The 43,164-nt window shown below is 67.9% G+C and carries 36 protein-coding genes, 8 tRNA genes, 1 pseudogene and 1 riboswitch; of the genes and pseudogenes, 20 read left to right on the top strand and 25 right to left on the bottom strand.

Annotated elements, in window-relative coordinates; translation table 11 throughout:
- Positions 1-66: 66 nt before the first annotated feature.
- The 4 genes and pseudogenes from ACFV2X_RS49735 to ACFV2X_RS49720 all read right to left on the bottom strand — a co-directional run bounded on the left by ACFV2X_RS49735 (position 67) and on the right by ACFV2X_RS49720 (position 4,973).
- The gene (locus tag ACFV2X_RS49735; RefSeq protein WP_385629572.1) at positions 67-1,044 is read right to left on the bottom strand and encodes an aldo/keto reductase; all 978 of its coding nucleotides are present in this window, start codon (positions 1,042-1,044) and stop codon (positions 67-69) included.
- Positions 1,045-1,235: 191 nt separating this feature from the next.
- Positions 1,236-2,393 (bottom strand): M23 family metallopeptidase, encoded by a 1,158-nt coding sequence (locus ACFV2X_RS49730; RefSeq protein ID WP_385629571.1) that lies wholly within the window; start codon positions 2,391-2,393, stop codon positions 1,236-1,238.
- Positions 2,394-2,404: 11 nt separating this feature from the next.
- Positions 2,405-2,581, bottom strand: a riboswitch (cyclic di-AMP (ydaO/yuaA leader).
- 223 nt (positions 2,582-2,804) lie between these two features.
- Positions 2,805-3,908 carry a PP2C family protein-serine/threonine phosphatase gene (locus ACFV2X_RS49725; RefSeq protein ID WP_385629574.1) on the bottom strand — a complete coding sequence of 368 codons (1,104 nt, stop codon included), beginning with the start codon at positions 3,906-3,908 and terminating at the stop codon, positions 2,805-2,807.
- A gap of 362 nt (positions 3,909-4,270) precedes the next feature.
- Positions 4,271-4,973 (bottom strand): annotated as a pseudogene (locus tag ACFV2X_RS49720) (DUF6227 family protein).
- Positions 4,974-5,416: 443 nt separating this feature from the next.
- Between ACFV2X_RS49720 and ACFV2X_RS49715 the strand changes: the two are divergent.
- From ACFV2X_RS49715 to ACFV2X_RS49700, 4 genes are all read left to right on the top strand, one after another.
- A complete protein-coding gene (locus ACFV2X_RS49715) occupies positions 5,417-5,851 on the top strand; it encodes a hypothetical protein (RefSeq protein ID WP_385629569.1) in 435 nt (144 codons plus the stop codon).
- A gap of 254 nt (positions 5,852-6,105) precedes the next feature.
- Complete coding sequence (locus ACFV2X_RS49710) at positions 6,106-6,672, top strand: hypothetical protein (RefSeq protein ID WP_385629566.1); 567 nt, start codon at positions 6,106-6,108, stop codon at positions 6,670-6,672.
- A 222-nt stretch (positions 6,673-6,894) separates the two neighbouring features.
- Entirely contained in the window at positions 6,895-7,317 is a 423-nt protein-coding gene (locus ACFV2X_RS49705) for a hypothetical protein (protein ID WP_385629565.1), read from the top strand.
- Positions 7,318-7,593: 276 nt separating this feature from the next.
- Positions 7,594-8,010, top strand: a complete 417-nt coding sequence (locus ACFV2X_RS49700) for a hypothetical protein (RefSeq protein ID WP_385629562.1) — start codon at positions 7,594-7,596, stop codon at positions 8,008-8,010.
- 126 nt (positions 8,011-8,136) lie between these two features.
- Here ACFV2X_RS49700 and ACFV2X_RS49695 read toward each other — a convergent pair whose 3' ends face one another.
- From ACFV2X_RS49695 to ACFV2X_RS49675, 5 genes are all read right to left on the bottom strand, one after another.
- Positions 8,137-9,306 (bottom strand): right-handed parallel beta-helix repeat-containing protein, encoded by a 1,170-nt coding sequence (locus tag ACFV2X_RS49695; protein WP_385629561.1) that lies wholly within the window; start codon positions 9,304-9,306, stop codon positions 8,137-8,139.
- A 211-nt stretch (positions 9,307-9,517) separates the two neighbouring features.
- Positions 9,518-9,590, bottom strand: a tRNA-Lys gene (locus ACFV2X_RS49690).
- Between the two features lie 142 nt (positions 9,591-9,732).
- Positions 9,733-11,823, bottom strand: coding sequence for a DEAD/DEAH box helicase (locus ACFV2X_RS49685; RefSeq protein WP_385629558.1), 2,091 nt, complete (start codon positions 11,821-11,823; stop codon positions 9,733-9,735).
- A gap of 217 nt (positions 11,824-12,040) precedes the next feature.
- Positions 12,041-12,550 carry a hypothetical protein gene (locus ACFV2X_RS49680; protein WP_385629556.1) on the bottom strand — a complete coding sequence of 170 codons (510 nt, stop codon included), beginning with the start codon at positions 12,548-12,550 and terminating at the stop codon, positions 12,041-12,043.
- 187 nt (positions 12,551-12,737) lie between these two features.
- Entirely contained in the window at positions 12,738-13,088 is a 351-nt protein-coding gene (locus ACFV2X_RS49675; RefSeq protein WP_014178321.1) for a metallopeptidase family protein, read from the bottom strand.
- Positions 13,089-13,304: 216 nt separating this feature from the next.
- Here ACFV2X_RS49675 and ACFV2X_RS49670 point away from each other — a divergent pair.
- The 3 genes from ACFV2X_RS49670 to ACFV2X_RS49660 all read left to right on the top strand — a co-directional run bounded on the left by ACFV2X_RS49670 (position 13,305) and on the right by ACFV2X_RS49660 (position 13,568).
- A tRNA-Glu gene (locus ACFV2X_RS49670) sits at positions 13,305-13,377 on the top strand.
- Positions 13,378-13,415: 38 nt separating this feature from the next.
- Positions 13,416-13,490 (top strand) — tRNA-Asp (locus ACFV2X_RS49665).
- Between the two features lie 4 nt (positions 13,491-13,494).
- Positions 13,495-13,568 (top strand) — tRNA-Phe (locus ACFV2X_RS49660).
- A 97-nt stretch (positions 13,569-13,665) separates the two neighbouring features.
- Here the strand turns inward: ACFV2X_RS49660 and ACFV2X_RS49655 are convergent.
- From ACFV2X_RS49655 to ACFV2X_RS49645, 3 genes are read right to left on the bottom strand one after another with little or no spacing between them, the layout of a single operon-like run.
- Entirely contained in the window at positions 13,666-14,880 is a 1,215-nt protein-coding gene (locus ACFV2X_RS49655) for a tyrosine-type recombinase/integrase (protein WP_385629553.1), read from the bottom strand.
- Complete coding sequence (repSA, locus tag ACFV2X_RS49650) at positions 14,859-16,298, bottom strand: replication initiator protein RepSA (protein WP_385629552.1); 1,440 nt, start codon at positions 16,296-16,298, stop codon at positions 14,859-14,861. The genes ACFV2X_RS49655 and repSA overlap by 22 nt, the downstream gene beginning before the upstream one ends.
- Positions 16,295-16,570, bottom strand: a complete 276-nt coding sequence (locus ACFV2X_RS49645; protein WP_385629550.1) for a hypothetical protein — start codon at positions 16,568-16,570, stop codon at positions 16,295-16,297. Before ACFV2X_RS49645 ends, repSA begins: the two co-directional genes overlap by 4 nt.
- A gap of 238 nt (positions 16,571-16,808) precedes the next feature.
- Between ACFV2X_RS49645 and ACFV2X_RS49640 the strand changes: the two genes are divergently transcribed.
- Entirely contained in the window at positions 16,809-17,543 is a 735-nt protein-coding gene (locus ACFV2X_RS49640) for a GntR family transcriptional regulator (RefSeq protein ID WP_385629548.1), read from the top strand.
- A 352-nt stretch (positions 17,544-17,895) separates the two neighbouring features.
- Here ACFV2X_RS49640 and ACFV2X_RS49635 read toward each other — a convergent pair whose 3' ends face one another.
- The 3 genes from ACFV2X_RS49635 to ACFV2X_RS49625 are packed head-to-tail and all read right to left on the bottom strand — an operon-like array spanning position 17,896 to position 21,517.
- Positions 17,896-19,794 (bottom strand): AAA family ATPase, encoded by a 1,899-nt coding sequence (locus ACFV2X_RS49635; protein WP_385629545.1) that lies wholly within the window; start codon positions 19,792-19,794, stop codon positions 17,896-17,898.
- On the bottom strand, positions 19,794-20,315 hold the full coding sequence (locus tag ACFV2X_RS49630) for a hypothetical protein (protein WP_385629543.1): 522 nt from the start codon (positions 20,313-20,315) through the stop codon (positions 19,794-19,796). Before ACFV2X_RS49630 ends, ACFV2X_RS49635 begins: the two co-directional genes overlap by 1 nt.
- Positions 20,315-21,517: a dsDNA nuclease domain-containing protein gene (locus ACFV2X_RS49625; protein WP_385629541.1), complete on the bottom strand. Its 1,203-nt coding sequence runs from the start codon at positions 21,515-21,517 to the stop codon at positions 20,315-20,317. Before ACFV2X_RS49625 ends, ACFV2X_RS49630 begins: the two co-directional genes overlap by 1 nt.
- Before the next feature lie 637 nt (positions 21,518-22,154).
- On the opposite strand from ACFV2X_RS49625, the gene ACFV2X_RS49620 reads away from it, so the two are divergent.
- The gene (locus ACFV2X_RS49620; RefSeq protein WP_385629539.1) at positions 22,155-22,736 is read left to right on the top strand and encodes a hypothetical protein; all 582 of its coding nucleotides are present in this window, start codon (positions 22,155-22,157) and stop codon (positions 22,734-22,736) included.
- A 534-nt stretch (positions 22,737-23,270) separates the two neighbouring features.
- Entirely contained in the window at positions 23,271-23,531 is a 261-nt protein-coding gene (locus ACFV2X_RS49615; protein ID WP_385629537.1) for a hypothetical protein, read from the top strand.
- 231 nt (positions 23,532-23,762) lie between these two features.
- On the opposite strand, the gene ACFV2X_RS49610 is transcribed toward ACFV2X_RS49615, so the two are convergent.
- Positions 23,763-24,206 (bottom strand): MscL family protein, encoded by a 444-nt coding sequence (locus ACFV2X_RS49610; protein ID WP_385629535.1) that lies wholly within the window; start codon positions 24,204-24,206, stop codon positions 23,763-23,765.
- Between the two features lie 88 nt (positions 24,207-24,294).
- Positions 24,295-25,419, bottom strand: a complete 1,125-nt coding sequence (locus tag ACFV2X_RS49605) for an ABC transporter permease (RefSeq protein WP_385629532.1) — start codon at positions 25,417-25,419, stop codon at positions 24,295-24,297.
- A gap of 111 nt (positions 25,420-25,530) precedes the next feature.
- Between ACFV2X_RS49605 and hrpA the strand changes: the two genes are divergently transcribed.
- The 3 genes from hrpA to ACFV2X_RS49590 all read left to right on the top strand — a co-directional run bounded on the left by hrpA (position 25,531) and on the right by ACFV2X_RS49590 (position 30,163).
- Positions 25,531-29,481 (top strand): ATP-dependent RNA helicase HrpA, encoded by a 3,951-nt coding sequence (hrpA, locus tag ACFV2X_RS49600; protein ID WP_385629529.1) that lies wholly within the window; start codon positions 25,531-25,533, stop codon positions 29,479-29,481.
- 294 nt (positions 29,482-29,775) lie between these two features.
- Positions 29,776-29,850: transfer RNA gene (locus tag ACFV2X_RS49595), tRNA-Asp, on the top strand.
- A gap of 91 nt (positions 29,851-29,941) precedes the next feature.
- Complete coding sequence (locus ACFV2X_RS49590) at positions 29,942-30,163, top strand: DUF6274 family protein (protein WP_385629527.1); 222 nt, start codon at positions 29,942-29,944, stop codon at positions 30,161-30,163.
- 456 nt (positions 30,164-30,619) lie between these two features.
- Here ACFV2X_RS49590 and bldC read toward each other — a convergent pair whose 3' ends face one another.
- Positions 30,620-30,826, bottom strand: a complete 207-nt coding sequence (gene bldC / locus ACFV2X_RS49585; protein ID WP_003949541.1) for a developmental transcriptional regulator BldC — start codon at positions 30,824-30,826, stop codon at positions 30,620-30,622.
- Positions 30,827-31,433: 607 nt separating this feature from the next.
- Positions 31,434-32,279 (bottom strand): hypothetical protein, encoded by an 846-nt coding sequence (locus ACFV2X_RS49580; RefSeq protein WP_385629525.1) that lies wholly within the window; start codon positions 32,277-32,279, stop codon positions 31,434-31,436.
- A gap of 220 nt (positions 32,280-32,499) precedes the next feature.
- Here ACFV2X_RS49580 and ACFV2X_RS49575 point away from each other — a divergent pair, with 220 nt between their 5' ends.
- A complete protein-coding gene (locus ACFV2X_RS49575) occupies positions 32,500-33,654 on the top strand; it encodes a Leu/Phe/Val dehydrogenase (RefSeq protein ID WP_385629522.1) in 1,155 nt (384 codons plus the stop codon).
- Positions 33,655-34,049: 395 nt separating this feature from the next.
- The gene (locus tag ACFV2X_RS49570) at positions 34,050-34,310 is read left to right on the top strand and encodes a DUF3073 domain-containing protein (RefSeq protein ID WP_385629520.1); all 261 of its coding nucleotides are present in this window, start codon (positions 34,050-34,052) and stop codon (positions 34,308-34,310) included.
- 126 nt (positions 34,311-34,436) lie between these two features.
- Here the strand turns inward: ACFV2X_RS49570 and purM are convergent, their stop codons facing one another.
- From purM to ACFV2X_RS49555, 3 genes are all read right to left on the bottom strand, one after another.
- On the bottom strand, positions 34,437-35,519 hold the full coding sequence (purM, locus tag ACFV2X_RS49565) for a phosphoribosylformylglycinamidine cyclo-ligase (RefSeq protein ID WP_385629517.1): 1,083 nt from the start codon (positions 35,517-35,519) through the stop codon (positions 34,437-34,439).
- A 153-nt stretch (positions 35,520-35,672) separates the two neighbouring features.
- Positions 35,673-37,232 (bottom strand): amidophosphoribosyltransferase, encoded by a 1,560-nt coding sequence (purF, locus tag ACFV2X_RS49560; protein WP_385629515.1) that lies wholly within the window; start codon positions 37,230-37,232, stop codon positions 35,673-35,675.
- Between the two features lie 150 nt (positions 37,233-37,382).
- A complete protein-coding gene (locus tag ACFV2X_RS49555) occupies positions 37,383-38,171 on the bottom strand; it encodes a sterol carrier family protein (RefSeq protein ID WP_385629512.1) in 789 nt (262 codons plus the stop codon).
- Between the two features lie 153 nt (positions 38,172-38,324).
- Between ACFV2X_RS49555 and ACFV2X_RS49550 the strand changes: the two genes are divergently transcribed.
- Positions 38,325-38,720 (top strand): nuclear transport factor 2 family protein, encoded by a 396-nt coding sequence (locus ACFV2X_RS49550; RefSeq protein WP_385629511.1) that lies wholly within the window; start codon positions 38,325-38,327, stop codon positions 38,718-38,720.
- A gap of 75 nt (positions 38,721-38,795) precedes the next feature.
- Here the strand turns inward: ACFV2X_RS49550 and purL are convergent, their stop codons facing one another.
- Genes purL through purS form a run of 3 tightly spaced genes read right to left on the bottom strand, consistent with a single transcriptional unit; the run spans position 38,796 to position 42,006 of the window.
- Positions 38,796-41,045 carry a phosphoribosylformylglycinamidine synthase subunit PurL gene (purL, locus tag ACFV2X_RS49545; protein WP_385629510.1) on the bottom strand — a complete coding sequence of 750 codons (2,250 nt, stop codon included), beginning with the start codon at positions 41,043-41,045 and terminating at the stop codon, positions 38,796-38,798.
- Positions 41,042-41,722 (bottom strand): phosphoribosylformylglycinamidine synthase subunit PurQ, encoded by a 681-nt coding sequence (gene purQ / locus ACFV2X_RS49540; protein WP_385629507.1) that lies wholly within the window; start codon positions 41,720-41,722, stop codon positions 41,042-41,044. The genes purL and purQ overlap by 4 nt, the downstream gene beginning before the upstream one ends.
- The gene (gene purS / locus ACFV2X_RS49535; protein WP_089504656.1) at positions 41,719-42,006 is read right to left on the bottom strand and encodes a phosphoribosylformylglycinamidine synthase subunit PurS; all 288 of its coding nucleotides are present in this window, start codon (positions 42,004-42,006) and stop codon (positions 41,719-41,721) included. The genes purQ and purS overlap by 4 nt, the downstream gene beginning before the upstream one ends.
- Before the next feature lie 307 nt (positions 42,007-42,313).
- Between purS and ACFV2X_RS49530 the strand changes: the two genes are divergently transcribed.
- From ACFV2X_RS49530 to ACFV2X_RS49515, 4 genes are all read left to right on the top strand, one after another.
- Positions 42,314-42,631 (top strand): Lsr2 family protein, encoded by a 318-nt coding sequence (locus tag ACFV2X_RS49530; RefSeq protein ID WP_385629505.1) that lies wholly within the window; start codon positions 42,314-42,316, stop codon positions 42,629-42,631.
- Between the two features lie 108 nt (positions 42,632-42,739).
- Positions 42,740-42,811: transfer RNA gene (locus ACFV2X_RS49525), tRNA-Gly, on the top strand.
- 80 nt (positions 42,812-42,891) lie between these two features.
- Positions 42,892-42,963: transfer RNA gene (locus ACFV2X_RS49520), tRNA-Gly, on the top strand.
- Between the two features lie 77 nt (positions 42,964-43,040).
- Positions 43,041-43,116, top strand: a tRNA-Gly gene (locus ACFV2X_RS49515).
- Positions 43,117-43,164: the final 48 nt, after the last annotated feature.

Raw genomic sequence — 43,164 nt, 5'->3', positions numbered from 1 at the left:
GGACAGGGACACGCCGTGACGTCGGCGTGTCCCTGTCCCGTATCCACCACGGACGCGTAAGGGGCGCTACTCCGACGCCGACGTCAGCAGCGCCAGCTCCTGCTCCGTCAGCTTCAGGTCCGCCACCGCCAGCAGCGCCGGCAGCTGGTCCACCGTACGCGCGCTCGCGATCGGGGCCACGACCGTGGGCTGGGCCGCCAGCCAGGCCAGGGCGACGGTAGCGTGCGCGGCGCCATGGTTGGCGGCCACATCGTCGAGGGCGGCGAGGACCTTCTGGCCGCGCTCGGTCTCCAGGTACTTCGCCGCGCCCTCGGCCCGGGCGCTGTCCACCGAGGCGCCGGGGCGGTACTTGCCGGTGAGGAAGCCGGACGCGAGGGCGTAGTACGGGAGGGTCACCACGCCATGGCGGGCGGCGACATCGGCGAGCGGGCCCTCGAAGGTGTCGCGGGAGACCAGGTTGTAGTGCGGCTGGAGGGCCACGTAGCGGGCCAGTCCCTCCTTCGCCGAGAAGTCCAGGGATGCCTCAAGGCGTTCGGCGGAGATGTTGGAGGCCGCGATCTGGCGGACCTTGCCCGCCTTCACCAGCTCGTCCAGCGTGGAGATGATCTCCTCCACCGGCACCGAGGTGTCGTCGTAGTGGGTGTAGTAAAGGTCGATGTAGTCGGTGCGCAGGCGCTTCAGGGACTCGTCGAGGCCCGCCTTGATCGCCGCGGCGGACAGCCCGCGGGGCGTCGGCACGCCTGCGCCCACCTTGGTCGCGAGGACGATGTCGGCGCGGTTGCCCCGTGAGGCGAACCAGTTGCCGAGGATGGTCTCGGACTCTCCGCCCGAGTTGCCCGGTACCCATGCCGAGTACACATCCGCCGTATCGACGAAGTTGCCGCCCGCCGCCGTGTAGGCGTCCAGCACGGCGAAGGACTCGGCTTCGTCCGCCGTCCAGCCGAAGACGTTCCCGCCGAGGGAGAGCGGGAAGACGGACAGATCACCGATCTGCCTGCGGCTCTCAGCCTGCTTGGTCTGCTTGGTGTCCTTGGTGTCAGCCATGCGTTGTTTCAGCGCCGAGGCGGAGAGGGGTATTCCGCCGTACGGGCGCAATGAGCGGCAAAAAACCGACGGCCCTGGCGTCAAGGGGGGAGAGAGCGCCAAGGCCGCCGGGGTATGGGGACCCGGTCAGCAGGTCATCGGGCAGATGTCCGCGGGAGACGGGGTCGCGGGGGACGGCAGGGTCGCGGCGGTCACGGGTTCAACCCGTGCGCGCGGAGCCAGGGCATCGGGTCGATCGGGCTGCCGCCGCCCGGCCGGACCTCCAGGTGGAGGTGCGGGCCGGTCACATTGCCCGTGGCGCCGACGCGGCCGACGACCTCGCCCGTCGTCACCGAGCCCGACGTACGGACCATCGACGACAGGTGGCAGTACCAGATCTCGGTGCCGTCGTTCAGCTTGATCACGATGCGGTAGCCGTACGCACCGGCCCACCCGGCCGAGGTGATCGTGCCACCGTGCAGCGCCTTGACCGGGGTGCCGGTCGGGGCGGCGAAGTCCTGGCCGGTGTGGTCGGCCGACCACATGTTGCCTGCCTGGCCGAAGGACGCGGTCAGGGTGTAGGAGGCGACGGGGAGGGTGTACTGGGCGGCGAGCTTGGCCAGACGCTCGGCCTCGGCCTTCTTCCTGGCCGCCTCCTCCGCCTTCCGCTTGGCCTCGGCCTCGGCGGCCTTCTTCTCCGCCTCCGCCTCGGCCTTCCGCTTCGCCTCCGCGTCGGCGGCCTTCTTGGCCACGGCGGCGGCCTTCTCAGCGGCCTGCTTGGCGGCGGCGTCGGCCGCGGCCTCGCGCTGCGACTCGTCGGCGGAGTTCTGCTGGTTCTCGGCCTGCTGGAGGATGCGGGCGCGCAGCGCCTCGCCCGCGTCGGTGGTGCCGTTCTCCTCGTCCTGGGAGGTCAGGCCGGCCTGGGAGAGGGGGGCGGCCGAGGTGCCGTCGGAGCTGGAACCGGAGTCCGAGGAGAGCAGCGAGCCGATGCCGGGCAGGTCCGCCGCGTCGGGGAGGACGTCCGTCACCTTGTCGGCGACGTGTGCGAGGTCCGGCATGGATATGGGGGCCTTGGGGCGGTCCTTGGCGCTCGCCATCCCGCCCGCGCCGACCGCCGCGATGACGCCGACGCCGAGGACGGCGCCGCTGCGGGCCATCGTGCCGCCGCGCTGCTTGGCGACGCGGTGCCGGCCGCGCACCGGGGCTATGGATTCCTCAGTGGGATTCCACTCGTCCCATGTCTCGGTGTCCTGGTCGGCCCTCGCCTCGGCGGCCGGTTCGAACCAGGAGCCGTAGCGGGTGGCTGTCCCCGCTCCGGCGCCGGACGTGCGGGACGGAGCTTCTTCTAGGGCAGACCTGTTGGACGCCACGCGGGCGCACTCCTTTCCTTCCCTCTCGCCTACCGGGTTAGCTGACGGGTTCGGAGCAGGAAGGTCTCCTACGGGTCAGGTTCGACCCGATTCACCCCAAGGTTGGTGGTTCCCCGGTTCCCTTGGTGTTGCTGTTGTCGCTCTGCTGCTGGTGCTGCTGTGCGTACGGGATTCGGCGACGGCGCACGGTGCCGCCTCTTGCGGCGGTTGTGACGACCGCGCTGCGTTATCGAACGTTAATAGAGAGCACGACCCGATTCCAAGCCGTTCCCGGGAATCAGAGCAACCTTTGAGGTGACGTTAACGCCCAACATGGGACAGATGAGGGTGAGTCGGCAGTGGCCCGAGCACACCCGGAAACGCCCCCGAACTGATCGTGCGTCAATCGTTATCCGGAGGGGTCATGCTCCGCTACGGAACGTGTTCGGGCTCGGCCCCCGACGCCACCGGAGCTCGGCGCAGCGCCAGCAGCGCCATGTCGTCCGCGGTCCCGCCCCCCGTGTGCCGTTCCACATCCGCCACCAACGCGTCGAGCAGCTCCACCGGTCCGGCGAAGCGGCGGCCGCGCAGCTGGACCGCCGGATCGTAGAACGTGCCCTGTGCGTCGCGCGCCTCGCTCACCCCGTCGGTGAACAGCAGCAGGGTCACCCCCTCCGCGAACCGCAGCTCCTCCACCCGGTCCGGCCACGCTCCCAGATCGCCCATCCCCAGCGGCAGCGCCGGCATCTCGGGATCGGCCTGGCGCACCGCGCCCTCCCCGTCCAGCAGCAGCGGCGCCGGGTGGCCGCGGTTGATCAGGCGGAGCGTGGAGTCGCCGCGGGGGATCTCGGCCAGCACCGCCGTGATGAACCCCTCGGCCTGCTCGATATCGGCCCGCCGGGCCCGCTCCCGCTGCAGCGCCCGCTCCAGCCGCAGCGTCAGCCCCTCCAGTGTGGCCTCCTGTTCGGCGGCCTCCCGGAAGGCGCCGATGATGATCGCGACCACCTCGACCGACCCCAGCCCCTTGCCCCGTACGTCGCCGATGACCATCCGTACGCCGTGTGGGGTGTCCTGCACCGCGTACAGGTCGCCGCCGATCGCGGCGTCCCGCTCGGCCGCCACATAGCGGGCCGCGACGTCCAGACCGGCCAGCCGGGCCGGCGGCACGGGCAGTACGGCGCGCTGGGCCGCTTCCGCGATGCCGCGTGCCGACGCCAGCCGCCGGGAGCCGCGGCGGACGACACGGTTGATGAGGAGGGCCAGCAGGGCGACCGTCACGACGGTGGCGACCTCGGTGGCCGACTGGGCCCAGTCCCGGACCCCGTGGAACTCGGCCAGCAGGCAGGAGGCGGCGACGGCGAGGGTCCCGACGAGGGCGGTCAGCCGCAGCCGATAGAACGGGGCGGCGACCAGGGGGGCGGCGGCGAGGAAGGGGGCGGCGGTGTAGGCAGCCGGGGTGACGATGTCGAAGACGACCCCGCCCACGATCAGCACGCCGGGGAGCCAGGGCGCGAAGCGGCGGCCGGAGGCGCCCATGGGCGCCTCGTCGTCCCCGCGGGGTCTGTCGGCACGGGGAACGTCGGCGCGAGGCACGTCGGCCCGGGATCCGTCCGCACGGGCCACGTCCGCGCGGGGTCCCTCCACGCGCGGCGGTTCCCCGCGCTGGGGCGCGCGCGGTCTCGTACGGCGCCCCGTACGCCGCCTCATGGCCCTGTACGCCGTCTCATGCGCGGGTTCGGTTCGTACACACCCCACCAGGCTCCCGGGTGACGGGGTGTCGGGCGAGCCGGTGTCGGCCAGGTGGGTGCGTCAGAACACGGCACAGGTCCCAGGAAGGGGACGAGGAAGAGGACAGGGACAGGGACAGGGACAGGGACAGGGACAGGAAAGAGGACGCGTCAGAGGTCGACGCCGAGCGCGCGGGCGTGGCGGTCCGCCGCCAGCTCGGCGGAGACCTCGTCGAGATACACCTCGCACACCAGCCGCCCGTCGGCGGTCAGGTTGTGCTCCAGCTCCCACAGGACGATCTCGTCCCCGCCGGCGAGGAGGAACGCGTGCTCATAGAAGCGGCACCACGTGGCGTCGGGGCCCCCGGGGCGGCGGCGCGGCTTCGGGGCCAGCGCGATGTCATGGGCGAACGCCGTGGCGAGCAGCTGCTCGGTGTCCGCGCCGGGGCGGTCCGGGTTCTCCGCGCGGCGCAGCACGCGGCGGGCGTGGTCGGCCGAGTCGTCGGACACGTACGCGCGCGGGGTCTCCACCGGCGCGACGGCGTGCAGCAGTTGCTCGGGCAGCCACAGCGGTAACCCCTCGAGCTCGTCCCAGCGGGCGGCGGTCCGGGCCGGTGTTGTGCTCCAGCTCCCACAGCAGCAGGCTGCTGCCGTCGGGGAGCAGGAAGATATGGCGGTAGGTGCTGTAGCCGAGCGGGCCGGCGGGCTCGTTGCACTGCCGGCAGGAGCGCAGCTCGGACTGGTGCATCAAGGCGTCACGGGCCCGGCCCAGCACCGCCTCGTCGATCTCGAAGCCGTTCTGCGCGCGGGCGAGAAGCCCGTCCAGGTGCTCGGCAGGAGTGCCGCCACCCGCGCCAGCTCGTGAGTGCCCCATACCTGTCTCCTCCCGCCTCCCGGCCGTCCGCTCGCCGTCCCCCCGGCGACTCTTCTCGCGCACTTACCGTAGCGGCGCGAACACAGGCCGCGCGTGCGGTTCGGCGAAGCCGTCTGTGGGCCGTGCCTCACTCAGTCCTGCGCCGGGAGGCTCGGATATATCACTCGTTCGGCCCGTCGAACAACTCGGACGGGGGGATTCCGGTACCGGGCGGGGTTGACGGCGCCTCTTTCGCAATTTGCGTAACAGCCTCCGCGCTCGCCCGTCATCTGCGGTCCGATCGGCCGGATTCTCCCGCCGGAAGGCGCAAGGCGAACGAGGCAAAAGAGCGACCAATTATGCCGCACGAGTGAAGGTGAAAGCCAGCCCGAAGCTTTTACAGATTTACGTCGTTGACGTGGATGTCCGCGATTCCGCGGCAGACACCCACCGGGAGGAATTAAGTGAACATCGTAAAGAAGGCCGCCCTCTTGGCCGCCACCGCCGGCGCGATTGTGTTCGCCGGCGCGAGCGGCGCGTCCGCCGCGAGCGGTGGTGGTGGCGGTGGCTACCAGGGAAATGAGTGTGACACCCGCACCGGTGTCGTCCTGAACACCGCTGCAGCCGGCCCGACGGGCGACATCGAAATGGGCAGCACCTGCGCCAACGTCAACTATGGCGGTGCGTCCTACCAAGGCAATGACTGTGACACATCCAGCGGGACGACCACCTCCATCGGCGGACTCGCTTCCTCGGGCGACACCAAGGTCGGCAGCAGCTGCTCCAACATCGCCTACCCCAAGGCGACCACGTACGTCCGCTCCGGCGGCAGCGGCTACAACAACAACTACAGCGCGGGCCGCAGCGACGAGGGCCGCAGCGACAGCTACGGCAGCTGACCCCAAGCCAAGTTCGCCGTGTTCCCCCGAATGAGAAAAGCAGGGTGAACGCATCTCTGGCTTCCATCGCGGCCCCGGACACTGCTTCGTCCGGGGCCGCCTTGGCGTTGCGAGGAGGAATCGGCCAGCGCAGACTGACGATGTCTCTAATGCGCCGGACGGGTAGAGGTGCGGCGGCTCGGGGACCCATCGCCGACTGCCCTCGTTAGTCAGATGTTCGCGGATAACCGTCGAGAACCCACATTGGAGGCTTTATGCACAGGCGCAAGAGGACGGCCTTGCTTCTGGCGGCTGTAGGTGCGCTGGCCATCGGCGGCGCGGGCAGCGCAGGCGCCACCGACCACGATTCGGGAGCCCAGCCCGCATCCGGCAGTCAGGGCGGCAGCCAAGGCGGCAGCCAGAAAAACCGCTGTGACACGAATTCCGTCCTCGGTCCCATCAACATCGTCGGCCTGGGTCCGACAGGAGACCTCTCGACCGAGACCAACTGTGTCAACTACACGGAGTCGGGGGTGATGGAGCAGAGCAACCGGTGCCGGACCAACTCCACCATCGGGCCCATCACCATTAACGCGGGTCTCGCCGGGTCGCCCGATATCACCAGCCGGACGAACTGCATCAACTACAGCAAGACCGGTGGAGCACTGAAGCAGAGCAACAAGTGCGCTACCAACTCCACGATCGGACCCATCACGATCTCGCCGCTTGCCCCAGGGCCCAAGGTCACCACCGAGACCACATGCACCAACATCTCCGGAACCGGCGACGGAAACGGCAAGCGGAGCAGCAGTGGGAACAGCGGGAGCCATTCCCGACGATGAGATTCTGACAGCTTCGCGCGCGGCCCCCGGTGGACAACTTCCGCCGGGGGCCGCGATCTTGAAACCGCTTAGGGGTGTGCAGTCATGAGGACTCGAGGGCGAAGATATCCTTACTGCGGCGGACGGGTGAAGCTGTGATCGCCCCCCGGATCCTTCGCCAATTGCCTTCGTTGTCAAGGCGTCTGCGGAATTCGCGGAGAACCTAAATGGAGGCACCAACCAATGCAGATTCGCAAGAAGGCCGCCCTCATGGCCGCAGCGGCCGGCGCGATGGTCATCGGCACCGCGAGCGGCGCGAGCGCCTACGGCTTCGGACCCCTGCTCGGCTCCAGCGGCGGCGTCCAGAGCAACTCGTGTGACACGAGCACCGGCAGCACCATGCAGACCGGTATGGCCGCGGGCACCGGCGACCAGAAGATCGGCTCTGACTGCATCAACTTCACCAACTCCGGTGCCGTGCTCCAGAGCAACGACTGCGACACCACCACTGGCACCACCATGCTGACCGGTGGAGCGTCCCCGACGGGCGACATTACGATCGGCAGCAACTGCGCCAACGTCGCGCTGCAGTCCACCTCGAACAACAAGAAGAACAACAACAAGGGCAAGAAGAGCAAGAAGTCGCACCGCGGCCACAGCTACTGATGCCATAGCGGGTGCCTCGTACCCACTCAGGCGGAATCGCGGCACCGGCTCCCCGGTCGTTCGAGGGGCAGTCTGACTTGGCTTCGCCCACGGCCCCCGGCGGATAACTTCCGCCGGGGGCCACTTTCGTGAGTCGGGCCCGGAGAGCACTTCCGCGAAGATATCCTTACTGTGGCGGACGGGTGAAGCTGGGGTCATCCCCGGATCCTTCCCCAATTGCCTTCGTTCTCAAGGCGTCTGCGGAATTCGCGGAAACCTAAATGGAGGCACCAACCAATGCAGATTGGCAAGAAGGCCGCCCTCATGGCCGCAGCGGCCGGCGCGATGGTCATCGGCACGGCGGGTGGCGCGAGCGCCTACGGCGTCGGACCCCTGTTCGGCTCCAGCGGCGGGGTCCAGAGCAACTCGTGTGACACGCACACCGGCACCACCATGCTCACCGGTATGGCCGCGCCCTCAGGCGACCAGAACATCGGCTCTGACTGCATCAACTTCACGAACTCCGGTGCGTCTCAGATCAACGACTGCGACACCGCCACCGGCACCACCATGCTGACCGGTGGAGCGGCCCCGTCCGGCGACGTGCACATCGGCAGCAACTGCGCCAACGTCGCGCTGCAGCCCTCGGCGCACGAGAACAACAACAAGAACAAGAAGAGCAAGAAGTCGAACCGCCGCGGTCACAGCTACTGATGCGGTAGCGGGTGCGGCGTGCCCGCCCCGGCGGGATCGCGGCGCCACCTCCCCGGTCGATGGGCGCGGCCCTGGAAGGGACTCCTTCCAGGGCCGCGCCCGTTCGATATCGGGCGCCGGATCCTCTCAGCACCCGGGCAGGCCCGGCACGCAGTTGTCCGGGGTATTGGCGGACACAAAAGTCCCGGTCAGCGTCACCGTCCCGCCGTTCATGAAAATGCCGCCGCCCTGACCCCCGGCTGTATTCCCAGTCACCTGGTCGCCGATGAGCTGGGCACTACCCGAATCGTTGTACAGACCGCCGCCGTTCTGTCCGGCGGTGTTGTTGGTCACGATGACGGATTGCATCATCAGTTGGCTGCCGAAGTTGGCGATACCACCTCCGTGGCTTCCGGATGTATTACCGTTGAGCGAGCCGGAATTCATGGTGAAATTGCCGCCGTTGGTAGTGATCCCACCGCCTTCGAAGTCAATAGCGTGATTGCGCAGCACATCCACCGTGGTCAGCGTCACGTTCCCGAAGTTGGAGATCCCCCCGCCCGCGCTATTTGCGGTGTTGTCGGAGATCTGGCTGCTGGTGGCCGACAGCGATCCCCCTGAGTTGATGTGAATGCCACCGCCGTCACCGGCGGTGTTATGCGTCACCTGACTGGAGGTGAGATCCAGTACGGCATTGTTGGCGACATCGATACCCCCGCCGACATTGCTCGCGAGGTTTCCGGTGACCACGCTCGACGTCAGCCTCAGCGTCCCCGCGTCGAGGATGCCGCCGCCGTTGATCCCCGTGCCGGCAGTGGTCGCCGAACCGTTGGAGACCGTGATGCCGGTCAGGGTCAGGGTTCCTCCGGGGGCGACCTCCGCGATGCGGAAGGCCGTGGCCGAGCCCCGGGTGATGGTCGTGTTGGCGCCGACGAGGGTCACATTCCCGGTGATCACCGGCAGCCCGTCGGGCCCGTTCGTGCCCGGGGACACCGCCGGACCGGTGAGGGTGTAGACACAGCTCGGCGCGAGCTGGATCACTCCCACCCCCGTGCTGTTGGCGTCGTTGATGGCGCTGATCAGCCCGGAGACATCCCCACAGGCCACTTCGGGACGCTCGCCACCGCCACCGCCCTTGCCGCCACCACTACCGTCGCCGTTGCCTCGGTCATGGCCTTCGTCGTAGTCGGCGCCATGGGCGGATTCGTAGTCGTGGCCGTGCTCATGACCATGACCGTGCCCGCCACCACCCCCGCCCCCGGAGCCCACGGCGACCGCCGGCGCGGGGCCGCCCCACACGGACGCCGCCAGGATCATGACCGGGACGAGACCACGGAGGCCACGGAGGGTTGTCACACGTCGCACGAGGTGTCTCCTTAACCTTGCTGGAGTCCGGATGGCTCGAAGCAGCAAGATCAGCCTGAGCGGAGCGCCGGGGGACGGCATCCGCTCGGGCGCAGGTGGGTGACACCATGTGCCAAGAACGACGAAAACCGCAGGTCAGCGGTGCCTACCTGCGGTTCGCCAGTGGGTCATCAGGGGCTCGAACCCTGAACCAATGGATTAAAAGTCCACTGCTCTGCCAATTGAGCTAATGACCCGCACCCCCGCAGCATAGCTCGGCTGGGGGCGAAGACCCGAGCCAATACCCCACGGGGTCGAAAGGCCGTGCAACAACCGGGTGTTGCACGGCCCCTCAGTAGGCCGTTCGGTCGGCATCACAGCCGACCGAAGGGCGGCCCGTCAGCCGTTGCGCTTCCAGCGGGGCTTGTCGGCGCGGCGGTCGAAGGACTGGTTGTGCGAGCGGTCGTACGAGCGCTCGTAGGACCGGCCGCCGGTGTTGCCGGACCGGTGGTCGTCGCGGCGGGCCGGACGGTCGTCGCGGCGGTCACGGCCGAACGGGCGGTCGCCGCCACGGTGGTTGTGGTCGCGGCGCTCGAACGGACGCCCCGGACGGTCGTCACGGCGGTCGTCGCGGCGGTAGCCGCCACGGTCACGGTCCTCACGACGCTCGAACGGACGGCCACCGCGGTCGTCACGACGGTCGTACGAGCCGCGCGGACGGTCGTCACGGCGGTCGCGGCCGAACGAACGGTCACCACGGTCCCCGTCCCGACGGTCCCGCCGCTCGAAGTTGCCCCGCTCGTCACGGCGCTCGTACGAGGAGGCTCGCGGCGCCTCGTCGGCCTGGGGGGCGGCGTCGGCCACCGCGGCCTCGGCCGAACGCTGGGCGGGCACCACGATGTCCGCCGACGCGTTGGCAGGGCCGTCGGCGGCGCCTTCGGGGGCGGCGGCCACAGAGGCGGCGCCGGCCTCAGCCACGGCCGACGCCGGGGCCACGTGCTCGCCGCGCTCCCGCGCCGCACGCGTGGTCAGCCGGTCGGCCTCCTCACGCAGCTCCGTCGCCCGCCGCTGCGCCTTGTCCAGCTCCCGGGTGAGCTCCTCGACGTCGCGCTCGGCCTGCTTGGCGGCGTTCGCGGCCGACTCGGCCTGCACCTCGGTCAGCGAGCGGGCGCCTGTGATACGCGCCACGTCCTCGTCGAAGACACCGGCGCCGCCGACGATGTGGCGCGAGGCGTCGACGCCCGCGTCCTCCATCAGCCGGAAGATCTGCCGCCGCTGGTGCGGCAGCGCCAGCGAGACGACCGTGCCGCTCTGCCCCGCCCGCGCCGTACGGCCGGACCGGTGCAGATAGTCCTTGTGGTCGCCGGCCGGGTCCACGTTCAGGACGAGGTCGATGCCGTCGACGTGGATACCGCGCGCGGCGACATCCGTGGCGACCAGCACGTTCACATAGCCGTCCTTGAAGTCGGCCAGCGTCCGGGTCCTGGCCCCCTGCGTCATGCCGCCGTGCAGCGCCTCGGCCCGCACCCCGGCGTCGCGCAGCTGCTCGGCCACGCGGTCGGCGCCGAGCTGGGTCCGTACGAAGATGATCGTGCGGCCCTTGCGCGCGGCGATGGCGGCGGTGACCGGCGCCTTGTCCTTCGGCTTCACCACGAGCACGTGGTGGGTCATGGTCGAGACCGCGCCGGCGGAGGGGTCCACCTCGTGGGTGATCGGGTCGACCAGGTAGCGCTTGACGAGGGTGTCGATCTCGTTCTCCAGCGTCGCGGAGAACAGCAGCCGCTGCCCGCCCTGCGGCACCTGGTCGAGGATCTCGGTGACCTCGGGCAGGAAGCCCATGTCGGCCATCTGGTCGGCCTCGTCCAGGACGGCGACCTGGACCTTGTCCAGCGACGCGGCGCCGCGGTCGATGATGTCGCGCAGCCGGCCCGGGGTGGCGACGAGGATGTCGACCCCGCGCTCCAGCGCGTAGATCTGATTGCCCATCGAGGTGCCGCCGCAGACCACCTTGAGCTTGAGGCCCAGGACGTCGCCGTACGGCTGCAGCGCATCGCTCACCTGCATGGCGAGCTCGCGGGTCGGGGTGAGGATGAGGCCGCGGGGGCGCTTCTTCTCGGTGTGGCCGCCGGCCAGCGTGGTCAGCAGCGGAAGACCGAAGGACAGGGTCTTTCCGGAGCCGGTGCGGCCACGGCCGAGGATGTCGCTGCCGGCCATGGCGTCCGGGATGGTCGCGGCCTGGATCGGGAACGGCGTGGTGACGCCGTTCTGCGCCAGCTTGCGGACGATCTGCTCGGGGAGGCCGAGGTCACCGAAGGTGATCTGGGGCTCCTCGGGGGCCTGCGGCTGGTCGGTGGTCTGGCTGTCTTCGGCGGACTTGCTGTCTTCGGTGGACTGGGCGGATTCGGCGGTCTGGGTGCGCTCGGCCTGCTCGGTCAGCTCGGTCTGCTCGTCGGCAGCGGGCATGACGGCGTGGTCAGTGGCAACGGACATGCGAATTGCGAAACCTTCCGGAGTCTCGGCACGCGCCCAAGCTCCGTGTGATATCGCAAAAAACCGCCTCAGTGCGGTCAGCCACGGGAAGGTAAGGAACGCGCCACGCGGCGCTCTTCGGTTTGGCGCCGGGCAAATGGGATCAAACGATCTACCACCATACGCACTTCCACCCCTCAAGAGCAAATCCGCCGCGCGGCGCCCGACGTGCTCTCCGTCACTCCGTCTCGTCGGCCTCCGGCGCCGGTGACGCGGGCGGGGACGCCGGGGCGGAGGTGGTCGGCCGCGGCGGCTCCGGGGCGCTCGACGACGGGCTGGAGGGGACGGCGGTGGAGGGGGAGCCCCCAGACGGCGACGTCGCCGACGAGGGCGCGGACGGCACCGGCCGCTGCGGGCCCGGTCCGCTCTTGGGGGGCTTGGCGGGCGAGCGCTCGGCCGCGCCCGGCGCGGAGGCCGATGCCGACCGCTTCGCCTCCTTCTCCCCCTCATCCCCCTTCTTCGCGTCCTTTTTCCCACCCTTCCCGTCCTTGGCGTCCCCTCCGCGGTCGCCGTCCGGCCCGGCGTCCGGATACGTACGCGCCCTGCCGTCCGACGTCGCCACGCCCCCGCCCGGCTCAGCCGCCCCGTCGCGGTCGCGGGCGCCGTGCTGCGGGCCCGGACGCTTCGGGCCGTCGGACACGCTCGTACAGCCCGCCAGGGCCACGGCCGCGGCGACGAGGGTCGCCACCAGGCATGGGCCCCGCTGGACGCGAGAGGTCCGGGACGCCCCGGAGGAGCGGGCGGGACGGTCGGGACGGGGAGCGGGCGATCCGGGCATGCGGGGCGGGCCTCCAGGGCGCGTACGGACGGGACGCACTGCCCAACTGGACCCGCCCCGCCCAGGACACGCGCGCCCAGGACACGCACCGGCCGGATCAGCCGTAGCCGAGCGCGTGCAGCCGTTCGTCATCGATCCCGAAGTGGTGCGCGATCTCGTGCACCACCGTGATCTCCGTCTCCTCGACCACGTCCTCGCGCGACTCGCACATCCGCAGCGTCGGCCCCCGGTAGACCGTGATCCGGTCCGGCAGCACACCCGCGTACCACTCGCCGCGCTCGGTCAGCGGCGTGCCCTCGTAGAGCCCGAGCAGCTGCGGGTCCCCCGCCGGGGGCTCGTCCTCCACGAACACCGCGACGTTGTCCATCAGCCGCGTCAGCTCCGGCGGGATCCGGTCCAGGGCCTCGGCGACCAGTTCCTCGAACTCCTCGCGCGTCATCTCCAGCACGTGGCCATTGTCCGGCAGCGGGGCCCGGAAAGGGATGACCATGACGCGGATCCGTCCCCCACGGAACAAGCTCCGGGCCGCCGCGCTCCCCCGTCCCCGGACCGCGACACGCCCCGGCCACAGGCCGGGGAAGAAACCGTTTTGGCGAACCTCACCGGCATCCCATATGCTTCTCACGTCCCCGACGGCGCCGGAAGGCGCCCAGGTGGGCCATCAGCCCTCATCGTCTAGTGGCCCAGGACGCCGCCCTTTCAAGGCGGTAGCACGGGTTCGAATCCCGTTGGGGGCACGCAACACCATGTGCGAGACTAGAGCTCGCACAAGCTTGGTCCTGTGGAGCAGTTTGGAGTGCTCGCCACCCTGTCAAGGTGGAGGCCGCGGGTTCAAATCCCGTCAGGACCGCTGCGGCTGGGTAGCTCAGTTGGTACGAGCGTCCGCCTGAAAAGCGGAAGGTCGCCGGTTCGACCCCGGCCCCAGCCACTGCCGCTGAACAGCGAAAAGGCCCCTGTCGAGATCATCGACAGGGGCCTTTCGTTGTCGTCCTGACGGCAGTACGACGGCAGCGCGGCGGCGCGGCTCACTGGAAAAGCTCGCTGAGCTGGGTCAATGCCTTCCGTTTCTCCTCCGCCGACGCGTGGGCGTACACGCCGAGCGTCACCTGAAGATCACTGTGCCCGGCGATCTCCCGCACGATGTGCGGGGCGGCCCCGAGGTCCAGGAGCAGCGAGACAAAAGAGTGACGCAGATCATGGAAGCGGTAGCCGTCCAGGCCGGTGCGCTTCCGCGTCGCGTACCAGTGGCGGTTCAGATTGCGCGGGTCCATGGGTGAGCCCACGGCCGTCGTGAAGACGTAGCCCGTGTTCAGCCACTCGTCACCGCAGGAGGCGTGTTCTTCGTGCTGCTGCTCGCGCCGATCCCGGAGGGCGTCCAGGACGAAGGGCGGCAGCGGGATCGTCCGGCACGAGTACCGCGTCTTGGGCTGGGCCGACACCAACTCCCCCTTGATCCGCTGAAGCGACCGGGTGACGGACAGCTCGCCCTTCTCCAGGTCCACCGCGTCCCAGCGCAACCCCAGCAGCTCGCCCTTGCGGAGTCCGAGGGTCAGGGCGAGGAGGTACAGCGCGTAGAGCCGATCCTCCTTCACCGTGGCCAACAGGCCACGGGCCGCCACAGGTTCGAGCCCCTGGCCACGCGCGTAGGTGGGCCCCTCCACCTGGACCAGCTTGGCGACATTCCGCGCCACCAGTTCCTCCCGTACGGCGTTCTGGAGGGCGTTGCGCAGCACGGCGTGAACAAGCTGGACCATGCGGGCGGACAGGCGCCGGCCGCAGCACCGATCGCGCGAGCAGCACTGGACCTCTTCGGGGCGTCGGGCGTCGAGCTTCCGGGCGCAGCAGAGGCACAGCTCACGCAGGCGACCGAGGAGGGCCAGCACGTCACGGGGCGCCAGCCGCTCAAGCCGCTTGGTGCCGACCAGAGGGACAAGGTAGAGCCGGACCGCCGACTCGTAGGCCAGCACGGTCTTGGGCCGCCGACGAGGGGTGACCACATGCTCGATCCAGTACGCGAGGTAGGCCCCGACCGTCCAGGACTTGTCGGCGACCGGGATTCCCCGGTTCGCCTGCTCCAGCATCTGCACGAGCTTGGCGTGCGCTTCGGCGCGGGTCCGCCCGTACTGCCGCTTGCGCTTGAGAGTGCCCGCCGAGGTCGGCACGTAGGCTGCGGCTTCCCAACGGCCGTCCTTGCGGTGGGTGATCGTTCCTTCGCCGTTCAGGCGGCTTCGGCGGCCCATGCCCGGTCGTCTCCTTCTCGGTCGAGGTCGGTCAGTACTTCGCGGGCGGTCTCACGGTTCAGGCGGATGTCACGGGCGATGGAGGCCGCGAGCCAGGATTCACCGGGTGTGTGGCCGTGCCCGGCATAGGTCAAGTGGGCGAGCACGATCGTGGAGCCCTCCGCGTCGGCGGGGTCCTCGGGCAGGCCCCTCTCCCGGCACTCTTGGCGGGCGCGGAAGTCGGCGCGGACCTGGCGACGCTCAGCGAAGGTCGAGGAGTAGTGCCGGGACTTGGTGAGGAAGTGCCCGCGGAAGCCGAGCATGTGGGCCCAGGCCCAAAGCTTGCGGTCCGGGTAGTGCTCATCGAGGTCATGACAGGCGCGAATGAGGCGCCGGGTGTGGTCCGGCACGCCGGGAAGCTTGTCGAGCTCCGAGAGCTCCCCGACACGGCGGTCCATGGTGCCGGTGGACTCGGCCGCCTTGGTGGCGTACTTCGCCACGTACGCGGCTACGGCCTGCTCGGTGAGTTCCTGGCCGTCGGCGCCGATCGCGCGGACGTCCACCTGCGAGCCCCAGCTCAGAACGCGCGCCGGGACGTCCCCGGCGACCGGGACCAGGACGCGGACGCGGGTGGCGGCGGCACGGATCGCGTCGCCGAGCAAACCGGTACTCGCCCACGCGGGCGGGATGTCGTCGGGACCGGCCGGGCCGTCCATGCGGACGATGGCGTGAAAGTGGATCGCGCGCCGCTTCTGGAACTCGGCGACCTTGCCGAAGGAGATTCGGCAGACCTCCCGCAGCGTGGCGTGGGTGATCCCGGCACGGGCGGCGATCTCCCGGCGCAGGTAGATCGTGAACCGGCGCCAGAGGTCACCGGCGTGGTTGTTCCAGAGGACGGCCCCGGCGTAGTCGTACGTGTCCGGATCCAGCGCCGTGCCGAGCTCGGGGGCGTCGTCGGCGTGGACGGCACCGCAGCGGCAGCGGCCCGTTTCGGGGCGGTTGTGGACCGAGCCGAAGGAGGGCGCGGTCAGGGTGGCGAACACGCCCGGGTGGACGCGTACGCCGTCGGGGATGCCCATGCGCGGGTCCCCGGTGAGCCCGGCCCGTATCAGGTGGTACGCGTCCCCCGCGTACGTCCAGGCGCACGAGGGACAGCGGGAGGCCCGCCGGTTCCCGCAGGCCACCCGCAGACGGCCGCCCGGCTCCTCGGCCGTGGAATACGAGTCGAGGACGTCCCCGGTCCGTGCGTCACGGGTGACGGACGTACCGGACAGGTGGATCGGGTCGGAGCAGCCGCCCGTACGGCGAACCTGCTCGCGCCAGCGGTCGAACCCGGGGGCCGAGGCGACCCGCAGCAGGTCAGCCAGGGTCACCGGGTCGGTGCCCACGGCGGCGGCAGCACCGGCCACGGCCTCAGGGGCTATGGGGAAGGCCGTCACTCGCCCACCCCCGGGGTGTCGATGATCTCGACTTCCAGGACCTTCGCACCGTCGCAGTCGGGGCAGTAGAGCTGGAAGCCGGTGGTGTCGTAGCCGCTGCCCGCGCAGGCGGGGCACTCCAGCCACTCGGTGGTGCCGTAGGCCGCACGGCAGGCGGCCTGATCCTGGCAGCGCGCCTTTCCGCAGACCGGGCAGGTGCGGACGGAACGGCGAACGATCTTCGGCGCCGAGACCCCGGTCGGGCGGTCGGGGTGGGTCAGCGAGACAGGCATGATGGAGGCTCCCTTGGAAGAGGGGTTGGGCGGCGCATCTGCTTGGCGGTAGGGGCGCCGCCCTTCTTCAGGGAGTCTTCACCTCCCTAGGGAGATTTATTCCAGACCTCCCTAGGGATGTCAACGGGACCTGCGGATGGACGTGAGCGGGGTGAGTGATCGGGTATGCGTTCGTGCGACCGGCAGGGGGTGGCGGGTAGGCTGACCACCCTAGGGAGCCTCGAGGAGTGGAGAGACAATGCCCGAGACTGCGCGGCAGATCGCCGACGATCTCCGGGCGCGGATCGAATCCGGTGACCTACAGCCGGGCGATCGGCTGCCCGGTGAACCCTCGCTCGTGCGGACCTACGGCGTCGCCAAGATGACCGCCAACCAGGCCCTCAAGATCCTCGTGACCGAGGGCCTCGCCTACGCCCGCCCCGGCTCCGGTACCTACGTCAGGGAGTTCCGGCCGATCCGGCGAGTGGCGAATGACCGCCTGTCCAAGGCTCGCTGGGCATCGGGTCACTCCATCTGGGCCGCCGACGTCGACCGGCGCCCGCTGGCTACCGACGTCCAGGTCTACGAGGCCGAGGCCCCACACCAGATCGGGCGTCTGCTCAACCTCGAACCCGGCGCTCCTGTCATCGTGCGCAGCCGGAAGTACGCCGTCGAGGACCGCCCAGTACAGATCGCAACCTCCTACCTACCGGCCGACCTGGTGCGAGGAACGGCGATCACCGAGCCCAACCCGGGCCCCGGAGGCATCTACGCCCGCTTGGCCGAGCTGGGAGCGGAACCGGTCAACTTCGCCGAGGAGTTGCGGGCGCGGATGCCGAGCGAGGAGGAGCGCGCCGCTCTGAACCTGGCCGCAGGCACGCCCGTGCTGGAGATCTGCCGCACCGCCTTCACCGAGGATGAGCGCCCCGTGGAGGTCAACCAGATGCTCTTGGACGCCGGTTCGTACGTGCTGGAGTACCGCCTCAGCAGCTGAGCTGTTACGGATTGCTCTACCTCATCAAGGCGGCTCGCATCCGCTCGCCGCGCGCGGCCCGGCCCCCGGCCGGGCCTGCGCTCCCGTCTACGCCCCGCTCCAGCCCGGCCGCCGCCCGTGCCGCGCACTCAGCGATCAGCCGCCTGACCTCAGAGAAGGGGTACGTCGTGGCTGGGGCGGTCGGCTCCACGGCTTTAGGCAGCCACTTTGGGGCGAGCCTCTAAGATCATGGCCCCAACGTCGTGCTTTACCGGGCAGGTCCACTACCTGCCCGACGCGCCGCAAGCTTACGGGGCCATGATCTCTCGCCCCAAAGCAGCTCCAGCCCAAAGCCGCTCCACCGACCTCTGCGCTAACGAAGTCGCTCGACGCCTTCGCCTGGGTGTGGAGCACCCGGCACAACAGGATTGTCGTAAGAGAAGTGCAACTCAGGGTACATCTCACCCGCAAATTCGGGGATACTGTTATCGGCAACGATCAATTGAATTCGCTCACCGAATTCCTCAACTAGGCGCCCGAAAGATTTGTATACCTCATCAGCGACCGCAGAGTCTTCCGCCGTCTGCCCAACGTTCTTTCGCGGACTATCAACGATCAATAGTCCAGGGTAAGCCAAGTCGTTTTCAAGAGCATACTGAAGATTAGCCAAGTGGTACGCCAGATTGACTATTGTCTTCCTGGCACCACCAACAGACAGATCGTCAAATTGCCCGTTGTTTACGACCGGCATGTAGGTCTCTCGATCAATATCTGCGCTCTGATACCACGGCAAACGAAGGCTGCGGACGGTCGCATCAAAGACCTCGGCCAGCTCATCTAGGCGGACTCTGTTTGCAGCCAACTCTTCCTGGAGTTCCTGCTCCTTGGAATCCAGCTCCCCAGCCTTACGCCGGGCCTCGTCTGCTTCTTCTAGCGAGAGTTTGTAGTTACTCCAGCGAGCGCTCGAAGCTTGCAGCTGTTCAAGCTGGGCCTCAAGCCGAGCGATTTGCATCGAGAGCGACTGAACCTCTTCCAGCCTTGGAGTAATCAACTCCGCAGTGCTGCGATCAAGCTCCATCGTAGCCTCTGCAAGATTGGTTTCAACAACTCGCCTTGCAGTGCGACGTACTTCCATTTCGCGCTCATCTTCAGAAAGAAGCTTCTTCGTCTCAGCGATTTGACTGGCCAACCTTTTTGCCTCGCCGCCGAAGTCCTCCTCTACGCGCTCCTCGGGCTGCAAACACACGGTGCAACAGTCTGACGGTACGGCTCGCCGGGTTACATCCTGCATACAGCGAGGGCATACGGAGAATTCCAGTCCGCTTAGCGCATGTCGTGCGACGTCTGCCCTACTCAATGCCTGTTGCTCTAGATTCAATTGGGCCAGAAGCGACTGACTCTTGTAGATGTCTGCCTCGACCGCATCGGCACCTGCCGACAACTCCGTAAGCTCAGCACGAAGAGTGCTTACACGATCTCTTAGAGCACGCTGCGCGAGGATCAGAGATTCGCTGTCGTTGCGGACGGTGTTCAGCAGGTCGCGAGCAATTTCCAGTTGTTCATTGGCCTCTATTTCCATCCGTTGAAGCCGATCCATGTCAGGTTCATTTGCCTGAAGAAGGAAATCTTTTACGGCCTCCGCACCGCTGCGCAAGCTTTTCTCTTTATCTAGCCATTCCCCCTTCCTAACCGCCAAGCTGACCAGTTCCGGCGAGTTGAGCCCGTACAACAACTCAAATACGGCTCGCCTCTTGTTGTCTAGATTCCTATCGGCATGCCCAACGACACTTGTATCGATCTCATTCTGACCGAGATAGATGTAGCGATATAGATCAAAGAAGCTCACACCAACCGTGTCGCTGGTGGGTTTCACCCGACGTCGCGGGATTCTCAAATCTGCCGGAAGGCCGAGAATAGCAAGAAATTGCTGGCTCACCTTAGGCATGTATTTGCGATTTGTTACCGACCAAGGGCCTACGATCTCCCCTGACTCGACGTCCAGAACATCTATTTTCGTGTCACCCATCTCACGAATAAATCGGTAGGAGCGACCCGCAAAGTCGGCATTCACCTCCACTATCTGGACATTAGCCTTGATGGCCGGCATGAGCTTGGCCGATCCCCCGAGTCCATATTTGAGGAGCTCCAGGAGGCTACTCTTTCCCACACCGATACTGCCAGTAATGAAGGTGAGGGGACCATTGAAGGGATAAATGGCTTGATGAGTTGAAGTCCTAATGGTGACATTCTTGATTCGAATCAATAATGCCATTAGATTTCCCCCCAATGTGGAATGTCAACGGCCTCAGGGAGCGACTCGTAGATCATTTTCTTAAGCGCATTGCCGGTTAGATTGAAGCGTTTACTCAACATCTCAGAGCGCCCCGCGTAAACACGCCACTCTTCACTGTGTGCAAGGCCGTCAGCTAAGCCAGCACCCGATTCGGTGAGCCGAATAGCGACTCGGCCGCGCCCCTTGACGGTCTCAGCTAGCCCGCACCCTACGAGTTGACCAAGTAGTGGATAATAGCGGTTGTCCCACGGTCCGTACTTGTACCGGATCATCCTGCTTTCAACCGCTTGCAGTTCATCACTGCTGGGCTCGCACCCCAGAGGCCAGTTGGCGTTTCGGCTTGCCAATAGCCTGTCTGTAAAACTCGGATAACGGAGCAAAAAATCAAGCTTGGCCAATTTCGTCAAGCCATCTAGTCCGTTGGAACCGGGGCGCCCAAAATACGAAATCAAAATCAGAAGGCGAGCCAGATGGTAGTCCGTAACGTCATCCGCTCTCATTAGCCCGCCTCCTCACCTTCTACGTCTACATCAAACTCGGGCGACCACCACACCTTGCATTCATCAGTGAGTTGGTAGACAAGGCCGAGCAAGTGCAGACGGTCGACGTGCACCCCGGGCGTAATTCCGAGATTTTCCGGCCTCAATCTCTCATTTAGAAGAGACAGCATCTTACGGCCGTAGGAACCCTCGCCATCCGTCCAAACTTCAGCCTCCGCGAGTCCTGCCTCATGTAATACTCTCGTAGTGAGATCGTCGACCAAGTCGTCTTCGTGCGGAAGAGGGGCGGTGTATTGGGCTGCGAATGTCGCCCAGGATCGTCTAGTCCGTCGCGCTGCATGGATACCCGTCTCACCTATTCCACCGCGCCGCAACTTCTTCGAAAGCCTAGTCTCCGCTAGAGTCTCACCAGTGTGATCTGCTTGAAGCAGGACAGGCCCTTTAGGTGGGATTCCCTGAATCTTTGCTTCGATTCTTTCTTTGTCGATCAAGCGGCTCTGCAGATCCCGCTCCAGCAGCGTTTCGGAATCCAACGCATCGTACGTCGACAACGCCCAGGCGTGATCCCTATCATTGTCAACCGCTCGCGCTGCCTGCCTCACCACCTCGACAACGGCATCGTAGACAGTCGGCCCATCGAACCTACGGCCCGTTGACCGTCTCAGCATGGGACGAACATAGGTCTCGATGTTATGCGCCCTTATATGTCTACGCGAAGGTAGCTCACACTCGATTCTGAGTGACGTGAGAAATTCGAGAGCTTCCTCTTCTGTAGCGCAATCCAAGTTCTGCTGAAGATCCCTAGCGAAAACTCTAAGGGAAGCCAAATCTCCACTTGCGCACGCTTTCGCCAAACGTGCAGATTCGCGGTCCAGGGATGCATTCGTCGCGAGGCGTGTTTGGTGAGGCTTGTGACATTCTCGCCAACGGGCACATAGAGTCGCAAGCCCGCCATCATCACAAAGCCGTCTGAGAGTCCAGTGCCCCTGGCTTAGCTCTCTGTGCTTAACGCTCACAAGAACGTATCGGTTTCCCGAAAACGCCATGATGTAGTCGGTATGCCACTCGCAAAGAATCCACAACAGGTCGCCTGCATCGAAGTGGCAGCAATGGCGAGCCACTACTTGATACTGATATTCGTATCTATCTGCTGTCTCACTGCCACTATCTTCCTCAGGCTCGTGTAAGACTTCCCATGGCACGTCCAATGTGTGCCCCCCTCATCGACATGCTGCAAGCGAAGCTACGCGATCACGCTGAGCAACGCTAGAGGTCATCATGCACCTCGTCGCCGCGGGTGAGTGGCTCCTGGCATCCAGTGCTGACATCGACGACGCCAGACGACGGTGCTCGCCAGTACCGCTACCGGATCTTCGCTTCGCTGGCTGATGGCGCTCAGGCACTTTCTCAGGCGAGCCCTCAATACGGTGCCCACACGCACAAGCGCCCTCCCGGGCCGTCCTGGGGCCGTGGAAGGGCGCTCGTTGGTGACCAGCGCTGCCAACTGGCGACAGTTGCACCGCACTTCAGAACGTTGATCAAGTGGACGGCCGCAGCTCACGGCCTCGCATGATCAGTTGTGGCTGTACAGGTTCTCCAGAGCGGCAGTGCTCCGGAGCTGGCCAGCAAACCAAGATCAGGACCGCACCAGATGCGCACCAGAACGGGCGGTCAACCACGGTCAACAGCGGCGATACGGCGTCCGCTCACGATGACCGCCAAGCGGCGTTCTCGCAGGTCAGCACCCGCATCCCCGCCCAAGTACCCGTGATTCCCAAGCTGAGGTCGCGGCGATATCCCCCTGCCTACGGTCCCCCCGGGTGGCCTACCGTTCCACGTATGACTTCGATCAGCCCCCAGAACCCGCTGACCTCAGAAGATGCCCAAGGGTTGCTCGCCATGCTCTCTGCCCGAGTCGAGATCAAGCGAGGCATGAGTGAGCGGGAGCTCGACCAGGTCGAGGAACACTGGGGGTTCCGTTTCGCTCCGGAGCACCGGACGCTGCTGGGTGCAGGACTGCCGACGGGTAGCCGTAGCTGGCCCGACTGGCGGGACGGTGATACGGAGGACCTGGCGGAGCGGTTGGCCTGGCCGATCAACGGCGTGTTGTTCGACGTGGAGCACAACAGCTTCTGGCATCCGGAGTGGGATCTGCGGCCGGCGAGCACCCCAGACGCCTTGGAGATGGCTCGCACCTACTTGGCCAAGGTCCCAGTGATGGTGCCGATCCACTCCCACCGGTATCTGCTGGCTGACCCAGAGCGCACGGGCACGCCGGTGTTGTCGATGCATCAGACGGACATCATCTGCTACGGCACCGACCTGGCCGACTACTTCCATCACGAATTCGGTCGCCCGGTGCCGACACCGGAACACCACCAGTACGCCACGATCCCGTTTTGGTCCTACTTCCTGGACTGATCAGCCCCAAGAGGACTGGCGCAGCACCGAGAGTGCCTGGGACGCGCGGCTGACATCCATCGCTGACATCAACGACAGCGGACAACAGCAGAGACGGGCGCACTCACGTGGCCACCCCATGCTCTGCTGGATCGATCCTGCTTGGGCAGGAACGAGCCCTTGATCGAACTCCTAAAGCGGTGGTCAGCAAGTGCTAACCAAGGTCGACCGACACCGACCCCAGCCGACCAACTGACCAGCCCAACAGACTTCAACGACTGTCCCACCCGTAGTTTCGGGATGAAGTTGGTCGCCTGACGGCAGTCTGAAGGCAACGCCCCCGAGGGCCACTCGGACACATTTGCGGGCAGGGGACAAGCCTGCCCGAGTTGCTGGCCAGCGTACGGCCCCTGATCATGCTCGGCCCCAGACCGGGCAGGACGCCACCCAAAGTCACTCTGTCGACCTTTTCTGGGGAACTAGGCACATGTTCAACCAAGTAATGCTTAGATCACCCAAACGCATCGCCTGTACGCGACTGGAGGGGGCTTCGTCATGGCTACGCAGAAGATCTTGACTGTGACGCTGGAGTTCGAGATGGGGGACCGAAAGATCTACGGCCCTCGCATCAAGGCCGCTTACGACGCGGCTGTGCCCGCTGCCATTGAGGCGGCAAAGGCCGAGTTGCTGGAAGGCAGCGTCAGCACAGTCCGAAGCCGAATGACCTTTGACTACCGGTGGACGGAAGCGACCGCTGAGTACGCCGAGATGGACGGCGAGTGGGATGAAGACGAGGACGAAGCCGACCAGAGTTGACGGCAGTATGACGGCAACGGCGGCGGACAACCACGGTCAACAGCGGTACACCACGGGCCGTCAACCTGGACCTTTTCCGACCCGACGAGTGATCCACTCTGCGCGATCAACTCGCCTGAAAAGCGGAAGGTCGCCGGTTCGACCCCGGCCCCAGCCACCGCAGCCCGTCAAGGGCGTACACCCCCTCCAGGGTTTCCTGGAGGGGGTGTTCTCGTATCGGCCCGCCGACCGTCAGCCGGCCGCCCGGTCGGGCTTCGCGGGCTGTTCGGTTCCGCAGTATCGGCACTTGGAAGCCTCCATCGGGATGTCGCCGGAGAGGCAGGCCGGGCAGGTCTTGGCGGGTGTGGGATCGCCGAACACGGTGATTCCGCGGCGGGCCTGGACGGCCTTGTACGGCACGACGATCAGGAAGTAGACCACCGCCATGAAGATGAGGAAGTAGATCAGCGCGGAGATGAACGAGCCGACGTCGAGGTAGGTGGCCTTGTTCCCGGTCTGGCCGAGCTGCCAGCCGAGGCCGGCCGACTTGCCGCCTTGGGCGCGGGCGATGATCGGGTTGATGACGCTGTCGGTGAACGACTTGATCAAGGTGGAGAACGCCAGGGCGACGATCAGCCCCACCGCCACGACGATGACGTCGCCACGCATCAGGAAGTTCTTGAAGCCCTTGAGCATGCTCCCAGGACAGTCGATCTTGGATGGGCCGACAACCGGAACTGCTCCGAGTGGCAGACCCCCCGGCCGCCCCAGCGGCTACGGCCCGTCAGCGGTCATCGGGCCGGCGTACCGGTGTTTCGCGGCCCCCCGGGTGGCGGTGGCGCCAGGTCCAGAAGACCGCGCAGCTCAGCAGGGACCATCCGGCCAGCACCAGGAACGGGAAGGCGTGCTGGTACTCGCGGAAGTAGACCGCGGTGTGCTGCGCGTTGACGGAGGCGCCCGGGGGCAGCCAGCGGCCGATGTGGCCGAGGAGGGACGGCAGCAGGGGCCAGGAGACCGCGCCGCCGGAGGAGGGGTTGCCGAGGAGCACCATCAGGCCCCAGGTCGGGATGAGCGACCACCGTCCGAAGAGGACGTTGAACATGGAGAAGACCATCCCGGAGGTGAACATCGTCAGCGCCAGGATCATCCAGGACTCCACGAAGGGCAGGTCGACCGCGCCGAGGCCCCAGTCCACGATGGCCGCGATCGCGAAGCCGCCGAGCAGCGCGTACGCGATGGTGAAGGCGATCCGCTCCGCCGGTTCGAGGGACCGTGCGTTCACGCTCAGCTGGATGGCGCCGATGAAGCCGATGACCACCGCGGCGAGCGAGATATAGAAGATCGCGAGCCCGCGCGGATCGCCCGGCTGCAGCGGGTTCACGTCCCTGACCAGGACCGGCACCCCCAGCGCCCGCCCCACCTTCGGCCCGGCCGCGGTCAGCACCTGGGCCACCGACGAGCCGGAGGCGCTGGAGACGTCCATGCCCACGCCGCGGCCGTGCGGTCGGAGCACCACGAAGACGGTCTGCTGGTCGACGGCCTCCAGGGCGCGCTGGTGGGTGGGGTAGACATGCAGCCGGAGCGAGGCGTCGAGGGCCTTCTCCATGCCGACGACGAAGGCCTTCTCGGTAGGGGTGCCGGGGACCACGACGGCGGTGGGGATGCGGTGCGGGGTGGGGTTGGCGAAGGCGTAGGTGTACGAGCCGGCGAAGAGGCCCGCGCCCGCGGCGATGATCACTACGACGACCGTCGCGGGGAAGTACGGAGAGTGTCTGAAAGTCGACCACCAGGATCGGTGCCCCTGTTCCCGCCGCCCACCCTGGGCCTGTTCCCGCCGCCCGCCCTCGCCCCGCCCATGTCCGCCGTCCTTCCCCCCGTCGGCCCTGTCGTCGCTCGCCTCGTTGCCCATGAGGTCACGCTAGAACGGACATCGCGGACATACCTCTCGGCGTGGCCTGGACAACACAGGACGGAAATAGGTTCGCCAGCCGTTTTCGAGAGGTGAGATCCTGGAGCCCGTATGTCCACCACGCCTGTCCCCGCCCTGTCCGCCCTGCTGGAGCGGCTGCCCGAGCTGATGCTGCGCGACCAGCAGCGGCTGGGGCGCCGGCTCGACGGCACGCGCCGGATCCGTAAGCCCGAGTGCCGCGCGGCCGTGCTGGGCGAGATCGCCGATGACATCGAGCGGGCGGAGCTGCGGGTCGCCGACCGCCGCGCCGCCGTGCCCGCCGTCACCTACCCCGAAGAGCTGCCGGTCAGCCAGAAAAAGGACGACATCCTCGCCGCGGTCAGGGACCACCAGGTCGTGATCGTCGCGGGCGAGACCGGCTCCGGCAAGACCACCCAGATCCCCAAGATCTGTCTGGAGCTGGGCCGCGGCGTCAAGGGCCTGATCGGCCATACCCAGCCGCGCCGCATCGCGGCCCGTACGGTCGCCGAGCGCATCGCCGAGGAGCTGCGGTCGCCGCTGGGCGAGTCCGTCGGCTGGAAGGTCCGGTTCACCGACCAGGTGAGCCAGGACACCCACGTCAAGCTGATGACGGACGGCATCCTGCTGGCCGAGATCCAGACCGACCGCGAGCTGCGCCAGTACGACACGATCATCATCGACGAGGCCCATGAGCGCAGCCTCAACATCGACTTCCTGCTCGGCTATCTGGCCCAGCTGCTGCCCCGCCGCCCCGACCTCAAGGTCGTGATCACCTCCGCCACCATCGACCCGGAGCGCTTCTCCCGCCATTTCGGCGACGCGCCGATCGTCGAGGTCAGCGGCCGTACGTACCCGGTCGAGGTGCGCTACCGCCCGCTGCTCGAAGAGGGCGGCGAGGACAGCGACCGGGACCAGATCACCGCGATCTGCGACGCCGTGGACGAGCTTCAGGCCGAGGGCCCCGGCGACATCCTGGTCTTCCTCTCCGGGGAGCGGGAGATCCGGGACACCGCCGACGCGCTGAACAAGAAGCAGCTGCGGTCGACCGAGGTGCTGCCGCTGTACGCGCGGCTGTCGCATGCCGAGCAGCACCGGGTCTTCCAGCGCCACACCGGCCGCCGGATCGTCCTCGCCACCAACGTGGCGGAGACCTCGCTGACCGTCCCCGGCATCCGGTACGTGATCGACCCCGGCAGCGCCCGGATCTCCCGCTACAGCCACCGCACCAAGGTGCAGCGACTGCCCATCGAGCCGATCTCCCAGGCCAGCGCCAATCAGCGCAAGGGCCGCTGCGGCCGTACCAGCGACGGCATCTGCGTCCGGCTGTACTCCGAGGACGACTTCCTGACCCGCCCGGAGTTCACCGACGCGGAGATCCTGCGGACCAATCTGGCCTCCGTCATCCTCCAGATGACCGCCGCCGGGCTCGGGGACATCGAGAAGTTCCCGTTCATCGACCCGCCGGACCGGCGCAACATCAAGGACGGTGTGCAGCTGCTGGAGGAGCTGCACGCGCTGGACGGCACGGAGAAGGACCCGCGCAAGCGGCTCACCCCGGTCGGGCGCAAACTCGCCCAGCTGCCCGTGGACCCGCGGCTGGCCCGGATGGTCCTGGAGGCCGACCGCAACGGCTGTGTCCGCGAGGTCATGGTGATCGCGGCGGCGCTGTCCATCCAGGACCCGCGCGAGCGGCCCGCCGACAAGCAGCAACAGGCCGATCAGCAGCACGCCCGCTTCAAGGACGAGAGCAGCGACTTCCTGGCCTTCCTCAACCTGTGGAAGTACATCAGGGAGCGGCAGAAGGAGCTGTCGTCGTCCGCGTTCCGCCGGATGTGCCGCCAGGAGTTCCTGAACTATCTGCGCATACGCGAATGGCAGGACATCTACAGCCAGCTGCGTACGGTCGCCAAGACGATGGACATCGAGCTGTCCGACCAGGACGCGGCGCCGGACCACATCCATACGTCGCTGCTGGCGGGGCTGCTGTCGCACCTCGGCCTCAAGAACGCCGGGGGGGAGGGCGGGAAGGACGCAGGGAAGAACGAGTATCTGGGCGCGCGCAGCGCCAAGTTCGCCGTCTTCCCCGGTTCGGCGCTCTTCAAGAAGCCGCCGCGCTGGGTCATGTCGGCCGAGCTCGTGGAGACCTCGCGGCTGTGGGCGCGGGTCAACGCCAAGATCGAGCCGGAGTGGATCGAACCGCTCGCCCAGCATCTGGTCAAGCGCACCTACAGCGAGCCCCACTGGGAGCAGAAGCAGGCGGCCGTGATGGCGTACGAGAGGGTCACGCTGTACGGCGTGCCGATCGTCGCCCAGCGGAAGGTGAATTACGGCCGGATCGACCCGGAGACCTGCCGGGATCTGTTCATCCGCAATGCCCTGGTGGAGGGCGACTGGCGCACGCACCACCAGTTCTTCCACGACAACCGCAAACTGCTGGGCGAGGTCGAGGAACTGGAACACCGCGCCCGGCGGCGCGACATCCTCGTGGACGACGAGACGCTGTTCGACTTCTACGATCAGCGGCTGCCCGAACACATCGTGTCCGGGGCGCATTTCGACTCCTGGTGGAAGCACAGACGCCAGGAAGAGCCGGAGCTTCTCAACTTCGAGAAGTCGATGCTCATCAACGAGCGGGCGGCGGGCGTCACCAAGGACGCCTATCCGGACTCCTGGCGCCAGGGGAAGCTCAAGTTCAAGGTGACGTACCAGTTCGAGCCGGGCACGGACGCGGACGGCGTCACCGTCCACATTCCGCTGCAGGTGCTCAACCAGGTCACCCCGGACGGCTTCGACTGGCAGATCCCGGGGCTGCGCGAGGACTTGGTGACCGAGCTGATCCGGTCGCTGCCCAAGCCCATCCGCCGCAATTACGTCCCGGCGCCGAACTACGCCAAGCGATTCCTGGACACCACGGTCCCCCTCCAGGAGCCGCTGACGGCCGCGCTCTCCCGCGAGCTGCAGCGGATGGTGGGGGTGCGGATCGACCCGGAGGACTGGGACCCGGACAAGGTGCCGGGACACCTCAAGATCACCTTCCGGGTGGTCGACGAGCGGCGCCGCAAACTCGCCGAGGACAAGGACCTCGAGGCGCTGAAGCAGCGGCTGAAGCCCAAGACCCGGGCCGCCATCTCCAAAGCCTTCGAGAGCTCCAAAGAGGGCGGCGGCATCGAGCAGCGCACCGGGCTCACCCAGTGGTCGGTCGGCACCCTTCCGCGCACCTTCGAGACCCGCCGCGCGGGCCAGCCCGTCAAGGCGTACCCGGCCCTCGTGGACGAGGGCGCCTCGGTGGCCGTACGGCTCTTCGACACCGAGGCCGAGCAGCGGCAGGCGATGTGGCGCGGCACCCGCCGGCTGATCCTGCTGGGGCTGCCCGCGAGCCCGGCCAAGTTCGCCCAGGGGCAGCTGTCCAACCAGGCCAAGCTGGCGCTCTCGCGCAGCCCGCACGGCAGCGTGCCGGCCCTCTTCGAGGACTGTGTCGCCGCCTCCGCCGACCGGCTGATCGCGGCGCGCGGCGGCCCGGCGTGGGACGAGGAGGGCTTCCGCAAGCTCTTCGACGGGGTCCGGGCCGACATCATGGACGCGACGCTGGACACCGTGCGGAAGGTCCAGGAGGTGCTGGCCGCCTGGCAGTCCTGTGAGCGGCGGCTGAAGGCCACCACGAGCCCCGTGCTGCTGACGTCCCTCGCGGACGTCAAGGAGCAGCTGGCGGAGCTCATCAAGCCCGGTTTCGTGACCGCGCACGGGGTGCGCCGCCTCCCGGATCTCATGCGCTATCTGGTGGCCGTCGACCGGCGGTTGCAGCAGCTCCCGACCAACGCCGAGCGGGACCGCGCGCGGATGGCGAAGGTCAAGGAGATGCGGGATGAATACGCCTGGCTGCTGGAGCAGTTCCCGGCGGGCCGGCCGGTGCCTCAGGAGGCGCTGGAGATCCGCTGGATGATCGAGGAGCTGCGGGTGAGCTATTTCGCGCACGCCCTCGGCACCGCCTATCCGATCTCCGACAAGCGCATCGTGAAGGCCATCGACGCGGCCGCGCCGTAGCGGACGCGCCGTAGCGGGTGTGAGGGAGCGTGCGCGCGGCTCCCGGGCCAATCCGGGCCGGGAGCCCTGGAAGGCGCTCAGACGGCCTCTGGGGCGCCTTTACGGGCGCCCCAGGGCTCGTTGCGGGCCTCGGCGGGGCGGCTTGGCCCCACCCCGTACGGAGCCCCGTACGGCACCCCGCTGAGCGCCCCGTACCGCCGCCGGGCGCGAGTTCGACCGCACCCCCTGACCTGCTGTAGAGTCTGTCTCCGCAGCGCACGAAAGAGCGCGGCAGCCAAACGGCGCGAGCCGTATGGTCCTGTGGAGCAGTTTGGAGTGCTCGCCACCCTGTCAAGGTGGAGGCCGCGGGTTCAAATCCCGTCAGGACCGCAGCGTGAAAGGCCCGGACCCGTACAGAGGTCCGGGCCTTTCGGCGTCTTGACGGCGGCACGTACCAGAGGTACCCAAGCTAGAAGGCGACATGGGGCGCGCGCGGGAGGTACGGCTCATGACGACATCCGCGAGGCATGAAACCAGGGCGTTGCTCCGTGCGCATCTAGCGGCCGCCACGGGCTATCGCCACTTCACCCGGCACTGTCCTATCTGCCATCGACTGCTGCGGCTCGCCATGGAACCGGCGAGGGACGCGGCGGCGGATTCCCGATCCGCGGAGACCGATGGCGACTCGGCGACAACTCGGTAAGCCCTTACCGCAGTTGCCGAGCGTGCGACAAGCATTGTGCGGTGTGACGGGAGTCACCGAATGGGCTTGCGGCGTGAGGGAACTTACACCCGTCCTACAACAAGTCAATTTAATATGTGCAATTGCACCGCCCGTCCAAGACCCCGGAAGGCTTCTGGAATGGGCGATTCCGGGTCGACCCGCCCACCCGTTCCAGCCCTCTCACAACATCGCGCCACGGCGTGTTACCGGTGAGTCACCAAGCCATCCGTAGCACCCCGGCAGACCCGGCCGGACCTCGGCAGACACCGCAAGCAGGGCATAAAAAGATCGCGCTGGACCCGGCGGAGTCCAGCGCGATCGACGACGCACCCATGTGTCGAGCGGGCGTGGGCCTGTTGGGGCAGGCGCCAGTCGTTTGGAGCCACGGGCGGGATTCCGACTGGGGGGCCGGAAAACGCCCGGTTAAGCGGTTGTTCAGGCCTCGCTGCGCTGCTGCGGGATGCCCGCCAGAAGTGCACGGACCTCCGCTTCGCGGTAGCGCCGATGCCCTCCGAGCGTGCGGATGGACGTGAGCTTGCCTGCCTTGGCCCACCGCGTGACCGTCTTCGGGTCCACGCGGAACATCGTGGCAACCTCAGCCGGGGTCAGCAGCGGCTCGGCATCAGGGGTGCGAGCGGTCATGAGCGGCCTCCTCGGGAGAACCGAACCATCACGGTTCTTTCCTCTAAATTCTGCACCTTGACCCACGTTGCCCGAAATGGCGGACGCGGGCCGAGTCGGTTATAGGACGAACGGCTTGTCCTCGGCACTACAACTACACCATCTGTCCAGCCCCGTCGGCCAAACCGATGGAATTGCCCTCTCAGGTGTTCAACCTCGACGGAAGCCGATGGACCATGTCATAGCGGACAGTCACGCGGCCGTGACGATCAGTCACAACAGGATCAGGGGCAACAGACCCCGCCAAGGAGTGCAATACCGATGATTCCGCCCATACTTGAGCGGAAGGAGGCCTTCCCGGACTCCTTGTCCTATTTTGACACGAGGGTGGGGGATTGCCGCAAGGCCCGAAGTCAGTGCTTTAGGTCACGATTGAGGCATAGGCCCGGATCGGGACCTACGTCCCGCCCGTCCGATGCTGTCCGGCTTAGCCGCCTTATCAGCCTCGCCGGGCTCGCCCGGCGTCGCCGGCTCCGTCGACCCTGTCGGTCTTCCGCGCATGCGCGCGCGCCATCGCCACGCCATCCCCGTGTCCCCGTTCATCCCCGTTTTCCGTGCGTCCCCGTGCTCAGCTCGCGTTCTGACGGCCGCGGACCGCTGTCCAGCGCTCCGTCAGCCGCTGGTACACGCTCCCCGCCCGCTCCCCGTCCCCGTCGCGCAGCGCCGCGAGACCCTCCGCCACATCGGCGGCGGAACGGTCGTCGTCAAGCTGCCCCGGGGGCACCGCGTGCACCAGGCCGCCGTAGTCGAGCTCGACCAGCGAACGCGGATGGAATTCCTCGAGCCACCGACCAACATCTACCAGGCCGTCGATCAGTGGACCCTCACCGAGGCCATCTTTGAGCACCTTCAGTCCGCGCGCCACTCGGCGCCTGGCCTGGACCATGGGGGTCCGGTAGCGGAGCAGCGGCCCGTGTTCTCCCTTGTAGCTTTTTTCGTATTCCCGCTCGTCGTCCGCGAAGAGCACGAACCAGCGCACCGGCACATGCCAGGTCGCCGATCTGATCCACGGCCGGGCGTCCGGGTTGCGTTCCAGCCACTGCTCGTAGTCCGCCGCCGCCTGCCGGCGCACCATCGGGGGCAGCACGGCGTCCAGCAGCGACGCAGGGAACCGCTCGGTGAGCTCTTCCAGGGCCAGCCAGCCGCGCAGCCGGGTGCGCCACGGACAGACGCAGGTTACGCCGTCCACGACCGCCACAAAGGCGTCGCTGCTCTCGTGCACGGGCACCGCCACGGGCGGCACCGGCAGCAGGTCGGCCAGCGAGCGCCGCAGCTCGTCCTGGGCGCCCGGGAGATCGTCCCGCTTGGCGTAACGTGCCCAGTGGGAGCGTTCGGGCTCGGGAAAGGCCGCCAGCGGCTCGTAGACCCTCAGGTACGCCGCGTACGGGACAACCACCGATGACGCCACGGTCACGCGCGCTCCCTCAAGGCCAGCCAACGAGACGGTCCGCCGGGGGCCGTCACGACCTGGGGCGCGATCCCCGGCTGCCCGCATCGTCCCACGCCCGGCCCGGGCGCTCGCCGCCCCCATCGGGACTCGGCACGGACCGTGCCGTTCCGAGCCGGTCCCAAGGGCTTACGCTCTTGCCCACCGGCCCTCCCCACCAGCAAGGAGGGCGTCCACAACGCGGCATATGGGAGTCACCACAGTGACCGACGTACGTCATACCGTCAGCGTCGACGGTCCGACGGGCAGCGCAGTACCCGATTCTTCGTCCGCCCTCAGCACGCTCTTCGCCTCCGATCAGGGCGGCCATGAGCAGGTCCTGCTCTGCCAGGACCGCGCGAGCGGCCTGAAGGCCGTCATCGCCATCCACTCGACCGCCCTGGGCCCGGCCCTCGGCGGCACCCGCTTCCACGCGTACGCCTCCGAGACGCGCCCCGAAGAAGCGGCCGTCATGGACGCGCTCAACCTCGCCCGCGGCATGTCCTACAAGAACGCGCTGGCCGGGCTCGACCACGGCGGCGGCAAGGCCGTGATCATCGGCGACCCGGAGCAGATCAAGACCGAGGAGCTGCTGCTGGCCTACGGCCGCTTCGTGGCCTCCCTCGGCGGCCGCTACGTCACCGCCTGCGACGTCGGCACCTATGTCGCCGACATGGACGTCGTCGCCCGCGAGTGCCCCTGGACCACCGGCCGCTCCCCCGAGGCCGGCGGCGCGGGCGACTCCTCCGTGCTCACCGCCTACGGCGTCTTCCAGGGCATGCGGGCCAGCGCCCAGGCGTCCTGGGGCGCGCCCACGCTGCGCGGCCGCCGGGTCGGCATCGCGGGCGTCGGCAAGGTCGGCCACCACCTCGTCGCCCACCTGCTGGAGGACGGCGCCGAGGTCGTGGTCACCGATGTGCGGGCCGAGTCCGTCGAGCGGGTCCGCGCCCGCCACCCCGAGGTGACGGCCGTCGCGGACACCGACGCCCTGATCCGGTCCGACCTCGACGTCTACGCTCCGTGCGCGCTCGGCGGCGCCCTCGATGACGCCACCGTGCCCGCGCTGACGGCGCGCGTGGTGTGCGGGGCCGCCAACAACCAGCTGGCCCACCCCGGGGTCGAGAAGGACCTCGCCGACCGCGGGATCCTGTACGCCCCGGACTACGTGGTGAACGCCGGCGGTGTGATCCAGGTCGCGGACGAACTGCACGGTTTCGACTTCGACCGGGCCAAGGCCAAGGCGGCAAAGATTTTCGACACGACCTTGGCCATATTCGATCGGGCACAGGCCGATGGAATTCCACCCGCCGCGGCCGCCGACCGGCTGGCCGAACAGCGCATGGCCGAGGGCCGCCACGGCTGACTTCCGCTCCCGGCAACCGCGCCCGAAGGGCGTACCGGGCCCCGGCGCGGCCTCGTGCCGCCGGGGCCCGCCCGGGGCTGTCCGGGGGCCCGTACGGAGCGCGTACGGGACGTACACAGGGCCGTACGGGGCCATCGGGGAGAGATCCCTCACGGCCCGTCGGCGGGTCGGCGTCCAGGACACGTTAAAATCGCAGCTGACCAGCGGGTACAGGGCTGCCCGCCGGTTGTGCGACGTGGCACGTCATGCGGGCGACGTACCGTATGGCCACAGAAGCAGGTACCGTTGAAGCCCTACGGGCCGGGTTCTCTTTCGAGAGTCCGCTCTGAATTATGAACGTGAACGCGTGTCAAGACTCTGGGGCCGTCGAGCCCCGTCGTTGAGGGGGTCGAGCCATGGGGCGCGGCCGGGCCAAGGCCAAGCAGACGAAGGTCGCCCGCCAGCTGAAGTACAACAGCGGTGGGACTGACCTCTCACGCCTGGCTGAGGAGCTGGGCGCATCGCCATCGAACCAGCCGCCGAATGGCGAGCAATTCGAGGACGATGAGCTGGACAACGACCCGTACGCACAGTACGCGGATCTGTACAACGACGACGATGACGATGACGACGCCGACGAACAGTCGGGGCCGTCCGCACAACGTCGTCGCGCCTGACCATTCATTTCAGGTCGCTTCAGGCGCTCGGCTGCGAGCCGCACCTCCGCCGGTCCGGGGCATCCGCCTCGGACCGGCTTCTGTGCTGTCTTCACGGTCGGCGCCGTCTTCACGCTCGGCTCGCCGTCAGCTCGCGTAGTCGCCGGTCATGGACACGGCCTCGGCGTGCTCGGCGGTCCGCTCGACGATCTCGCCGCTGACCCATGCCTCGACGCCGCGGTCCGCGAGTGTGGCAAGCGCCACATCGACCGACTCCCCGGGCACGACGGCCATCATGCCGACGCCCATGTTCAGGGTCTTCTCCAGCTCCGCCCGCTCGACCGAGCCCGCGGTCCCGACCAGGCCGAAGACGGGGCCCGGGGTCCAGGTGGAGCGGTCGACCACCGCGTGCAGCCCGTCCGGGATGACCCGCGCCAGGTTGTTCGCGAGCCCGCCGCCGGTGATGTGCGAGAAGGCGTGCACCTCGGTGGTCCGGGTGAGGGCCAGACAGTCCAGCGAGTAGATCCGGGTGGGCTCCAGCAGCTCCTCCCCCAGCGTCCGGCCGAGCTCCGGAACCTCCCGGTCCAGCGACCAGCCGGCCCGCTCGAAGAGCACATGGCGGACGAGTGAGTACCCGTTCGAGTGAAGTCCGGACGACTCCATGGCGATCACGGCGTCACCCGTCCGGATACGATCCGCGCCCAGTACCCGGTCGGCCTCGACCACGCCCGTACCGGCGCCGGCCACATCGAACTCATCGGCGCCCAGCAGCCCCGGGTGCTCGGCGGTCTCGCCGCCCACCAGAGCGCAGCCCGCCAGCACGCACCCCTCGGCGATGCCCTTGACGATGGCGGCGACCCGCTCCGGATACACCTTGCCGACACAGATGTAGTCGGTCATGAACAGCGGCTCGGCGCCGCAGACCACCAGGTCGTCCACGACCATGCCGACCAGGTCGCGGCCGATGGTGTCGTAGACCCCCATCCGGCGCGCGAGGTCCACCTTGGTGCCGACCCCGTCGGTGGCCGAGGCCAGCAGCGGCCGCTCGTAGCGCTTGAGGGCGGAGGCGTCGAAGAGCCCGGCGAAGCCGCCGAGGCCGCCCACGACCTCGGGGCGGGTGGCCTTCTTCACCCACTCCTTCATCAGCTCGACCGCGCGGTCGCCCGCCTCGATGTCGACGCCCGCGCTCGCGTACGTGGACCCGGCCGCGCCCGGGGAAAGCTCAGACATGACGTTGAGATCTTTCGTGTGGTGGTGAAAAGGGAGCTCTTGAGGCGCTCTCCGCGCGCACTGGACGTACGGCCGCCGCGGACGTATGGCCCGCCCTGGGGCCGACCGCCCTACGACCGGCCGCCTAACGGGCGACCGGCCGCCTGGGGACGCCTAGGGACGCCGCAGCGCGTCCGCGCCGCCGACGCCCGCGGTCAGGGTCGCCACACCGTCCGCGTCGCTGCGGACCGGAGCCTGCGTCTCGGCCTCCAGGAGGTGCTTGCCGAGCAGTTCGGGGTCCGGGAGCTCCATCGGGTACTCACCGTCGAAGCAGGCCCGGCACAGGTTCCCCTTGGCGATCGTGGTCGCCTCGATCATCCCGTCCGTGGAGATGTACGCGAGCGAGTCCGCGCCCAGCGACTTGCCGATCTCCTCGACCGACAGCCCGTTGGCGATCAGCTCGGCCCGGGTCGCGAAGTCGATGCCGAAGAAGCAGGGCCACTTGATGGGCGGGCTGCTGATGCGGATGTGCACCTCCGCCGCCCCGGCCTCGCGCAACATCCGGACCAGCGCGCGCTGGGTGTTGCCGCGGACGATCGAGTCGTCGACGACCACCAGGCGCTTGCCCCGGATGACCTCCTTCAGCGGGTTCAGCTTGAGCCGGATACCCAGCTGGCGGATGGTCTGCGAGGGCTGGATGAAGGTCCGGCCCACATACGCGTTCTTGACCAGCCCCGAGCCGTACGGAATCCCGCTGGCCTCCGCGTAGCCCACGGCGGCCGGGGTGCCGGACTCCGGAGTGGCTATCACCAGATCGGCGTCGGCCGGGGCCTCGGCGGCCAGCCGGCGGCCCATCTCCACCCGGGACAGATACACGTTCCGGCCGGCGATATCGGTGTCCGGGCGGGCCAGGTAGACGTACTCGAAGACGCAGCCCTTGGGGCGCGGCTCCGCGAACATCGTCGAGCGCAGCCCGTTCTCGTCGATCGCGACCATCTCGCCGGGCTCGATCTCCCGGATGAACGAGGCGCCGCAGATGTCGAGGGCGGCGGTCTCGGAGGCCAGCACCCAGCCGCGCTCCAGGCGGCCGAGGACCAGCGGGCGGATGCCCTGCGGGTCGCGGGCGCCGTAGAGGGTCTGCTCGTCCATGAAGACGAGGCTGAAAGCACCCTTTACGTCGGGCAGCACGATCGGGGCCGCCTGCTCGACGGTAAGCGCCTTGCCGTCCTTGTCGACCTGCCCCGCGAGCAGGGCGGTGACCAGGTCGGTGTCGTTGGTCGCGGCCACCTGGGTGGCGCGGCCGTTGTCCCGGGGCAGCGCCGCGACCATCTCGGCGAGCTGGGCGGTGTTGACCAGGTTTCCGTTGTGGCCCAGCGCGATCGAGCCATGGGCGGTCGCACGGAAGGTCGGCTGCGCGTTCTCCCACACCGAGGCACCGGTGGTGGAGTAGCGGGCGTGACCGACCGCGATATGACCTTGGAGAGAGCTGAGGGAGGTCTCGTCGAAGACCTGGGAAACCAGGCCCATGTCCTTGAAGACCAGGATCTGGGAGCCGTTGCTCACCGCGATGCCCGCGGACTCCTGTCCGCGGTGCTGCAGTGCGTACAGCCCGAAATAGGTGAGTTTGGCGACCTCTTCGCCCGGAGCCCAGACTCCGAAGACGCCACAGGCGTCTTGGGGGCCCTTCTCTCCGGGGAGCAGGTCGTGGCTGAGTCGTCCGTCACCACGTGGCACGGGTTCGAGTCTAGGCCAGTTCGGCGGCACCTCCGAACGAGGGACCGCCAGGGGGGCGTAAGTCACATTCCCGGAAGACCTTCCGGACCTTCCGGAAGGCCCCTTCGAACGCTCCCGCGGGCCCTCGGACGCCTTGGTACGCCCGGCCCGTCAGCCCAGCAGCGGCAGGTAGGACGCGATATCGGCCCGCTCGCCGCTCGCCGTGACCTCGGCCTCCTCGACCGCCTCGGACCAGTCCAGACGGCCCGTGGCGAGGCGGATCCAGGTCAGCGGCGCCGTCTCGACGACGTTCGGAGGCGTGCCACGGGTGTGCCGCGGGCCCTCCACGCACTGCACGACCGCGTACGGCGGGACGCGGACCTCGACCGAGCCCCCGGGCGCCTTCGCCGCGAGCGCGTCGGCGAGCAGGCGCGTGGCGGCGGCCAGGGCCTGGCGGTCGTACGGGAGGGAGGCGCCGAGCGCGGCCGCCAGGTCGTCGGTGTGCACGACCAGCTCGACACAGCGGGTGACGAGGAAGTCGTCCAGCCGTATCGCCCCCACCCGGGCCGCCAGCAGCCGGTCGCCGGGGGCCTCGGGCACCAGCTCGGCGAAGCGCGCGGCGGCCCGGTCCAGCAGCTCGGCCGGCTCCGCGGTCGCCGCGAGCGATCGGGTGTCGTCGTCGATATCCCCGCCGAGCGCAGCCGTCGCGGCCACCCAGCCCGTGGCGGTGACCTCCCGCGCGGGCGGCGGGGGCTGCTCCAGGTGGCGGGCGACCGCCCCCACGGCCATCGACAGATGCGCGACCAGTTCGCGGACCGTCCAGCCGCCGAGCCGGGTCGGCGCGCCCAGCCGCTCCTCGTCCAGGCCGCGCACCGCCTCCCGTACATGCTCGAACTGCGCGGTCACGGCGGCGCGCGTCTTGGCCAGGTCATAGGTGCGGGCGCGGGGACGGGGCGGCATGCGGCCGAGCTTATCGAGCGGCCCTGACAACGGAGCCCCGAGAAGCCCACGAGAAGCCCCCGAGAAGCCCCCGAGAAGCATGGACAGCCCGGGGACGGCGGCAGAGGATGGAAGGGAAGGCGAGAGAAATCAGCACGAAAGGCGTGAACCGCCATGGGCGAGCACCCGGATTGCGCCCTGATCCGCCGCGGCTACGACGCGTTCGTCAGCGGCGACATGGACACCCTGGCCGAGCTGATGACCACCGACGTGACCCACCACGTCCCCGGCGAGAGCTCCATATCCGGACATCACAAGGGCCGCGAGGCCTGCGTCCAGCTGTACCGCCGCCAGTACGACGTCACCGGCGGCACCCTGCGCGTCGAACTGGAGACGCTGGCGGCCGACGGGCGCGGGCATGTGATCTCCGTCCACCGGTGCCGCGCGGAGCGCGAGGACCGCGGCCTCGATATGAAGGAAGGCATGTTCTTCACGATCGTCGGCGGGAAGATCAGCGACATCGACGAATGCCATGAGGACATCGACGCCTCGGACGCGTTCTGGCGCTGACCGCCACCGCAAGAAGCGGCCCCGCTCCCTGTGTGACGGCAGGGAACGGGGCTTGTTCCGTATCTCGGACGAGTCTCAGGCGAGCAGGCCCGGGATCGTCGCCTCGTGTGCTTCCTTGAGTTCCGCCAGCGGAATGCCGAACTGGCCCTGGACGTCGATCGCGTCGCCGTCCACCACGCCGATCCGGGCCGCCGGAAGCCCCCGCGCCCCGCACATGTCGTTGAAGCGGACTTCCTCGCTGCGCGGAACGGCCACCACGGCCCGGCCCGCCGACTCCGAGAGCAGGAAGACGAACGGGTCGATCCCGTCGGGTACGACGATCCGGGCGCCCTTGCCGCCGCGCAGACACGACTCGACGAGGGCCTGGATCAGACCGCCGTCGGACAGGTCGTGCGCGGCGTCGACCATGCCGTCGCGCGAGGCCGAGATCAGGATCTCGCCGAGCAGCCGCTCGCGCTCCAGGTCCACCTTCGGCGGCAGCCCGCCGAGGTGGTCATGGACGGTCTGCGACCAGGCCGAACCGCCGAACTCCTCCCCGGTGTCGCCGAGCAGGTACAGCAGATGGCCCTCGTCCGCGAAGCCGATCGGGGTGCGGCGCGCCACATCGTCGATCACGCCGAGGACGGCGACGACCGGCGTCGGGTGGATGGCCACGTCCCCGGTCTGGTTGTAGAGGGAGACATTGCCGCCGGTGACCGGGGTGCCCAGGGTCAGACAGCCGTCGGCCAGGCCACGGGTGGCCTCGGCGAACTGCCACATGACCGCCGGGTCCTCGGGTGAGCCGAAGTTCAGGCAGTCGGAGATCGCCAGCGGCTTGGCGCCGGAGGCGGCGACATTGCGGTACGCCTCGGCGAGCGCCAGCTGCGCGCCCGCGTACGGGTCCAGCTTGGCGTAGCGGCCGTTGCCGTCCGTGGCGACCGCGACGCCGAGGCCGGTCTCCTCGTCGATACGGACCATGCCGGAGTCCTCGGGCTGGGCGAGGACCGTGTTGCCCTGGACGAAACGGTCGTACTGGTCGGTGATCCAGGACTTGGACGCCTGGTTCGGGGAGGAGACGACCTTGAGGATCTGCTCGCGCAGCTCATCGGCGGTCACCGGACGCGGCAGCTTGTTCGCGTCGTCGGCCTGGAGCGCGTCCTGCCACTCCGGGCGGGCGTACGGGCGCTCGTACACCGGGCCCTCGTGGGCGACGGTGCGCGGCGGGACGTCGACGATCTGCTCGCCGTGCCAGAAGATCTCCAGCCGCTCGCCCTCGGTGACCTCACCGATGACGGTGGCGATGACGTCCCACTTCTCGCAGATCTCCAGGAAGCGGTCGACCTTGTCCGGCTCGACGATCGCGCACATGCGTTCCTGCGACTCGCTCATGAGGATCTCCTCGGGCGAGAGGGTCGCGTCGCGCAGCGGCACGGTGTCCAGTTCGACCCGCATACCGCCGGAGCCGGCCGAGGCCAGCTCGCTGGTCGCGCAGGAGAGCCCGGCGCCGCCGAGGTCCTGGATGCCGGCGACCAGGTTCTCCTTGAAGATCTCCAGGGTGCACTCGATGAGCAGCTTCTCCTGGAAGGGGTCGCCGACCTGGACGGCGGGGCGCTTGGTGGGCTTCGTGTCGTCAAAGGTCTCGGACGCGAGCACGGAGACGCCGCCGATGCCGTCGCCGCCGGTGCGGGCGCCGTAGAGGATGACCTTGTTGCCCGTGCCCGAGGCCTTGGCCAGGTGGATGTCCTCGTGTTTCATCACGCCCACGCACAGCGCGTTGACCAGCGGGTTGCCCTGGTAACAGGGGTCGAAGACGACCTCGCCGCCGATATTGGGCAGGCCCAGGCAGTTGCCGTAGCCGCCGACGCCCGCGACCACACCGGGCAGCACCCGCTTGGTGTCGGGGTGGTCGGCGGCGCCGAAGCGCAGCGGGTCCATCACGGCGACCGGGCGGGCGCCCATGGCGAGGATGTCGCGGACGATGCCGCCCACGCCGGTGGCCGCGCCCTGGTACGGCTCGATATAGGAGGGGTGGTTATGCGACTCGACCTTGAAGGTGACCGCATAGCCCTGGCCGACGTCGACCACGCCCGCGTTCTCGCCGATGCCGACGAGCAGCGCGTCGGAGGCGGGAGCCTTGTCGCCGAACTGTCGCAGATGGACCTTGCTCGACTTGTACGAGCAGTGCTCGGACCACATGACGGAGTACATGGCCAGCTCGGCGCCGGTCGGGCGGCGGCCGAGGATGGCGCGGATGCGCTCGTATTCGTCCTGCTTGAGGCCGAGCTCGGCCCAGGGCTGCTGGACGTCCGGAGTCTGTTCCGCGTGCTTGACGGTGTCCAGAGTCATGCGTCAACCAGGTTCTTGAGGATCGAGGTGAAGAATCCGAGCCCGTCGGTGCGCCCGGTGCCGATCAGCGGCTCGACAGCGTGCTCGGGGTGCGGCATGAGGCCGACGACATTGCCCGCCTCGTTGGTGATGCCGGCGATGTCACGCAGCGAACCGTTCGGATTGAAGTCGCGATAGCGGAAGACCACACGGCCCTCGGCTTCGAGTTCATCCAGAACCCGCTCGTCGGCCACATAGCGGCCGTCGATGTTCTTGAGCGGGATGTTGATCTCCTGGCCCTGCTCGTAGGAGCGGGTCCAGGCGGTCCCGGCGTTTTCCACTCGCAACTTCTGATCACGGCAGATGAAGTGCAGATGGTTGTTCCGCAGCATCGCGCCGGGCAGCAGATGAGTCTCGGTGAGAACCTGGAAACCATTGCAGATGCCAAGTACGGGCATGCCCGCCTTCGCCTGCTCGATCACCGACTCCATTACCGGGGAGAAGCGGGAGATCGCTCCGGCCCGCAGATAGTCGCCGTACGAGAAGCCACCCGGCAGCACGACCGCGTCGACCTGCTTGAGGTCCTTGTCGCGGTGCCACAGCGGTACGGCCTCAAGACCGGCGACCCGGACCGCGCGCTGGGTGTCGCGGTCGTCGAGCGTGCCGGGGAAGGTGATGACTCCGACGCGTGCGGTCACGACTCCGCCCGCGCGGCGAGGGCGGCATCGGCGGCCTGGTCGGCCTCGATCCGCACGGTGAAGTCCTCGATCACGGTGTTGGCGAGGAAGGTCTCCGCGATCTCGCGGATACGGGCGAGGGCGGCATCGTCGACCGGGCCCTCCACCTCGAGTTCAAAGCGCTTGCCCTGACGGACGTCGGCGATCCCCTCGAACCCGAGACGGGGCAGCGCGCGCTGCACCGCCTGTCCCTGGGGGTCGAGGATCTCCGGCTTGAGCATGACGTCGACTACGACGCGTGCCACTGGCACTCCCGGTGGTGTGGTGCTGGTGCGTAAGGCGGTTCGCCCAGCGTACCCCGGCCCGAAATCTACGCGGGTAGAGCAGCCTCGCCTTCCGTCACGTTTAAGCATCGGCGCCACCATCCACTGGGGAAAGTTCCAGGAAAAACGTATGGTCCCGATTGCGGCGTGACACGCGGGCAGAATTAGCGGGGCTTCACAATGCATTGCTCACCGCTGTACAAATGAAAAAGCATTGTTCACTAACAACAGGACAGCTGCCATCTTTGCACGTCAACGCATCGATGCAGCCCGAAAGGACCGATATCCCGTGGCGCAGCGCGTAGTAGTCACGCTCTCCGACGACATCGACGGGGGTCAGGCGGAGGAGACGGTCTCGTTCGGACTTGACGGCAAGGCGTACGAGATCGACCTCAACGCTGCCAATGCGGAGAAACTCCGCGGCCTTCTCGAGCCCTACGTGGAAGCCGGCCGCAAGCGGGCCCGCTCCGGCAAGGCCTACCGCCGCACCTCCGTCGCCCCCGACCCGGCCGCGGTCCGCGCCTGGGCCCGGTCGCACGGCATGGAGGTCCCGCCGCGCGGCCGGATCCCCAAGAAGGTCTACGAGGCGTTCAACGCATCGAACTGAGCGGCCAGTGAGCGGCCTCCGCCGCCGAGTTGCACACCCACCCTGGTGATCCGCTAGAGTCTGGATCACGCCGAGGGGCGAGGCCGGAAGGCAAACCCCGAGGAACATGCGGGTGTAGCTCAGTAGTAGAGCGCCCTCTTTCCAAGAGGGAGGCGCAGTGTGCAATCCCTGTCACCCGCTCTCATCGCCTTACCGAACCACTCCGGTGGATCGGGTAGGGTGATGGACACGCCGATCGGCGAGAGCCGGTCGGATGCCATGCGGGTGTAGCTCAGTAGTAGAGCGCCCCCTTTCCAAGGGGGAGGCGCAGTGTGCAATCCCTGTCACCCGCTCTCATCATCGCCTCGACCACTTCGGTGGATGAGGTAGAGTGATGCCGCGCCGGTTGGTGAAAGCCAGTCGGATGCATGCGGACGTGGCTCAGTTGGTAGAGCATCACCTTGCCAAGGTGAGGGTCGCGAGTTCGAATCTCGTCGTCCGCTCCATGGCCTTGAGGCGCCGGTCGAATAGACCGGCGCCGCAAAGCTTTTATT

It is taken from the genome of Streptomyces sp. NPDC059679 (genome assembly GCF_042734105.1).
Classification (GTDB): Bacteria; Actinomycetota; Actinomycetes; order Streptomycetales; family Streptomycetaceae; genus Streptomyces.
The sequence above is the reverse complement of the archived record's forward strand: the minus strand, read 5'-3'. Positions and strand labels throughout refer to the sequence as shown.

What these genes read in the sequence shown, in the direction of transcription:
- ACFV2X_RS49735 (WP_385629572.1), bottom strand. Translation starts at nt 1,044, where the DNA reads ATGGCTGACACCAAGGACACCAAGCAGACCAAGCAGGCTGAGAGCCGC.
- ACFV2X_RS49725 (WP_385629574.1), bottom strand. Translation starts at nt 3,908, where the DNA reads ATGGGCGCCTCCGGCCGCCGCTTCGCGCCCTGGCTCCCCGGCGTGCTG.
- ACFV2X_RS49710 (WP_385629566.1), top strand. Translation starts at nt 6,106, where the DNA reads ATGCACAGGCGCAAGAGGACGGCCTTGCTTCTGGCGGCTGTAGGTGCG.
- ACFV2X_RS49705 (WP_385629565.1), top strand. Translation starts at nt 6,895, where the DNA reads ATGCAGATTCGCAAGAAGGCCGCCCTCATGGCCGCAGCGGCCGGCGCG.
- ACFV2X_RS49700 (WP_385629562.1), top strand. Translation starts at nt 7,594, where the DNA reads ATGCAGATTGGCAAGAAGGCCGCCCTCATGGCCGCAGCGGCCGGCGCG.
- ACFV2X_RS49695 (WP_385629561.1), bottom strand. Translation starts at nt 9,306, where the DNA reads ATGATCCTGGCGGCGTCCGTGTGGGGCGGCCCCGCGCCGGCGGTCGCC.
- ACFV2X_RS49685 (WP_385629558.1), bottom strand. Translation starts at nt 11,823, where the DNA reads ATGTCCGTTGCCACTGACCACGCCGTCATGCCCGCTGCCGACGAGCAG.
- ACFV2X_RS49655 (WP_385629553.1), bottom strand. Translation starts at nt 14,880, where the DNA reads ATGGGCCGCCGAAGCCGCCTGAACGGCGAAGGAACGATCACCCACCGC.
- ACFV2X_RS49645 (WP_385629550.1), bottom strand. Translation starts at nt 16,570, where the DNA reads ATGCCTGTCTCGCTGACCCACCCCGACCGCCCGACCGGGGTCTCGGCG.
- ACFV2X_RS49640 (WP_385629548.1), top strand. Translation starts at nt 16,809, where the DNA reads ATGCCCGAGACTGCGCGGCAGATCGCCGACGATCTCCGGGCGCGGATC.
- ACFV2X_RS49635 (WP_385629545.1), bottom strand. Translation starts at nt 19,794, where the DNA reads ATGGCATTATTGATTCGAATCAAGAATGTCACCATTAGGACTTCAACT.
- ACFV2X_RS49630 (WP_385629543.1), bottom strand. Translation starts at nt 20,315, where the DNA reads ATGAGAGCGGATGACGTTACGGACTACCATCTGGCTCGCCTTCTGATT.
- ACFV2X_RS49620 (WP_385629539.1), top strand. Translation starts at nt 22,155, where the DNA reads ATGACTTCGATCAGCCCCCAGAACCCGCTGACCTCAGAAGATGCCCAA.
- ACFV2X_RS49615 (WP_385629537.1), top strand. Translation starts at nt 23,271, where the DNA reads ATGGCTACGCAGAAGATCTTGACTGTGACGCTGGAGTTCGAGATGGGG.
- ACFV2X_RS49610 (WP_385629535.1), bottom strand. Translation starts at nt 24,206, where the DNA reads ATGCTCAAGGGCTTCAAGAACTTCCTGATGCGTGGCGACGTCATCGTC.
- ACFV2X_RS49605 (WP_385629532.1), bottom strand. Translation starts at nt 25,419, where the DNA reads ATGGGCAACGAGGCGAGCGACGACAGGGCCGACGGGGGGAAGGACGGC.
- hrpA (WP_385629529.1), top strand. Translation starts at nt 25,531, where the DNA reads ATGTCCACCACGCCTGTCCCCGCCCTGTCCGCCCTGCTGGAGCGGCTG.
- ACFV2X_RS49590 (WP_385629527.1), top strand. Translation starts at nt 29,942, where the DNA reads ATGGGGCGCGCGCGGGAGGTACGGCTCATGACGACATCCGCGAGGCAT.
- bldC (WP_003949541.1), bottom strand. Translation starts at nt 30,826, where the DNA reads ATGACCGCTCGCACCCCTGATGCCGAGCCGCTGCTGACCCCGGCTGAG.
- ACFV2X_RS49575 (WP_385629522.1), top strand. Translation starts at nt 32,500, where the DNA reads ATGGGAGTCACCACAGTGACCGACGTACGTCATACCGTCAGCGTCGAC.
- ACFV2X_RS49570 (WP_385629520.1), top strand. Translation starts at nt 34,050, where the DNA reads ATGGGGCGCGGCCGGGCCAAGGCCAAGCAGACGAAGGTCGCCCGCCAG.
- purM (WP_385629517.1), bottom strand. Translation starts at nt 35,519, where the DNA reads ATGTCTGAGCTTTCCCCGGGCGCGGCCGGGTCCACGTACGCGAGCGCG.
- ACFV2X_RS49555 (WP_385629512.1), bottom strand. Translation starts at nt 38,171, where the DNA reads ATGCCGCCCCGTCCCCGCGCCCGCACCTATGACCTGGCCAAGACGCGC.
- ACFV2X_RS49550 (WP_385629511.1), top strand. Translation starts at nt 38,325, where the DNA reads ATGGGCGAGCACCCGGATTGCGCCCTGATCCGCCGCGGCTACGACGCG.
- purL (WP_385629510.1), bottom strand. Translation starts at nt 41,045, where the DNA reads ATGACTCTGGACACCGTCAAGCACGCGGAACAGACTCCGGACGTCCAG.